Genomic DNA, 57,671 nt, shown 5'->3' on the forward strand with positions numbered 1-57,671 from the left:
GTATTCCCCCCTTGTCCCAGACTTCCATCCAGTACAACCGGGAACTGGCTCGTAAACCAACCGACTGTCCGCGTAATATCCACATCCGGTACAATAGCTTCCCGTCCATGGCCCTCCAGGTTGACCAGCACCCGTTCAGAACCAGACCAGTCATATACGGCTTTTCCGAGCGCAGCCAGCAGCAGGTCATTCATTTCCGTGTTGTATGCGCGATGAGCTTGTTTGAGCAACTGCTCGGTTTCCTGCTTCGTCCAGCGGACCGTCACAACCTCACTGTCTCCAAGCAATGCATTGTCATTCGCAAAATCCTTTGGCAAAGGCTTCGCCAGACTCGCTTCTGCTTGTTCGATATGCTGCCAGTAGGCTAGCTCACGCTCCATCGTCGCCCGATTCGCATAGGCTGACAGTTGTTTGGCCCATACCTGGAACGAATCTGTTTTATGCGGCAGTCGAATAGCTGTGCCTGTTTTACCTGCAACAGCCTGCTCATAACCGGATGCCAAGTCCTCCAGCAAAATACGCCACGATACGCCGTCCACAACCAAATGATGAATGACCATTAATAAATGGTCGCCCTCAGCGCAGTGGAACAGACCGAGCTTCACAAGCGGACCCTCGCTCAAATGAATGCCTGCTTGAACTTCACTCGCCTTGGCTTCGACAGCGGCAGATTCGTTCTCCATTCCTCTAAAATCTACGATGTCCAGTGTGTATAGCTCGCCTTCCTCTACACTGCGGTTCCAAGCGGCATAGCCCTGCTCCCTCTCACGGAATACCGTGCGCAATGCGTCATGATGCTGGACAATACGGTCCATTGTACGGCGTAGCGCGTCGACGTCAAAGCGCCCAGCTCGGTACAGCATCATCGCCTGATTGCTGTGGTGCAGATCAGCAGGCTGCTGCTCGAAGAACCATCGCTGAATGGGTGTCAGATCTACCTTGCCTACTGCTTCTTCCTGACTGGCCATCTTGCCATCTGTACGAAGCAACGGACTGAGTGCCGCTACTGTCGGATTGCTGAACAGGTCTTTCATCTCCAGTCGATAGCCTGCTTGCAGCAAGCGGGACGATACTTGCAGTGCTTTGATCGAATCGCCACCCAGTTCAAAGAAGTTATCCTGCGTGCCTACCGTTTCGACACCAAGCACTCCCGCCCACACTGAAGCTAATACCTGTTCTACCGCAGTACGTGGAGCCACATAGGCTGCGCCGGTATGGATGCTTCCTTCGGGCTCCGGCAAGGCCTTACGGTCGATTTTTCCATTGTGGGTCAGTGGCAAGGTCTCCAGACGCATCAAACGTGCAGGTACCATATGTGCTGGCAGTCCTGCTTCTAGCTCGGCCTGTACTTCCTCGATCCGCAGCTCGGTTTCTCCTGTGATGTATCCGCACAAGTACTTGTGTCCACGCTCATCCGTCCGGTCGATGACTACCGCTTGACGCACACCCGGCACCCGCTGGATTGCCGTTTCAATCTCGCCCAGCTCAATCCGGTAGCCCCGGATTTTGACCTGATAGTCCATCCGGCCGATAAAGTCCACATTGCCGTCTGGCATCCACCGCGCCAGGTCACCTGTGCGATACAATCGTTCACCGGCTACATACGGATTCGCTACGAACTTCTCGGCCGTCAGGTCTGCACGGTTCAGGTAGCCTCGTGCCACGCCAGCACCGCCAATGCACAGCTCGCCCAGTACGCCGATCGGCACCGGATTCAGCTGGCTGTCCACGATGTAGAAGCGTGCGTTCAGCCATGCCTGACCAATCGGCACACTGCCGCTACTTGGCAGCTTTGACAGTTCTTCGTCGTAGAAGCTGGAGTCAATCGCCGCTTCCGTGACGCCATAGCTGTTCATAATGCGAATATCTGCGCCAAACCGTTCTTGCAGCACCCGATAATCCGTCACGCTGCAGCTATCCGAGCTGGTGATCAGCAGTTCCAGACTGCTCATGTCAAGGCCCTGTTCATGCACATGCTGCATAAACGGTACGATTAAAGCCGGTGTGGATTCGAACACCGTAATCTGATAATCGTGAATCCAGCCATACAGACGGCTTGGATCAATGCGGTCGTCTTTCGGGCAGATGACCATCGTGCCACCGTTATAGAGCGCCCGCGCGATATCGCCGACGAACACGTCGAAGGAGAAGCTTGCCAGTTGCAGCAGCCGTACCGGGAACTGGTTCAAACGGTAATCCCGTCGGTATGCCACAGCTGTGTTTACCAAACTGTGATGCTCGATCATGACACCCTTCGGACGTCCCGTTGTACCGGACGTGTAGATCACATATGCCAGATCCTGCGGCTCGTTGATATGTTCCACATCCGTGGCATCTCCGGTGTACAACGACTCATCGTCCAGCGCCAATACAGTACGCAGACGCAGCCCTGTTGCCGGTTCGGATGCTTCTTCGTTGTCAGAACTCGAATCTAATTTAAAACTTACGCCTTCACTCAGGCTGCCTCTTTCCATCGTTTCAGCGCCAGCCGCTATTTCCAACTCGCCCTCAGACTGCCCTCCGACCAAGGCCTGTCGGCTTTCCTCCAGCCATGCCTGCGCGCGCTCCTGCAAACCTGTTTGCGTTAGCAGCACTGTCGCACCGCTGTCCTCGAGCATAAAGCGGATCCGTTCGGACGGATAATCTGCATCTAACGGTACATATGCACCTCCGGCTTTCCACACCGCCAATACGCCGACCATCATGTCCACCGAGCGCTCGCTCAAAATACCAACAATGGATTCGCGCCCAATGCCCTCAATCCGCAATCGGCGGGCAAGCTGGTTCGCACGCTCGTTCAGCTCGCGATACGTAAGCTGCCGCTCCTCGTATACCACTGCCACGTGATCCGGCACAAGCTGCGCTTGTTCTTCCACATAGGCATGGAACAACAATTCAGATTCTTTTTCGTCACTCCATGCAGATACGCCTACTGATCCAAAACCATCGATGATTTTTGCTTTTTCCGCAGCAGTCACCAGCTCCAACTCATCTACCAGCGCATCTGGTCTGTTAATCGCTTCTTCAATCATATGCAGCAAATGCTCGCGGATTTGCTCGACAGCTGCACGTTCAAACACCAGCGCGTTGAATTCCAAATGAATGTCTATTTCATCGCCTGGCACAACCGTAATGTTAAAATCATAATTCGTTTGCTCTGACATTGAAGCATTAACAATCGTAAAACCGTTCGTGTCACGGCTCCCCATGTGCTCCATACGCTGTTCCACCGGGTAGTTTTCAAACACCATAATATGGTTCACCAGGTCCTGTTTCTGCTCAGTCAGGGCCTGAATTTCATACAACGGATAGGTTTCATAGGCACGGGAAGCCAGTGCCTGCTCCTGTATCTGCTTCATTAACGCAGCAAACGTAATATCTTTCTCACTGTGAATCCGTACAGGAACCGTATTAATGAACAAACCAATCATTTTATCGATGCCCGGAATATCCGCTGATCTGCCGGATACGACACTGCCAAATACAACATCCCGACTGTTGTTATACCGTTGCAGCACAACGCCCCACGCCGCTTGTAGCAGTGTATTAACCGTTACCTGCTGCTGCTTGACCAGCTTGTTCATCTGCTTGGTCACTTCGTGGCCCAGTGTAAACGAAAGCTTATCCCCTTCATATCCCTTGGCGTGACCGTCCAGTTGCTTCGCCTGAGGCAGCACTGTTTGCTGCTCAAAGCCAGCAAAATAATCACTCCAGAACCGTTCAGCCTCCACGTTGTCCTGCCGATCCAGCCATTCAATGTATTCGCTGTATGGTGTTACCGGAGCGAGCTCCGGCTTGCGGTCTTCGAGGATGGCAAAGTACGTATTAAATGCTTCCCCTACAACAAGGAACAAGCACCAACCGTCCATCAAAATATGATGGAAGCTCCACACAAAACGATACGACTCCTCGCCTGTACGTAAAATAGACACCCGCATCAGCTCGCCTGAGCTGAAATGAAAGCCTTCGGCTTTGTCGCGCTCAGCAAAATCAGCAATATATGCGTCCTGCTCACCTTGTTCCATCGAACGTACATCTTCAAAACGGAACCCGGCGTGCTTGTGACGGTACACCACCTGTAAAGGCTGCTCATTCCATCCGCTATAAAAATTCGTTCTGAATATTTGATGGCGATCCACCAGCTGATTTAGGCTTTCGGCAAAAGCCTCCACTTGAAAGCTGCCTTGCAGATCAAATGTCGCCTGCTCAAAGTACGCCCCAGATTGCGGCTCCATTAAGCCGTGGAACAGAATGCCTTTTTGCATGGGTGTGAGCGAATAAATGTTTTCCAGTTCTCCCGCATTAGCCGTCTGCTCTACAATATGATCCAGCTCTCCAGCCGTCAGTCCTTGGAAGGACAAGTCGCTTGGCGTCAGCTCTGGCAACTCTTTATCCACACAGTGAGCCAATACCTCACGTAAGCCCTCCTGCAACAGATCAGCCAGCTTTTTGATTGATTTTTTCATAAACATTTTGTTGCTGTAGCTGATCGTCAGTTCCAGTGCACCGTCCGTGATCATGCCGTTGATATCCAGAGCATACCGCTTGGTCAACGTGTCACTCATGGAAGCTCCGATGGAATAAAGAGACATGCGAAAGGCATTATTCTTTAAATCCTGATCGAATTGTCCGAGATAGTTAAAGCTGATTTCTGGCTCGGCAACAAAAGCTGCTTCTCCTTCACCGCTAGCAAGATATCTCAAAATCCCGTATCCAATCCCTTTATGCGGCAAACGGCGCAGCCCTTCTTTGACGTTCTTGACACGCCGTCCTACATTCCGGTCCTCGCCCATATCAAGTACAACCGGGAATTGGCTGGTAAACCAACCGACCGTGCGCGTAATATCCATATCCGGCAAAATCGCTTCCCGTCCGTGACCCTCCAGATTTACAAGCACCTGACGGATGCCTGCCCACTCATAAATCGCAGTGCCCAGAGCTGTCAGCAGCAGGTCGTTTGCTTCTGTATTGTAGGCCCGATGAGCTTGTTTCAAGAATTGTTCCGTTTCTTCGACCGTCCACGCTACGGTCAGTGTTCGATCATCCTGATGCTGTCGCTTGGCCTGAGATTTATGAGTGTAATCCATAGGCAAGGATGCCAGACTCTTCCCTGCTTCCTCCACCTGCCCCCAATACGCACGTTCCTTCTCCAACGCGGCGCTGTTCGCATAAGCGGACAGCTGATCTGCCCACAGGCGGAAAGAATCCGTCTTATTCGGCAAGCGGACAGACTCGCCCCGTAAAGCCTGCTCATAGCCGGATGCCAGATCCTCCAGCAAAATACGCCATGATACGCTGTCGACCACCAAATGGTGGATCGCCACCAGCAAATGGTCTCCATCGTTGCAACGGAACAGACCCAGCTTTACCAGCGGTCCTTCGGATAGATTCATTTTGTTTTGAATTTCAGTTGCTTTCGCCTCAATCGTCGCGCTCAGAATGGCTTCATCCGTCAAAGCCCTAAAGTCTAGCACGTCCAGAAGATACAGCTCGCCTTCCTGTATTCCGCGGTTCCACGCTTGGTAGCCTTGCTCGGTCTTCCTGAATACCATCCGTAGTGCATCGTGATGCTCGGTCAACTGGATTAGCGCCTGATGCAAAGCAGCTTCGTCAAAGCCCTGCTCCCGGTGCAGCATAACCGCCTGATTAAAGTGATGCGCGTCTACATGCTCCTGTTCAAAGAACCAATGATGGATCGGAAGCAATGCCGTTTCCCCGCTCACTTCTCCCTGATCTGCCATACGACTTACCATAAACGGTGCCAATGCTGCGATGGTTGGACAGCGAAGCAGATCCTTCATATCCAGCTTGTAGCCTGCCTGGAACGCACGGGATACGATTTGAATCGCCTTGATGGAATCGCCGCCCAGATCAAAGAAATTGTCCAAAATACCTACAGTTGGTACGCCCAAGGCAGACTGCCAGATCGCCACGAGTACCCGTTCCGGCGCGGTATGGGGCGCTTCATATTCCGCTCCGCTTTGCTGACTGCCTTCCGGTGCTGGCAGGGACTTGCGGTCGATTTTACCGTTCGGTGTCAACGGCATCTGCTCTAACTGAATGAAATACGACGGCACCATATAGCTTGGTAGCTCCCGCCCCAGCTCACTTCTCAGTTCACTGGCTTCCATTTCTTGACTGGCCACATAGTACGCCACCATTTGTTTTTGACCCGTTGTTTCGTCCGCACGGGCCACGACAGCCGCTTCTCGTACCGACTCCACCTGCAATAGCTGCGATTCGATCTCGCCCAGTTCGATCCGGTAGCCACGGATTTTAACCTGGTGATCCATTCGTCCCAAATATTCAATATTGCCATCCAGTGTCCATCTCGCCAAATCGCCTGTACGGTACATCCGTTCATAGCCCTCTTTGCCTCCGGCAAACGGATTTTCCACAAATTTCTCTGCCGTCAGATCTTCGAGATTCCAATACCCACGGGCCAATCCTTCCCCCGCAATACATAACTCGCCCGGCATACCGACTGGCTGCAATTCCCCGCTCGCATTCATGATATAGATTTGGGTATTCGCGATCGGACGTCCTATATTAATTTCTTGAGCATGAGTCAGTTCCTGTACGGTCGACCAAACCGTCGTTTCTGTAGGTCCGTACATGTTATAAATACGGGGACCATTTATTTCTTGCAGTGCTGCGAGCAGCTTGGACGGAAGGGCTTCACCTCCCACCATGATTTCCTTCACGCCTCGCAGCGCGTGGGAACCAGCTTCATGATCCAGCAGCATCTGTAGCCGGGATGGTGTCATTTGCAACATGTCTATAGAATGATGAGCAATCAACTCACCCAGCGCCTGAGGGTCCACCTGATGCTGATGGTCGCCAAGCACAACCGTCATTCCGGCCAACAGTGGCAAGATGGTTTCCAAGACGAAAATATCGAATGAAATGGTCGTGAGTGACAAAATGGTTTTGCCAGCTTCAAAGTCAATGATTTCATGCATCCCGGTAATAAAGTTCAGTACCGAACGATGCTGGAGCATAACTCCTTTTGGATTTCCGGTCGATCCAGAGGTATAGATGACGTAAGCCAAATGCTCTGGGCGAGCAATCGTCTCCAGGTTGTTGCTTTCTCCCTGATACAATGCTGCATCCTCAAGAAATATTGCATTGGCATTGCAATGATGCTCTTCCAACAGATCACGACTGGTCAGAAGCACTGCAGCCTTGCTGTCTTCCAGCATGTATTGAATACGAGATGACGGAAATTCAGGATCGATCGGCACATAAGCACCGCCTGCTTTTAGAACAGCCAGCAGGCCTACGATCATTTCCACGGAGCGCTGCATCATCAGGCCGACCAGCTTGTCAGGTCCTACTCCCTGTGCTTGAAGCATTCGTGCCAATGAGTTCGACCGTTCATTCAGTTCCCGATAAGTCAGACTCTGACTTCCAAACATAACCGCTGTCTGATCTGGTGTGCATTCTGCCTGTTTCTCGAATAACTCATGAATCCCCACATCGTCTGGAAAGGGAACTGTGGTCGCATTAAATACATTCATAATTTGTGCCCGCTCTTTGTCACTCATCAGTGACAACTCCTGAATCCGCTGCTGTGGCCCTTTCACCATATGCTCAACCACACTCAAGAATTGACGAATAATTCGGGCGATTTCCTGCTCGCTGAACAGCTCGGTCCGATAATCCAGTTGCAATACAAGTTTATCGTCATCCAGCATATCAATCATGGCAATATCAAAGTCACTCACTGTATCTCCGCAGAAATCGGTATGCACCTGCTGAACAGCTTCATCAAAACGAGAGAAGCTCAGCGTACGGTACTGAATGGTAACGCCAAACAGGCGGCCAATATCCGTGCCGCTTTGTTGTTCACGCAAATCCTGTATGATTTTGTTATACGGATAACGCTGATGCCGCAAAATGGACGACTGCTCCTTGCCAACACCCTGTAGGAAAGTAAGCAGCTCGGATTCCGGCTCAACTTGCAAACGTGTAGCCACAGTGCTGACGAACATGCCCATTGTATTTTTTTCCTTCTTCAACGTACGGTTAGCATACAATGTACCAACCGTTAAATCTTGTTCACCTGTCGTTTTATGTAAATAAATATACAGAGCAGCCAGGAAAAATGTAAAAATACTGATGTTATGCGCCTCGCAAAAAGCCGTGACACCACGATATAATTCGTGCTCCAGTGTATAGGTCTCCCGGCGTGCAGCCGTGCTTACTGTGAGCGGATTGTACGATTTTAAACCTGTAACCTCCGGCAAATTGGCAAATTTCTCCGTCCAGTACATCTTATCCTTTTGATAGCGGTCCGATTGCTCATAGCTTTGCTCCGTCTGAATAAAATCGAGATATGAGTTCGCTGGGGCCGGCGCATCTGAACCTGTACCATGCACAATATTCATATAATTCCCCGTAATTTCATTAATGGCCTGCTCCATGGTAACGCCATCCGAAATAATATGATGCATCTTGAAACTAAACCAGGTGTCTTCTGCCCCCAGCTGCAAAATAGTAAACCGATACAGCTGCGAATCCAGTAAGGGGAACGGCTGTGCGTTGTGATGGCTGACCCATAGCTCAGCTTCCTCCGGGGTAACCTGAAGCGTTTCTATGCTTTGAGCAGCAAACGGTTCCACATATTGATAGGGGATGCCATCCCGAGCCGTGATTTTGATACGAAAAGAATCGTTTTGTGCAATCACCCGGTTCATTGCCTGCTGCAATGCATTTATTCGAACCGTTCCCTTGATTTTAACAGTGGTAATAATCGTGGACGTGTTGCGATTGGGATACACAAGCTCCGTGTACCAAATACGTTGCTGTGGTTGGCTTAATGCAAACAGTTGAACATTGTGCTGAGTCATACGTATCTCTCCTCGCGAAATAGATAGGGGTAAAGTAACTCCTCATAAATGACCGCCCTTGTCAAGGAACTAGTCATGCGTGTCTTTTCTCCGGCATTAAATTGCCAATGGTAGTCGGCAAAAGCGATCACTCCTGATATACCATTGAGATATGGGTGCCTTCAAAGAGCTGAATTTGAATCGAAACAAGCGCATCTTCTTTTTCATCGCTCACACTTTCGCAGTGCAAGCTTTTTTAGTTGTGCGGACATAGCAAATAACTCTGACTCTGGATGTATGAAAATGTGCATGGAATGAGAATATTTTTGAATTATGCTGAGAGTACATCTTGGTGGTGGGTTGTAGAATGGTTGCCACAATATTAACAACGTAGTGTATCATGATGTGTGCTGTCGAATCTTGGCTGGAGGGTATCGATGCTGTGAGATACATGAGCTGCTGCAGCGTGGTTAGGAGCGTGATTCACGACTGCGCTTATGACTTCCTGATTTTGTACATGGATGAAAAATGATGGTCATCGGACGGGCCAACGGGGTTCCCAGGCTGCTAAGGATACGTTTCACATACCTTAAAAATAATGAAGTTGTCTTTTGCAATACGGGAGATGTGGGACGGATTTACTGGATATGATGCTATGGACAGGGAATCTTACAGTTTGGCCTATACAACTGCCATGCTGTTTCAATTACAATCAGTGCCCCCATACATTGTCTAAAAAAGAGAACAGCTTATGTACTTATGAAGCCATTTCGGGAAGCAGTGAGGGCATGTTGTCCTGCTTGATGTCCATGGAGCTTCTGTTGAACAACTTCTATGTTCTGCAAGCCATTAAGCAAAGTCCTCATATCGGGCGAAAATAACTGGATCTTCTCAGTCAGATAGATCACGATTTTTAAAAACTAAGACATGATCGGAGTCGCCATATAAATTTCTCAAATCCTCTTATTGCCCAAAATTTCACAATAAATCCTTATATCCCTTTTTTCCTCCCAATACTTTCTAGCTATTTTAAATATACAAACTTTAAAACCGATTAGCATGGGACAAAAGTTCCAAATTGATAGATTTCATGAAATCCATAAATAACCCATATTATTCTATTATTTTTATATCTTCAAATACAAGAATTTCACTTTTTTATTAAATTGAATACCGATCATGACCCGTTAACGTGATTTAAGACAAAATTTTTGATTTTATAAATTGATAAAATCAAAATGACGTAGACTTGCAAAAAAGTCCAAAACCCTTGTATCAAAACAAATTTTACGTTACACATCATTAACACAAATGTAACAAATCAATTCTGACATCATCCGACAAATTTCAACTTTTTCAGCAATATTCTTTAATCACCTATATAATGGAATTTATTCACATCAAGCTGAAGTGATTCAAAATTAATAACTCTTCATTTTTTAAATATATAGTGACTTTTCATAGCTCTTTTGAACTAATTCACATGCAAAATTTTCTTTAATTTTCTTCTGAAATTTCATTTCAGATTAAATTTTTCTCTAATTTTAGCTAGAAACTTTGCTTTTTATTTAATAGAAACGTTTTGATCTTCCTTTAAAAGTATAAATTTTTAGAAAAATCATAACTATGGAACTATTTTTTTCGCAAAATTCAATGAACCGAAAACATAAAAATAGCAAGCCTCCATGTTGCAAGAGACTTGCTATTTTTATGTTTTGGCGACTTGACCCTTAAGAATGAAGTGAATACTGCCACAGCGAACGTACCAGAAACATTTGTTGTGTGATGTATACTGTGTACGAATCGAATCGTTTTTGTTGCCGAGCTCATCACAACCGATTGAGCTTCTGCCCTGTGATCAGACATGGAACAAATCCTTTGCAACCACTCACCAGATATCCAGACAAGCAATCGTATATCACGTCTTTTAGATGACAAGGGATTCCCGCGGCTGTCCACATTAACCGATTCAAACTGGTGCGAGAACTGAACCGGATAATCAGAGCTTGGCTTCTACGCCTACTTTGCTGCAATAAGAATCTTTCTTCACCCATCCACTACATCTGCTTGTAAATCTGTTGCAATTTCAATCATCTTAGGCACGACAGCCTCATTGGAAATAGCCACGTACACATCCCCCATGTAATGACGAAAAGGTATTTCTACGTCAGCATACTTCCACATGAAAAAATCTCCCTCGATCGACATGGTGCTCTCAGCACCTTGTATGATAAGCTCCCGTGAATACGAAAAGTCTGGCTGGGATGCAAAGTAATCTTTGCACTCCTCCAGGGAAATGGATTGCTCCACAGGATTTTCCTGCATGGAACGGGTGATTCGAAAACGCTGGTTCATTGATCTGCCTCCACAATTATGATTAAGAAATTCTGACTCTTATACCTTATAATGTCCACATGATGATGTTAATTAAGTTGGAACTATATGGATATTCATTATACTTTCAAGCAGTTACTTTTTAGGACGCATGTTCAAACTGACTGTTGTATAGATCGGCATAGAAGCCGCCTTTTGCTAGCAATTCCTCATGGTTACCCATTTCGATAATGTCACCGTCCTTCATGACCAGAATCAGATCCGCATTCTTGATCGTCGAAAGTCGGTGAGCAATCACAAAGGAGGTTTTCCCCACAGTCAGCTGGTCCATCGCTTGTTGAATCAGCAATTCCGTACGCGTATCGACCGAGCTTGTGGCCTCATCCAGAATGAGCATAGGTGAATCTTCAATCATCGCCCTTGCAATGGTAATCAATTGCTTTTGACCCGCAGAGAGATTGGCTTTGTCATCCAGAACTGTATCATATCCCTGCGGCAGTGTTTTAATGAAACTGTGCAGTCCCACCGCTCTACATGCAGCTTCTACCTGCTCATCAGTAACATGATCTTTGGAAAAGACGATATTGTCACGAATCGTTCCTTCGAACAGCCAGGTATCCTGAAGCACCATACAGAATAATTCATGAATATTCTCACGCGTTAATTGGCTGATCGGAGTTCCGTCAATGTAGATTTCTCCATCGTTCAGCTCATAAAACCGCATGAGTAAATTCACGAGCGTGGTCTTACCAGCGCCTGTCGGACCGACAATGGCGACTTTCTGACCAGCTTTAGCTTTCATAGAGAAGTCTTTGATAATCATATGGTCTTCGTTATAACCGAAACGAACATGTTTGAATTCAACATCCCCTTTGGCGTTATCCAGCTTCATAGTCTTGTCACTTTCATCCGCCAATTCTTCTTCACCCAAAAATTCGAATACACGTTCACTGGCAGCGGCCGCCGATTGCAGATTGGTTGCAGCCTGTGCCAGCTGTGACAAGGGCTGTGTAAACAGACGAATATACACCATGAAGGCGACAATAGTTCCGATGGTTATAGTCTGTTGGTTGACCAGCAAAGCTCCCACAACACAGACCGCGACATAACCAAAATTTCCAATGAACATCATGACTGGCATCATCAGACCAGACATGAACTGGGACTTCCATGCATTTGTATATAAGCGGGTGTTAATGCCATGAAACACTTCCTTGGCTGCTTGTTCCCCGTTATAGACCTTGACTACGTTATGACCAGCATAGGTTTCTTCGATATGACCGTTGATCTGGCCAAGCTCCGCTTGCTGTGCTACAAAATATTTCTGTGAATGCTTCATAATCACGCTCATCAGGCTAAAGCCGATCAGCGTAGCTACAATTCCGGTAACGGTCATGATCCAGTTCGTATAAAGCATCATAATCAAGGCTCCCACGAAAGTGGCCAGCGCACTAACAAGCGTGCCGAGACTGTTGTTTAGCGTTTGTCCGATGGTATCGACATCGTTGGTTACGCGGCTAAGCACATTACCATAACTCGTAGAGTCAAAATACTTCAAAGGCATATGATCGATTTTTCGAGACAGCTCTGTTCGCATCTTCTTTGTAAGACGCTGTGAGACGGTTGCTGTAATGAAGCCCTGAAAATAGTTAAAAATAAGACCAAATCCATATAAAAGCGCTAATACAAAAACAATCTTCTGAACAGCACTTACATCAATCCCGGTTACGATTCCTTCCTGAATCAGGTTGGCAATATCACTGAGCTTATCTGGGCCAATCACGTTGAGGGTAGAGCCGACCAGGGCCAGTACCATAGCGAGTATAATCATAGGCACATAGGCCTTGCTGTAGGATGCAAGCTGGCTGATGGTCTTTTTAAAATTATTTGCTTTTTCACCACCACCCCTGCCCCCCGCGGGACCTTTGCCCATGGGACCTGGACCTGGCTGATTCATTTTCATTTGCTGGCTGTCGACGGTGTGTTCATTCTTATCCATGTATGAGTTCCTCCTTCGAAAGCTGCGAATATGCGATCTCCTGATAGGTGCTGCAGTTCGTCATCAGCTCTTCATGCGTGCCACTCCCTACAATCTCCCCCTGGTCCAGCACGATAATTCGGTCAGCGTCTTTGATAGTGCCTATGCGCTGACCAACAATAAGTGTCGTAGCGTGGCCGGTTTCTTTTTTGAGAGCGGAGCGCAGAATCCGATCTGTTCTGTAATCTAGTGCCGAGAAGGAATCATCGAAAATATAAATTTCCGGCTGTCGGTAGATGGCACGCGCAATCGACAGCCGTTGCTTTTGACCACCGGACACGTTCGCTCCACCTTGCGAAATTCTACCCTGATACTGACCATCCATTTTTTCAACAAACTCCGTTCCTTGAGCAATACCAACGGCTTCTTTGACGAGTTTCTCTGAAGCTCCTGCTCTTCCGTTAACACCATACGAAACGTTGGATACCACCGTACCGTTGAACAGTACAGCTCTCTGGGGAACATATCCGATTTTGTTATGGAGTGCCTGCTGATTATAGTTCCTGACATTCACACCGTCCACGAGTACCTCTCCCTCGGTCACATCATAGAAGCGGGGAATTAGATTGATCACGCTGGTTTTGCCGCTGCCTGTAGCGCCAATAAAGGCAACCGTCTCGCCTCGTTTCGCCGTAAAGCTAATATTGCGAAGCACGGCCTCCTCCGCGTCCGGATATTTGAAGCTGACATTACGGAATTCCACTTGCCCCATAACGCTTTCTTCTCCAGTCGTCTCATGCCCGTTAACGATACTGGATTCGGTATTCAAAACCTCCATGATCCGTTTGGCAGAAATCGAAGCTCGAGGCATCAGGAAGAAAATCATACTTACCATCATAAAGGCCATGACCACCTGCACCGCATAAGAGGAGAATACGACCATATTAGAGAATAGCGTAATGCGGTCCGGCACGGCCGCTCCGTTAATCAGGTAAGTGCCAACCCAATAGATCGAGACACTCAGACCCGACATAATAAAGGTCATACCCGGGCCAACCATTGCCATTAACCGGTTCGCAAACAGGTTTGTATTCGTCAATTCGGCATTAGCCTGCCCGAACTTCTCCTCCTGATACTGATCTGCATTATAAGCGCGCACCACCCGAAGCCCGGTCAGATGCTCACGTGTTACTCTGTTCAGATTATCGGTGAGACGTTGGATTTTTTGGAAACTCGGAAGAGCGAAAATAACAATGACACTCAGCATCAGGATCAGGACAGCCACAGCCACTCCTGTAGAGGCGGTCCACTGCCAGTTTTTATCCGCAATTTTTGCAATGGCCCACACGGCCAGAATCGGCGCCTTGATGATCACCTGCAGCCCCAGCGCAACCACCGTTTGAATTTGGGTAACATCGTTCGTGGAGCGGGTGATAAGGCTGGCTGTTGAAAAGTTGTTCATCTCTTCCATGGAAAAAGATAAGGCCTTGTCAAAGACCATCGCACGCAGACGCATGGCCAGCCCTGCCGCGACCTTTGCCGCAAAATAGCCGACAATAATAGATGCAATCATACTGCCGACGGCACAAAACAACATGTAACTGCCGGGAATCAGCAGTTCGGACATAGGTGTTCCTTCTGTTTGCAGCTTGGTCGTAATTTCCGCCATATAATCAGGTAGCTTCAGATCAAGCCATACCTGCACAACGATGAAAGCCAGGCTGCAAAGCACGAGCATCCATTCATTTTTTTTGAGATATTTGAATATCTTTAGCATTCCGTTGCTCTCCTTTTATCTGATAGTCTTTGATGTCTGGTGAAGTATGGTGCTCCTGCGTCTGCATAGAAATTCAGCTTCTAGAGACAATAAGCTTAATGAGCCGGATCAGTTCTTTGGCATCCTGTTCGTCTAACTTTCGAAGAACATTCTCGGTCCATGTGATTCCTTCCTTATGCCTATCAATCATAAATTGCTTACCTGAATCCGTAATGAATACAATCACCTTACGTTTGTCATTGACATCAGTACGCCGTACAACTAGTCCTTTCTTCTCAAGGCTCTTCAGTGCCGTTGCTACTCGTCCCGTACTGACGGACAAGTATTCGCTCAAGTGGCCAGAGGTAACCCCGTCCTTATTGAAATTCAGACAAATGAGAATCCCCATTTCGCCACGTGAGAAGTGCCCTCGTTCCTCTAATGCTGGTTTCCGCGATTTGACGATATACTCGAATAGTTCTGTCGCTAATGCTTTATAATCCAATGGTCACAACACCTTCTCGCTAATACCTTATAGTATGAGATAATTAATCTTATAGTATAAGATAATAATAATGTTGGGTTACAAAGTCAATTAGAGAAAATATGGAATACAAAAAATCCTCCGTAACCAGCTTGTATTTTCACCAAATTTTCCACACAAAAAGTTCAATGGAAATGCCAAAAACTCGAGGAGTGGTTTGCAAGGCTTTTACCAACCTTCACTTCTAACATTGGAAGCTACATTGCATTGTAACGTCCATGGTATGAATAACCATCTTATAGTGCCACATATCACAACACCTAAGAGCTAAAACCGAATCTCATCTTATGTATCTTCCTCTGACATGCTCTCTGTGGTCGCATAGTTCATTGAATTAGACCTTCTGTAGAGTACCTTGATAGAGTACTTTACAAAAGGTCTAAAGGACGTACTTTTTTCGCTTAATCGACCATTTCCATTTCAAAGTCTTTTATCGTTGCATTCGGTCTTAAAATCTTTTCCTGGTCAAATATAGCTAGCGGTTCACCACCATTTTAACTTTGACAGGCCAATTATGATTAGCAAGAGCTCAGTCTTAGAACCCTGTAGTATACTGTGTAGGGATTGCAGTTTCTTTTTTCAATTTTGATGCGGCTTCCAGTGACCAATAAGGATTTCTCAACATCCCTCTACCCACAGCAACTAGATCGGCCTCTTCATTTCCGATAACTGCATTCGCCAATATTGGATCTTCTAGTCTTCCAACGGCCATCACCGGAATATCCAAAGCTTCTTTGATCTCTTTTGCTAAGGGGACTTGATACGCTGCGTGAGTTCCTGGTCTGCCCCATGCAGCTATAGGTCCCTCACCACCAGATGAAATATCAAACATATCTACTCCTGCCTTTTGATATTCCTTGGCAAAAGCAATGGTTTCCTTAATACCATATCCACCTTCTACGTATTCTTTGGCAGAAATACGCATCAAGAGCGGCATATCTTCTGGCATTTCACCCTTCGCTGCCTGGATGATTTCCCGACCAAAAAGGGTAAGTTCTTTACCATATTCATCTTCCCGTTTGTTCGTAAGCGGCGAATGAAATTGATGAATCAAATAGCCATGTGCACCATGAATTTCAATGCTGTCGAATCCAGCCTTGACAGCGCGAGCTACAGCAGCACGAAATTTCTCAACCAGGCCTTTAACCTCTTCTGTTGTAAGCGCGCGAGGTTGTTTTGAATTTTCATCAAATGCAATAGCAGATGGTGCTACAGGAACTTCAGCATCTTCCGCCTTGCGTCCGGCATGCGCGATCTGGATTCCCACTTTGGCACCGTAGCTATGACAAGCATCTACAATCCGTTTGAGAGCAGGAATCTGCTCATCTGACCATAAACCAAGATCAAAATCGGAGATACGACCATCCGGCTCTACATCTGTCATTTCAATTATGATAAAACCAGCTCCGCCTACTGCACGGCTAACGTAGTGCATATAATGCCAATCTGTGGCAACCCCGTCCTTTTGGTCAACCGAGTATTGGCACATTGGAGGCATAACTACGCGATTTTTCAATTCCAAACCTTTAATTGTATAGGGACTAAATAAATCTTTCATGTGAGAAAGACTCCTCTCTGAGTTATATTAGGAAATACAACAAAAAAATGCATGCACATGCATATATACTAACATGTTTGTTTCATTTGTCAACTCTAAGCATGATTTCAGACTCTTCAAAGTAAGATTACGTCATTTACTCGTTTGTTGTAGTAAGCCACTTCTTCGTCTATATCGTAAAACCGGCATTGCCTGACCACGTAGTCATGGGAGCCATACGCTATTCTTCATAGTGATCCCGCTTTTCAAATTAATTAATGCACATTTTGATTGCTTATTTTTCAAAAAAATACGTGGATGATTTGAATAAACTGTGAGCGCTTCTGGTTTCCACTAGGAAGCGCTCGTACTGTATATTAATTTTTGATGTGGAGGAAAATCTACATTCTCATGCTCTCCATAAAAAAGCTCAATGCGTTGGACACCCACTTCTTGGGATGAAGAACAAGCTGAATTTCCAGCTTGAGTTCGGCATGCTCAAAGGGTAACACCTTCAGCTCTTCCCGTTCAATCTCCTCCAGCGCAGCCATTAGAGGTAGTATGGATATACCCTCTCCAGTCTTGATGCTCCGTTTGATCGCTTCCGGATTACCCAGCTCCAGGCTTACGCGATAGGTGATTCCATTTGCTCGAAGCACTCTCTCCAGCAGTTGTCTGTAGTTGCACGTATGCTCGGGCATAATCCACTCCGCATCCACCAGATCATCCAGGCCGATTCGCTCTTTAGCGATAAGCGGATGGTTCGGATGGACAATCAGCACAAGCGGTTCTTCTCGAATCGTAATCCACTGCAAGGCCGGATTGCTTGAATCGTCCGCGAGGATCAGTCCAACATCGGCATCCCCTTCCCTGACCTGGTGCAAAATCATCTCTTCGCGATCCGTATGCAATCGTATGTTCAAATCAGGGTATTCTTTGCGAGTCGCCTGCATAAACGGCGGCAGAAAATACGAAGCGATGGAATCCATAGTACCGATCGTCATAGAGCCCCCGCCCTGCTTGGCCAATTTTTCTTTCGATTGCTCGAAAAGCTCCAGCATTTGTCCAGCAAGCTTGAACAGTTCTTCCCCGGCAGAGGTAAGACGAATCTTGTTGTTGCTGTAGCGTTCGAACAATTTGACTTGATACGTTTTCTCCAGCTTCTGAATCTGGGTCGTGACGCTGGATTGTGCGTAACCGAGCACTTCTGCTGCTCTCGTAAAGCTTTCACGAATAGCAACTTCCCGAAATGTCTGAAGATAAATGAAATCCATTCTGGCCACCCCATCAAAAATTTTGATTAGAATCATCGCTTATTATAGATAACTCCGATGCTGTCTCCTATGTTACATTAGATTTAATTCAACGGGAAGGGATAACTGATGATGATGATGAACGAACAACATATTCATGGGATTTTCATACCGCTGATTACACCTTTTACGCGTGACTATAAGTTGGACATCAATTCGTACCGGAAGTATGTTACCTATCTTGCAGGTCATGACATTCAGGGACTGGTTGTTAACGGTACGACAGGAGAGTCGCCAACCGTATCCTGGGATGAAGTGAAGCAAATGGTACAGGTGACGCAGGATGTTCTGAAGAGCATGAACAAAACCATTCCGATCGTCATTGGCACTGGAACGAACGATACCTATTCAACGGTGCATCGGACGGAAATGGCGGCTGAATTAGGAGCGGATGCAGCCATGGTGGTCACTCCGTATTACAACCGACCGACGCAGGAAGGGATCTTGGAGCATTTCCGTGTCGTATCTCGTGTAGGCCTGCCTGTGCTTGTATATGAGATTCCGGTTCGCACGGGCAGTCGCATGACAATAGATACCATACGCAAGGTGCTGGACCTGGATGGCGTAATTGGGCTCAAGGACAGCACGGGCGGTCTAGATCTGCTCTTAAAATTGACCCAGTACGAGACCAAGCCTGTCCTCTGCGGAGAGGATGCCTATTTCCATGCCATGCTATGTCAGGGAGCTGCCGGCGGTATGCTTGCATCCGCTCATCTCAATATCCAGAAGTATGTGGATACGTACCAACGTTTTGTAGCTGGCGACATGAACGGATCGCGAGACAGTTTTAAGCTACTGGAACCGCTGATCCAGCATGTATTTGCAGAGCCAGCCCCGGCCGCGATCAAGTGGTGGCTTACCCAGCAAGAGATTATTGCCGCCGAGCAATTGCGCCTGCCACTTATGCCACTGTCGGATCAGGTGAAGCAGGGTCTCCTGAATTCAATCGTATCCTGATAAATCAGCTTATCTCAGACTACCCAATCATAACGTAGAAGAAGCATCTCCTAGTCAGGAAATGCTCAGATTGTCGAGAAACCCCGTCATTTTGAGACGTGGGTTTCTTTTTCACATCATAATGCTCTGGTCTCTGGAGAAGCAGGGGGGGTTACCCCTGTTTCTCCAGGCGATCTAGGTGGATCGCCATCTTCTTCATGTTCTGCACGGCTGCCGTCATAAGGGCTTGTTCCCTGACGTTTGGAAGACCGCGCAAACGGCAATAGCGAAACCCATGGAGCTCTTTGGCATCCGCGAAGCTTCGCTCAATCGTCTCTTTTCGTTTGCGGTACAGCTTTTTACCAGATGGGCTCAGCCGGTTGCTCCGTACCCACTCTTTGCTGTCTTCCCAGACATGCCGAGTCACCACTTTGCGGTGGTTTCGAGACTGGGTACACTGACTTAGCAGTGGGCAATGCTGGCACTGAGCTGGGTCAGAGGCATACTGCCGGTATCCCTTACGGTCCGTCGTTCGGTAGGGCAGTTCCTGTTGGGCTGGGCATCTATACGCATTGCGTTTGGCATCGTATTCAAACTTCCATTTCGGAAATAGTCCTTGTCTGGGATGGAATCTTCGGTGAGCAATCACGGCAAAAATCTTTCGGTTCTGCAAACCTCGACAAATCGGCGTTGTTAAATAACCTGAATCTAGTGCAACAGCTTCTACTTGAAAACCAAAACGTTCTCTTTGGCGATCCAAACGGGACAAATAGGGGACAGAATCATGTACATTCCCTGGTGTCACATGCACGTCCGTAATCAGATTGTACTTCATATCCACCGTGCGGTGGTCCAGATAGAAGAAGCCTTCGGGCTTGCCATCACGGATCATATAGCCGCTGTCCGGGTCTGTTTTGCTCACTTTAATTTCTTTTTCTTCGTTCACTTCCTCTCGGGATTTTAAGGCTTTTTTCCGTGGTTTCTCCGGTCATCCTTCACCGCTTCGTTCAGCTCGTCCATATAGTCTTTAGTATTCTGCAACACTTGTTCTTTGGTGTACTGGTGCCTGTTAGCATTGGCTTTGACGTGTGTGGAATCGGTGACGAGAACACGCCCACCCACCATTCGGTGAGAGATCGCCTGCAGCACAATTTCATCGAAGATATCTTGAAAGATCGTGGTGTCTTTAAAGCGAGTGCGACGATTCCAGCTAATCGTCGTATGGTCCGGAACTTTATCCGTTAAGCCCAACCCCAGAAACCAACGATAAGCTAGGTTCGTCTGAATTTCTCGCTCGAGTTGCCGTTCTGAGCGAATGCCATAGAAATAACCGAGAAAGATCATTTTAAACAATACGGTAGGATCAATGGCAGGACGCCCGTTGTCTGCACAATACAGTGGTCGAACTTTATCATCGATAAACGAAAAATCGATATACTTATCTACTTTGCGGAGCAAGTGATCTTGAGGAACCAGATCTTCGATGGAAACAAATTCGTAGGATTGTTGTTTTTCGCGGTTGGAGCGTAGCATATCAACACCATCCGTTCTACAATAGTTACCTATATTATACAACATTAACGCGGTGTCGTCTTAAACAAAATTAACATAAAATAGGCTGTCGAGACTTTCTCGACAGCCTGAGCATCTCCTAGTCAGGAGATGCTTCAATTTTTAGCCGGAACTGGCACCCTTCTGAAAAACGAATTTAAGAAGATACCTTCTATACTAGAACGCTATAAGTTACTGGTCTAAAATTGGTGAAGATGAATGTAGCACATAGCAATTTGATGTTTGAAGACGTGTCTTCTATTGAGCTTAAAATGTCCGAAAGATCATTGCGTTGCTTGATCCCCACCCAACCCTAACTGTCTGTCATCAAGATACATTTTTTGCAAGTCCCTCAATCTGAAAAGCTCACAAGCAATAGCTGGATGGTTGCTAGTAAATCCAGTTGCAGCATTAAGGGAATTCTTTGTGTACGCGAAATCATTGCAAAAAGAAGCTGCCGATGAATTTCATCGACAGCTCTTCTCTTTTACGCAGTATACTCCTCAATCCTATTCGCTGGACAACTCCTTGAGCGATTTGACTTTACCATGGGGATGCTGTTCTTGCTTTCGTGACTTCCAGGCTGCTTCTTTCCTTTTCTTCTGGTGAGCCATAACAGATATCCTCCTTTGGAAATTGTGATGTATACTACTTTCTTAAGTTGTCATTTCTCAGCTCTGTTCATTCATAAAACTAAATTCGTTGGATTTTTCTAATAACTCAGGGTGCAATCTGGATAAGCCAACTAGCCTTCTTGGAGGCGAGAAATGTAGCTGCATGTGGAATCGGCCTTTACCTTGCGATAAGAGGATTTAGTACATATAACTGCGCCCGCAAGATTGGAAGGAGCGGAAGAAGGCTATTTGTCGGCTGAACCGCTATAAACTGTGCTTAATTTCGATGTCGCCCTAATACCATTGGGACCTTCAATAATAATACGACCTTGTTCCGTAAAACTTGTTCCTTCCCAGTCAGTAGCCATATCCAAATAATCGAGACCCGCGCTGTTTCCTTTCCAAGACCATGCTAGATAACCTACTCCCTTTTGCTCAGCGTAACTCATAATGGTAGCCTCATCAACATCACCGCTCGTATGCTTGATGCCGAATTCGCCAATCACGAGAGCCAGATTTTTATTCAGTACATTATCCATGTTGCTTTTTACTGTAGCAGCATTTCCACCGGCATATTCGTACAAATGAATAGAAAACATCGTATTTTTAAGCGGATCTGCATTAAAGACTTCTGTTCCGTAGTCAAAAATAGATTGCGGATACTGTCCCCATCCTGCACCGTCAACCATGATTGTGTTTTTGATGCCAGCATTTCTAAGCTTGGGTATAACAGACTTGTAGCCTTGCGCCCAGCCTCCGCCATCCCATGTTCCATACCATTCGTTCGCAATATTGAGGATAACGGTGCTTTCTTTTCCAATGAGTGCACCTTTCATTTCAATCCAGTAATTCGCAATATTATTCAATACAGTAGCGCTATCAGACCCTGTACCATCATGTACTTCAAGGACAACAACCAATTTGTTTTGCTCTGATAAAGTGATTAAATTCTGTAGCTCAGACAGATTGTCTTTTGTCCATTGCTGACCATCCGACAGTACGATTCTGATGGTGTTCGCTCCCGTTCTCGCAATGGCAGGGATCGCTGCTGACTCTTGACCCTTATACCATGTATAAGCGTGATTGATTCCTCTCATTACGAACGGATTTCCGTTGGCATCGTACAGCGTTGTTCCGTTAATATAAAAGCCTGTATTCTCAGAGGTAGCATTTGTCGTCACATTTATGATATTGCTTGCTGTTGAAACATTCCCTGTTGCATCCCTGGCTTTTACGGTGAAGCTATACGTTGTATCGGCGGTAAGTCCTGTCACCGTATAACTTGTCGTGTCGGTTGAATCGACCAAGATTGTTCCATTATACACATCGTAGCTGGTAACACCTACATCGTCTGTTGAAGCATCCCATACAAGACTTACCGAAGTGTTTGTTTTGGAAAAGCTTTTCAGGTTCGCTGGTGCCGTTGGTGCTGTAGTATCAGCGGTTGATTCGACAAGCGTAAACTTCCATTTCTGCTGATCATTTCCGTTATCCACCCATTGCTGTACATTTGCCCCATCATTAGTATAACCCCCGATTACATCCAGCGCTTTACCGCTAGATTTAACGAGCAACTTATAATATCCGCCGCCGACGCTAATAATCTTCCACTTTTGATTAGATAAGTCGTTGTCTGTCCATTGCTGCACATTAGCACCATCTTCGAGAGAACCTCCAGCTACTGTTAATGCTTTACCGCTGGATTGCACAATCAGTTTATAGTATCCATCGCCAACGTCGATCACTTTCCATTTCTGCTGGGGTCTGCCGCTGTCCGTCCACTGCTGCACCTTGGCTCCATCGGCAGTGGAGTTTCCTGCTACCTCTAGGTTTTTTCCGCTATGTTGTGCTGTTAGTTTATAAATTTCACCTGAAACAATACTTGTGTCGGACGCGCTAGTGTTCACATCAATCACATTGCTTGCAGCCGACGCGTTCCCAGCAGCATCTCTGGCTTTCACACAAAAGCTGTACGCCATGTTAGCTGTTAAGCCAGTAACGATAAAGGACGTTGACGCACTGGAGCCTATTAGCTTTGATCCGTTGTAGATGTCGTATTCGGCAACCCCTACATTGTCTGTAGATTCCGTCCACTCTAAGCTTACCGTCGTATCAGATATAGAGGAACTAGTCAGACCGGAGGGCGCTGTTGGAGGTGTGTTATCCTCCGGTTCGTCGGCAGAATGCACTTCGAATTCCCAGAGAGAATATCCGTAGCTAGTAGCCCTTTCGATGCCGTTCATTCTTACATACCTTGCGTTTGTTGCTTCGAAAGATATCTTCTCTATTCCTCCCTCTCCAGTCGTAGTGGAATAGACGGTAGTCCAATGATCATTATCCGTTGATGTTTGAACTTGGAAGGACTTCGCATAAGCGGCTTCCCAGTTAAGCGTAACCCCATTGATTTCGGTAGTATTGCCGAGATCTACACTTATCCACTGTGGATCTGAATATTGTGAAGACCACCTAGTTAGTGAATTCCCGTCAATCGCAAAATCAGCCGCCTTAGTCGAATCTTCGACGGAGCTTGCAGTTGCCGATTTGGTCAGAACAAGGTTTTCGGAAGCGCTCACATTTTTGATCGGCAACAGACTAATAAGCAGACCAAACAAAACCAAACATGTTATGGTTTTTTTCATCTCAAAACCTCCAATTCATATAAATAAACAACTGATTGATTAGTCCTGCATTATTCATCTTGAAGTTCACTAATTTACCTAAATTGTCTTTTCTGGGGCGCCTCCTCTCTTCATAGCTTTCTATTCAAATCTTCATACCAGAGGCTTAATAAAGACTCCTCCTTTAACCGCTTTCATTTAGAGTTACATCACTTATTTCGCTTCGATTGATTTTCTATATCGTCCTCCAGAGATAAAATTCATCAAAGCGACCTAAAGCATATATATTTTTGTCCTCCAGCACTATTCCTTGATTAATAAAAAGTTTTAAAATCTATTTGAAAAACTCATAACAATGCGCCTGAATCATGTAAATTATTTAATTAGCTGTTATTGTAACTCCCTAAAAGAAACGTTTTTTAAAGAGACTATGAGCTGATGATCAATTATTCAGCAATGATGCAAGTGAACCGCCTTCCCACATTTCCCACTAATTCAGTGTCAAACCATCATTATAAAGATTATAGGCACCTTTGAAGGCTTACTATAAATTTTATCCAAAACAAAAAAAGCCGCCAAAATGGCGACTTTATTGGGTAACCGATTTCAACGTACTTTTACATAATAAGACGCTTCTGTAATTAGTTTTAAGATCCATTATAGGGGATATTCGCCTAATGTGCAGCTTCCGAAAAGTACAAGCGGAGTAGAACCAGACAAACTGTAAGCAGATCATTGTTCTCTTATAATCCGTGTATGAACTTAGTTATTTAATATAGGTATCTCTCCAAGCAGATTTTTTAAATTAATAGAATCCCACGGCATATGCTCCGTTATACCTAAGCCAACTACATCTGTTTCTTCAGATAGTTCTCTAATCAGATTAAGTAGTTGGGGCATTTGCATTGTTCCCGCAGGAGAATAATTATAAGGTGCTTCAGGGTTGGCGAATAATAAAGAACGAAATGCTTTTGGGTCAAGCACATCTAAATCAAGGTGAATAGCCAGATGCTTAATGCCACTTTCTTTAATCCACTCTTTTATAGATTCAGTACTGTTTGTTAACTCTTGAGCTTCTGCAGTTCTAATCCCTAGTCTTTGAATCACTTCTGTATCTGGTTCTGTTGGTGCTATACCTAGTCTTTGAAACGCTTCTGAAATCACTTCTATTTCTTGCTCTGTAGGAGTTGCTAATCCTGCGATAAAAACATTTTCTGGTTTTAGAGGGATTTTCACATGCTTTGCGAATTCCTCATCTCCTTCTCCCAACAGATTTCCGAGCGGTAATGTATGTCCGTTATCATAGCCTACATATCTAACTAAATCACTGTGAGCATCGATCCAAATTAAACCTAATTCCCCACCATATCGTTCGTTTAAATAGGCAAATGGAGCTTGTTCCACTAAGCAGTCACCACCAAACATTACAATGCGATCTGGCTTATGAGCATCAATGATATGCTGAGCAGCCTCTAATTGTTCAAGTAGCTGTGTTCTCCCATTCATACCGTTTTCGTTTTCAAGTGGAGTTCCATCATAAGCTTGAACTGGAACATGAATAAGGGGTTGATCATTATCCGGAGCTAGCCAAGCAAGCAGTTCGGCTCCAAAAGAGTAATTAGGATTGTTTCCCCCTTGCCATTGTGGCATTAACAGGCGTATTGTTTTTTTAGTCATGTTATTCTCTCCTTTACTTCAAAAGTAAGGTTAGTATAAACTGAACACAAATAAAAACGTAGTACGCACTATTTTGATAGGTACTACCCGAAAGGATATTGTAACCATGAGTATGGCTGAATTTAAAGGTAAAGTTAAAAATATTCAAGATACACCTTTTGGTTATACAGTTTCATTGATTGGTGGTAAATGGAAAATGGTTATTATTTATCTCCTAGCCGAAAACCGGACCGTTCGCTTTAATGATCTGAAAAGACAGATAGGGGCTATTACTTATAAAACATTGAGTTCACAACTAAAAGAATTGGAAGCGGATGGTCTGGTAAATCGAAAAGAATATCCTCAAATTCCTCCTAAAGTCGAGTACAGTCTCACAGATAAAGCAGAAACGCTATTACCTGTTTTGGAAGGGTTATGTGAGTGGGGAACAAAAAATCAAAATAGTTAAATCCAGTTTTCTACTAAAAAGCCTATATGCGAAAAGTATGCTGAAGATGCCGTATTCCTTATTCTCCAACGGAAGAGACAGCATACAGCCGTTCTGCAAATTCTATTATCTTAATTATCGCTTCAAGCCAGATTTATTTCCCGAATCACTTCAAGCGGAACCTTCGGTTTACGGAAACGTTCGATAGAAGCTTCGACTGAATAAAGGAAATGCTGTTGTTCACGATGCTTTCCTTTTCCTGATATCGCCCCAAAAACTCTTCGCCCGTTTCCACATAATCATGAAGAGTTAAAAATATCCGAGACCCTATGCTCCCATCCGTCATTGGTAACCACCGGACGATACGGATCAATAGTCTTCGTCAGATGATAAATGGTTTGCGTGAACTACTGCTGCCTTACATCATGTTCAATGGTCGATATGCCACACGATTCATTGAACGGGCCCAAGTTATGATACTTGGATGATTGTACTGCTGCGGTACGATTTCCAGCCATTCCTTGTAAAGCGGCTAACCGCCTGATCATTGAACTCAAAGGTCGACGCCATTTCCGACCAGACGAGCATGCCTTTCACATCACACCAATATAAAAAGCGTCAATAATATTGTATTAAATTATTAATTTTGTATTAAATACCGATCATGTTCGATTTCTCTGGTTCAAGAACCCATAGGAAAGACAGCGATTATTGAGCCGAACCTTGTACACAAAAACAACATGTTATTCCCTTGCTTAATACAATAAAAAGCCACTGATCTTCGGATTAAGATCAGCGGCTGATGCTCTTTTTATTTTAAACTTTCTTTAATACCCATACTCCATACGGTTCCAATGGTACGGTACCAGTAAGCTTGCTACCGGAAAGGAGATCTTCCGTCTCCACACTCAGTTTAACCTGAGCCGTTTCTCCGCTGTAATTCAATAGAAATACCAGCTCTTCTTGTACATCCGCACGAATAGCAACTTCTACCGTCGAAGGAGCTTGGCACCACCCCGCAAGCGGAGATGCCACCGGCAGCTGTCTTAGAAGCTCAGCCGCTATCGGTAAGTCAAAAGCTGCGCCCCAATAGTAGACCAGTCCCTCGCCAACACGATTGACGGTCAAGGCCGGTTTTCCTTCATAGTAGCTTGATGCGTACTCTGCAAGTACTTCTACCGTATCAGCATGAACATTCAAAATGTCGTTGAAGTCTGGAGCCCAAAAATCAAGGGCTTGTTCCTTAAACCGCACCGATACAGGTGATGCCGTCCCATTTACCATCGTAAAGTCCTCTACATGAACGCCACTCATTTCGGCTGCAGGCCCTGGGAGTAGCTGCATACGGCAGTGACCAAACTCGTTCTTATAACCGGTGCGGCAACCGAAGATCAGGATGCCCCCATCCTCTACATATTTTTGTAACATAGCTGCCGTACTGTCTCGTAGGATCGCCGGATGCGTGTATACCAGCACCTTGTAATTGGCCAGTTCCCGCAACTGTTCTGATTCCTTACCCGGACGGATTGTAACCATATCCGAAGGTATATGTCCATACTGCAGTGCCTTGTACCAGCCGAGCTCACTTTGCTTTGTCAAGGGACCATACCATTTATCCAACTCGCCATCCCACTCGTTATCATAATCGCGAAGTAGAGCAACCTCTGCCACGTAGCGTTTGCTAAGAATCCGCCCTCCAACCTTTTGCAGCTCCTTACCGACGCGACCTGCTTCTGCGACCCGACGATTCGACTGATTGTGATAATCATTAATTCCATGCCAGTACATTTCCGTACCAAACGTTGCCGTTCTCCAGCGGAAATACAAAACCATGTCTGCCCCGTGAGCAATGCTTTGGTAGGTCCACAATCGCATCTGCCCCGGGCGTGGAGATGGCATCTCCATTCTGTTCACCCATCCTCCCGGACCGGATTGCTGCTCCATCACGCAGAAATTTGGTGACATCCCTCTGACGTTACTTAAAGAAAGCCCCCACTTGCGATCCAGCAATGGCTTCTCCCCTTGGTCTGGATAAATGGTACTGAATTGAGGGTAAGAATCGTACGAGAAAAAATCAAGTAGTTGATCCGTCATCCTATGGCTATCCAAATGCCCGAATACACCGTTGGTTGTCACCCACTGATTAGGCGCCACTGACCGAAGTATGTCCACTTGTAGCTTGGCAAACGAAATGGTGTTATCGGATATAAATCGTTTCTCGTCCAAAGCCTGATGAGGATTTGTTGACCCGGATATGGTTGGACGAGTTAGATGAACCTGCTTCCAGCTGTCATAAGTTTGATTCCAGAATACAGCACCCCAAGCCTTGTTGAGCTGCTCCAATGTACCGTATTTTGCCTCTAGCCAGCGCCGGAAAGCCTGATGATCTGCCTCGGCATAGAAGACGTTTATCTCGCAGTTCAGCTCATTATCAATTTGCCACCCAATGATGGCCGGATGATCTTTGTAATGTTGTGCCATCGCTCTTGTAATACGTGCGCAAAGCTCTAAATAAATGGGACTACTGTAGTTATAATGCCGACGCTGACCATGTTGGAACGTGACCCCCTCCATGGATACGTTCAGCACCTCGGGATACTTATAAGTAAGCCATGCTGGTGGCGTAGCTGTTGGTGTGCCCATGATCACTTGAATCCCGTTCGCGTCTGCCTGCTCCAAGAAACGGTCAAACAGCGTGAATTCGAACTTTCCTTCCTCCGGCTCGAAGATCGACCAAGCAAATTCTCCAATCCGAATGATGCTGAAGCCCAGTTCCTTCATTCTTATGAGATCGTCCGACCACAACGATTCGTCCCAGTGTTCAGGATAATAACAAGCTCCCAAATGAAAGCGATCTAAAGATAAGGATTTCGGCATGCTCCAATTCTCCTTCAGTAGAAGTAATAGTACAAAAATGTTATTCTCTGATAATCGTATCTATTGTAATATAGGAAAAAATGGATTAGAATAACTCGATTTTGCTAATTGAATTACTTTTTTGCTAACTTAGTCAAGGAGATGGATACATGATTAAAATAGATTGTTATCTTCCTTCGCCCATTCTAAATAAAGGTATGCTGTTTCCCGAATCGTTAGGGCGTTACAAGAACTTCCCCAATCATGGGGAGCGAAGGAATGCAGGATTACTGAAAGAATACAATTTACATATCATTTTTGCAGGCAAAGGCGCTATTGTGCATGATGGGAAGGAAATCGAGCTTACCCCTGGCATGGGCTTTCTTTTCGGCAAGCATACGACGCAGCAATATCGAACTAAATCCGAGGATCCCTGGGATGTCCGATGGATTCATTTTGACGGGCAAGATGTAGATTCGCTATTACAAGGCCGAAGCATGCACGGACCGTATCTGTTCTCGCTCCATCGGCCAGAACGTTTAAAACCGCTGATGGAAGAAATGTTGCAACTTGCCCAAGCTTACCGTCACGACTATGATGTACGGATCTCTTCCCTGCTTTATGAAATTCTTCTGGAGATCGTCCACCATTCCAACCAAATTTTCGGCACCTTCCCCGGCGGTACCGTCCACGAGAGGATTCGTCATACGGCGGAATATATTCGTATGCATTGTCAGAACTTGCTCGATTTGAAGACAATGGCTGCGACGTCAGGTTATAGCTCCTTTCATTTTAGCCGGCTCTTCCATCAGATCATGGGCAGTACCCCAGCTCAATATTTACTCCAATGCCGAATAACGTTGGCCAAGCATCTCCTTGTATCCACGGCACTCACTGTAAAGCAGATTGCACTGGAAACTGGCTTTCATCAAAGCAGCTATTTTATCAAGAGGTTTCGGGAGCAAACAGGTATCACACCGGAGCAGTTTCGTCAGCTAAGAAGGATGGGTTAGTACAATCCCAAAACTTCTTCAATAGCTGGGCGTGTGTGTATGGTAGCATACAAATTGAAATTACAAATTTGACAGTTGAATAAAAGAATAAGCGGCCGCTTAGGACGTTTGGTTAACATGTCCTACGCTACCGCTTCTGTTAATGTTTTTATTTCGCTTATATTTGGGATTAAATTGTCTGTTTGGATATCGCTCCGAAATATTCTACAACTACCTCACGGAATTCCAGAGCAGCCCGCGAAATATACCGACTCCTATGCCATAATAAAGCGATCTCCCGTACCAATTCGTGATTTTCTACTTGGAGATATCTAAGATGTTCCCGTGAATTCCTTGCCGTGCTTGGTATGAAGGCTATGCCAATTTCAGCTTCCACAAGCGTACTGAGCCTTGCAGGTTCATCCCCCTCATACACATATTTAGGTACAAATCCTTCCGATTTGCATACTGAGTCCACTAAATCGCGAGTACCGTAGCCTCTCTTCACACCAACAAACCATTCATCCCTTAGATCTGTCAATGTTACACTGCTTCGATCTGCCAGCCGATGCCCCTTTGGAACAGCTACAAGGATTGGGTCGATAAACACGATCTGGCATTCGATGTTATCCCCCTCTATTGGAGGTGAGGACAAGCAAAAATCGACCTCGCCTCTATGAAGAAGCGTTACCATTTCCTGTGTGGTCAGCATTTGCACATGAAAATGAATATAAGGTCGCTTTTTCCGAAACTCTCGCAGGATATTGGGTAATGTGCTTGCGGTGGTCACCGCCAATTCGAGAGTGCCATATTCCGGGCTGGATAAATCGCTAAGCTCCTGCTTCCCCTGCTCCAATTCAAATAGAGCCCTCTCTGCACGGTGAAGGAATCTGCTTCCGAACTCATTCAATCGCAGTTTCCTCCCTGTTCGATCGAATAGAGGAACCCCCAGATCTTCCTCCAGACGCTGAATCGTTTTGCTCAGCGACGATTGAGTAACGTGCAGACTTCGTGCAGCTTCGGTCACATGTTCCAAACGAGCTACCGTCAGAAAATATTGCAGTTGAAGAAGTTCCATTATGCCCTCCATTCATTCCCTCAAGTCAATGAGATTATAACATCAAATGCGTTGGAATAAATAATCGATTTCAAGTACGATGACATTAATTCGCTATGGGGGGACCAGAAATGAGCGTTCGCAGCTGGTGGTTAATGATTTCAGTTGGTCTAGGGATACTATTGAACCCATTAAATTCTTCGATGGTTTCAGTTGCTATTCCAAGTCTACAAAATGTGTTCCATCTTGACTTTACAGGTGTTTCCTGGATTATTTTTTCTTTCTACATTGCAAGTAGCATCGCTCAACCTGTCATGGGTAAGGCCAGCGATTTATTTGGTCGTAGGAAGATATTCCTTACCGGGCTTGTTGTAGCCTTCATTGCATCATTATTAGCTCCATTATCACTAAATTTCGGGTGGCTCATCATGTTCCGCATTGTGCAATCCATCGGAACAAGCATGATGGTTGGAGTTGGAATGGCTATTGTTCGAATTCATATTACAGAGAAACAAGCAACTGCGTTGTCTGTTTTGTCCATATTCCTATCTGGAGCAGCAGCAATTGGCCCCTTTATTGGCGGGGTGTTGATTCATTGGTGGAATTGGCCTGCTATCTTTTTCATCAATATTCCGTTTGTGGTGGCCAGCTTTGTATTGGCTTGGAGGAATATTCCTAAGGACGAACTGCCAACATCCGTAGCACGCAACATGTCTTTTCGTAAATGGTTTGATTTGATTGATGCAACAGGGATTCTGCTCTTCACATTGGGTCTGGTTGCCCTGCTCGTTGGGTTACTCTCGGCAAAATCATCTGGGCATATCTCATTAGGAAATGTCATTGTCGGGCTGATAGGCTTCGTTGCGCTGGGGGCATTCGTACGACATGAGTTAAAAGCGACATCACCCTTCATTCCTTTACGCACATTCGCCAGTTACCCTGCGATGATTTGGATTAATGTCGAATTCATGCTCGTTAACGTACTATATTACTCGCTCTTTTTCGGGCTTCCGTCCTACTTGCAAATGGTACGTCATGTCAGCGAATTCCAAACAGGCATTCTCATGCTAAGCTTAGGCTTGTGCTCGCTAATTACTTCTCCCATTGCAGGACAATGGATCGATAAATCAGGACCCAGACCGGCATTGCTGGTGTCCGCAATTCTGATGACATTGGGGTCAGTGTGGCTGGTGACATTGAATCCAAATTCACCGGTTATCAGCGTGTGTTTGGCTCTAGCTGCATTCGGTATTAGCAATGGTTTGAACAATGTAGGTATGCAAGCAGCCCTGTTCCAAAGTTCTCCAAAAGAAATAATCGGTGTAGCATCCGGATTATTTAGCACATCAAGATATCTGGGAACCATTATCTCTTCATTATTGATAGCTATCGTAATGGGAGGTACATTTAGCTTCAAGGGATTTCAAATGCTTGGGATTATCCTCACGGTAATTGCATTGTCTTTGGTATTCATAAGTCGGCGGCACCAGAAGTCAGCGCAATTGCATGAGTCATAGGTTCACCAAGTTCATATCTCAAACCAATGTGTGGCACGGATCATCATGAACCAAATGTCATTTATCTGGCGTAAAGATGGTGTCTCCCCTCAAAATGGAAGGCTTTACGCAGGATGGTGGAAAGAAAGTTTATAAATAAACACTAGATAATCTAGGTACATCACATAAATCGAAGAAGGGAAGAATCCGAAAGAAAGAATAACATTTCCCCAGCTTTTGATATACTGGGAAAACTCTAGTAGCTTCAGGATTTTAATAAAAAGGAAGCTTTTTTGTTCGATTGAAAATTGGACAATCAAACAGGAAAACTTCCTCAACACATATTTAAATGATATTTTATTCGTCGTTTACATTAGTTAATCACAGTACATCACTATAATCTTTTAACTTCTTGGATACGAATCAGTCGTTTCTTGGTATTCTATCGGACAATACAACGTTTGATTTAATGTTTTTGGCTTAAAGATGGTTACAACAAAAAACGCCAATTTGGCGACTTTTTATACATAGTTGTTGTCCTTCGACAGTAATGAACGGTCAGGCGTCGCCATAGATATGTAACTAAGTAAGTAGAAAACTCCAAAGCAGTTCATCTCCTTATTCAGTTTCTTTGATGGCTACAATGCGCAAGCGGCTAGTGCCTATCATCCACTGACCACCTTGATCAAGGTTTGACTTAACTTTTGCCTCGATGGCGCGGTAGGTCGACCCTTTATCAGCAGATGTAACGTGATTCGCCCTCCCATTTCGTACTAAAAAACCGCTGATTTGTTCAGATCAGCGGTTTGAAATCTCAATTTTCCCACATATTCATCAACATACTTTTAGATTTGTTTATTTTCTGAATTCGGCTTATCAAAACCTAACAGCACTACCCTTTGAGGTGTAAATGAAGCCATTTGTTGAATCTTTTTTTGCTTTTATCTGATAATCATTGATCTAAAAATCACTTCGTTGTGGCCTCGTACAAACGCTGTAAAATGGTAACAGCTTCAGCCCGTGTGACTAGCGCTTTTGGGTGAAGGTATCCTTCATTAGCGGTAAGGACCCCCATCTTGGTTAGGGTGTAGAATGCTTCTGCCTTTTGATCCTGGGAATCTCCATCATAGGAGTACTCTTCTCCAGTCTTGTCGATGTACAGCACCGGATAGTAGGCCGAGAAATTATCATTGTAATTGGCTTGACGAACTTTCATATCCTTGTACTGCGCAGCTGCGGAGATCACTTCCTCAATCTCAGGATGAAGCGTCTGATTGGTATAATTCGTCCGAAGAGAGGCAATCATCATCACATCCCAGCGGGTCAGTGGTTTGTCAGGCTTGACATAGAATTGATAGTTTGGATATTTCCCCCCAACACTTTCAGCATACGGCCAAACATAGTCCCCGTTGAATATTGCTGCAAAATCTTTATTCGCCCAGTGTTTACGCGCATCCACAAAATCGGAAGATTCGCCGGAAGAACGATCAATTTCTAGAAAAAGCTTGTGAAACATATGTACAAATTCCGCTTTCGTTATGGTTTTGCTTGGCTTGAAGGTCCCATCTTCATAGCCCTTGACAATGCCCTTATCGACCATGGAACGAATCGATTCGGCAGCCCATTCATATTTTGTTCCTTCCACATCAGAAAACGTGTTTGCCGCGAAGGCAGATTGACCGAAAAACAGTGTCGTCGCAACCAACGGGGCGATAAGCCATTTCTTTTTCAACATCTCTTTCCACTTCCTTTAGGTAAAATTTATGTATAAAATAGTTCTCTAGACTCAATTTTATATCGGCATTTCAAAAGAAAATGATGATATTAATGAGAAAATAGCGTTGAACTATCGTTCTCAGTTACTTTAGCGAACCCACCCTCCAGTATTCGCATTCTTTTCTGCTAAACCCCTCCTACTTTCTTCATTTGATATTTCCAATAAAGCAATTCTTCATCCTTGTGACAAATTTGAAATCCTAACTTCAATAACAAATTCTTAGAGCTGATATTGTCAGGTACGCATCTTGCCGTTATGATTTGGACTTCTTCATGATTTAATGACCACTCTATTATTTTTTGAGCGACTTCATAGCAATAGCCTTTGCGGCGATGGCTTTCATTCGTTGCAAAACCGATCTCAATCATACCGTTCTGGTCAGGTTCTCCTAAAAAACCAATCCCTCCAACAATTTCTTGGTTATCCTTATCTACAATGATCCAAGAATCAAAACCTCTAGTGCCATTATTTTTATCAGGCCCCGGCCATTCATCACTGGTTTTATAACCCAAAGCTTCAATAGCACCTATATCACGTCGGGCTGCTGCTTCGATTAAATTAAGATCAAGTGTTTTTAATAAGAGCCGATTCGTTTGAAGTTCATATATTGTCCACCTTTCTATTTACTTAGATTGAATCTTTCATTCAAGAAATCTGGTTGTATTTGATCCAATTGGAGTAATTCCCTTCTATCCCACTTTGCTAAAAATTGGAAAAGGGTAGGAATGAACATACGTCATTCCTACCCTCATATCAACTGCTATTTGGGCCACAAAAAAATCCGCGCTGAAACAACACGGATTGGACTCATTATAACAGGTATCCCTAAGGATCTGGTAATATCCGTTGTTCTTAACTAATTCCGAAGCTTTCAAATCCCACCCGTAATACAAAAATTGGGCAGAGAAATAGTAAGTACATGAAAACCCCTTTTTATGGAATTGGATTAGTAAAGAACAGCTCTAGACAATAAAATCTCTCCTTAGTGAATTACCCTTATTATACCAAGGCCAATTTTATCTGCTGACCTTTCACTTGTTACAAAAGCGTTTTCCCAGGTCCTCCGATTTTGACTATATTTTGATACCATTCATCCGGAAAGTAACCATCTGGGATTGCACATCGAATGTAGCCTCCGACCTTTAAATATCTAAAAACATAACTTAGCTGCTTGAACTCCTTCAGCGTAATATGCAACAATAATTTTCATTAATGTGATTAGAATACTCGTTATTGAGTGATAACCCTACAGGCCTTTTCCGCCTAGGGCACGCAGTTTAATAGGCTCCGCTCCGACAATCAACGGTCGGCCGCGTTGTATCGACGCCAGTACCTCTTCGTTCTTAAGACTGGCTGCATGAGCATCTGCATCTTTCCACACTTCGGTCACATACACCGCATTCGGGTCGTCGTCTGACACATTGACTATATACAAATAGCAGTCAGTATTCGACTTCAACAGATCGGCCGCTTCTAGCAAGATGCCTGCAAGAGCATCCCTTTGCCCTGGAAGTGCCATCAACTTTCCATACATAGCAAAATGGTTCATGATCCTCATCCTACCCTCGAGTGAAATTTGACTTCATCTTATCATAATGTTACGCAATGTCAGCGTAATTTCAGCAAGTTTCTCCACAAACGCTAAAAAATAGTCGGTACCATTCCTCCATCCATACGGATTGGAGAACCTTTAAATGCAGATGCATAAGGGCTACATACAAATGTAGCTAGTCTTCCTATTTCAATAGGCTTGATAAATCGCTGTATTTCAGATTGAGGCAGGTTTGTAACCATAAAATCTTTCTCTTTTTCTGAAAAAGTCATATCTTCATGAGGATACATACTCTCAATTATTTGGTGCACATTCTCAGAGAGCGTTGGTCCCGGCATGATCGTATTGACTGTAACTTCTGTTCCTATTGTTAATTTAGATAAGCTTTTTGACAATGACAACAACATAGATTTTGTCATACCATACTGAGGCATTTGTCCTGAAGGCATAATTGCTTCTTCACTCGCAATAAAAATAAGGCGACCATAATCATTTTTCAACATTTTAGGTAAATAAAATTTTGATAATCCATTTGCAGCAAGAACGTTAGTGCGGAAGTATTTTTCCCATACTTCATCGTCTACGTCCACATATTGCATAATTTCATAAATACCCATATTGTTAACTAAAATATCAATTTCGGGGCATTTTTCAAATAAGGCTTCTCTTTGTCCAATATCCACAATATCGGCTGTAGCATTTTGAGGGGAGGTAGCTGGGAAATCTGACTTAATTTCATTTACAGTTCGTTCTACCTCTTCATAATTTCGTCCATTAATTAGTACATTAACACCTTCTTTGGCTAGTTCAATGGCAATTGCTTTACCTATGCCTTTCGTTGATCCTGTAACTAAAGCTGTTTTATATTTTAATCCCATATCCATAATACACTTCTCCTTTTTTAAAACAATTGTGCTCCGGATAGTGATTATATTATCTTGTCTGGATTGTCCAGTAACTAGCATATTGCGCCAAAGTTCTTGTTTAACACGCCAAATGACAAAACTCATTAGGCAGTCCTAGCGTGCTCCTGATATCGAGTTTGTACCTAAATGTTCAGTCCGCCAATTTGAAGGCGTATCCCCCTCCCATTGGCGGAAGGCGCGGTAAAACGAGTTTTGATCTTCGTACCCAATCAGGAATGCTACCTCTTTAATATCGAGCGAGGGGTCTGCCAAGTACTCTCGTGCCTGCTCATGTCTAGCTTTTGTCAATAGAATCTTGAAGCTCGTATTTTCGTCAGTAAGACGGCGCTGCAAGGTACGATCGCTCATACTGAGCTCCTTCGCCACAGCCTGAATGTCGGGGCGCCCTCTTGTAAGGCTGCGTTTCATGATCCATTTGACCATCTCGGTAATTGAACGGCTGCGCTGCTGTTCATCCAACGATCGGTCCAGAACAGGAGTCAAGATTTCCAGCAACTCTTCGTTGTACGAGACAAAGGGGCGGTCCAGGTCTCTTCGATGTAGCGTCAATCGGTTACATTTTGCACCAATCCGGATACGACAGCCGAAATAAGCTTCAAGGGCTTGTATATCGCCCATGTAGTGCGAAAATTCAACAAGCTGCGCTTTCAAAGGTTGACCTGTGCCCCGGCGCCCAATCTCCAGAAGACAAGCCAGCGTGCTACCAACCAGCATCGGCGGACCAGACTGCTCGGGAGATAGCCACTCCAGATCAATTGTACAGTGCTCGCCCTCCTCCGTGATATGTAGGTTTTCCGGGGGACACAGTTGTTTGTACCGAGCCATTCGGTTTAGAGCGTCGCGATAGTCCCGAGCGTGGTAAGTCGCTAAGACAGTCGGTGGGTACTTTGCTGTATCAAAGACGGTCACAAGTCTGATGATTCCTTGGGCTGTGTCACCAATGAGATCAGAATATGCCTGCCAGATCGCGAAATATTGGGCGGTGGTGACTACTGGTTCAGTAATAATGGTGATCGGCAATCGTGCTTTGCGTGCTACGTCGTGGGCGCCAAACCCTAACTGACATAATCCTGCCCACAATCCTGGCGGGAATTTAATACGCTCAGAGGTAAGAGACTTCATATATATGGGCCTCCTTTATATACTTACATATTCATTGGTTTTGGTTGCGATGAGGTCCCTCTTAAGTACACATAAGAATACTCTTAAGTACGTTAAGGTGTCTACATTAATGTAATAAGCTGTGGAAAATGTTACATCATATTGTTATCTGGGCTACTTTCAATCAATGATGAGTGATTTGGCGAATTACTTAATCATGATAAAATTCTGTTAATGCATGAACGACTCATTCTCAACACCAAAAAACACACCCATATGTTTATGAGTGTGTTTTTAAAACCCCAAATCACCGACACTCCTAGGAATGTCATTCCCTTAATACTGATTATTCTAGCTCTTTCATGGATTATTTTATGTTTTCATGGAAGATTTAGAGTGAAATGTGTTGATTTAAGGAGGAAATAGCGGATTTAATTTTTATGTAAAAAGCAACTTAAAAATGATCAAGCCATAGAATTCGGTTGTGGAGCGATACCCGCTTGAGTTTTATGGTGGGCAAAACTATTTTGCTCACCATTTCAAAGGTTTACTGATTACTTAAATGCATCCCAAAATTTCATTAAATAAATCTGTTTGTTTCTCTCCAGATTCCTATATATCTCTCTTATGATGGATCGAAAAATAGAGCAGATCTAAATAGTTCTTCGAATCACGCTTTTGGTTGCTGCCGCCTCAAAAATCGTCTCAATCAGCACCAATACACGGTGTACTTCTTCATTTTTGATCGCAATCTCCGCTTTTCCTTCGATGGTGGAGACAAAATTCTCATAAAAGCTTTCTGCAGCAGCAGGTATTTTCTCAATCGGGAACTTAAGGGTGGATTCCTCAGACGGCGGCGCCATCGTTTTCGTCAATCCTTGACCTGCTTGAATCGGCTTGGGTTCCACGTGAGCAACATCTGGATTTCGGGTGACGATCTCTCCGCTCAAATCCCAATCTCGAATCACTGCGGTTCCTTCGGTTCCTTTAATATACCAGCGTGGCAGCTTTACGTAATTGGTTGTACCCACTTCAATGACTGCTGTCAGGCCGTCCTTGAACTCAATAAAGCTGGCAAAGCCGTCATCCACTTCAGTCCCCAAAATATAGCTTAGGGTAGCAGCTACGCTTTCTATTTTGCTGTCCGTAATCTGAAGCAGCTGGTCCAACAGATGTACTCCCCAATCCAGTAGCATTCCTCCTCCATACGCCTTTAGTTGCCGCCAGTCACCTGGAATGCCATTAGCTCCCTGAACTCGCGATTCCAGCTGGAAGAGCTCGCCCACGGTCTTATTGCCAATTATATCTTTGATAATTCGGAAGTCTTCATCCCATCGACGGTTCTGATGTACCGTAAACACACGATTTTCTTTCTTTGCCACCTCAACAATATCCAAGAAATCCGCGCTCGTTATCGTAACCGGTTTTTCGCAAATGACATGCTTTCCGGCTTGTAGCGCCTGGATCGCGATTTCCTTATGAACATCATTAGGTGTTGCTATCAAAACAATATCGACGGCCTCATCGGCCAGAACGGCGTCCAGGCTCGCGTAGGTTTTATAGCCGGCAGCCGCAGCCAGTTCCATCCGGTAATCGACAATATCATATACACCGCCAACGGCAAGTTGCTGATTAGATTCGATCAATTGAACATGGTAGCTTCCCATGCCTCCATAACCGATGATGACTACATTGTATATACGATTGTCCATTTTCATCTTCCTCCACTCCTGATTTAAGCCCACCGCCTATCAAGTGGGTGCTCATGTCAATAAATTTTAATGTCCTCGTAACTCACCCTTAACTTCGTCGGATAGCTCTATCATACAAATCTCATGAAAAGCTTTCCTCCTCATTTCTTGCTGTTTTATTCCCGAATATTGTCCTGCGGTATTTCAATGGTGATGTTCCTGTCGCTTCCTTAAAGAGATGATGAAACGTCTTTACACTACTGAACCCTGCCGCCTCTGCGACCTCAGTAATCGGATTGTTTTCATTCAACAAGATCCATTTTGCCTTATTTAGTCTGTAATCATTCAAAAATGCTACAAAGGTCATCCCCGTATTCTTCTTAAACAGCCTGGCGAAATAATAAGGACTGAACCCCATATAATCAGCGACATTCTTCAGCGAGATGGTTTCATGATAATGACATTCCACATACTCAAAAATACGTTCCAGTTTATAAAGAGTGTCCTTGGATTGTGTTAAGGTTCTTTCTGAGAGTTCAGGAAGCCTTGGGGTTATGCTTCTCGGCACTTCACGCATAATAAGAGTCAACATCTCAAACACCTTGGCTTTGATCATATAAGCATGGCCTTCGTGTCGGTTGACGTTCTCATCATAAATGCTTTGAATCAGAGGAAGCATTTTAGCTGCTGTTTCTTCTGGCCAGTTCCAGCTTGATTGCTCCATCTCCGTAAATATATATCTTAGAGGGCGTTTCTGATCACTTAATGTGGAAACCTCTTGAAAAAAGCTCAGATCAAATTGAATAACCACCCGTTCGCTGTCGGGAGAGGCCAAGAAATAATGAACATCACCCCCATTTATAAACTGAACTTCACCTTGTTTCATGCGTATCGAAATATCGTTAATTCCCAGATCCAAGGTTCCCTGGGTCACATAAATAATTTCAATTTCTTTATGCCAATGAGGATAGCAAAGCACGTCGCCTTTATTAATAAAACTCCGGAAAGGAAAATGTCGGTCAAGCTCCGGGATTTCTAAATAAAAATTCATTTTGGTAGACTCCTTTTGCAGTAAAGTTCAAAAAGCCGTGCACATGACTAATGATAATTATGCTGCACTGCATTCCTTTCTTCCCTTCTTCATGCTTCTCCTTCTCAACTAGCGAATAAAATTCCCTCTCCCTTTTGAATTGTAAGCGTTTAACATTCGTTTTTCTACCCTATCAATCATAGTTGCTATGAAGTAAAGCAACTGTTAGGCATCTTTACTAGGTATCCTTACTAACATTATTGCAAACTCAAAGTTATGACTTAATTATGAGCCGTTTGGCGTTCGAGAACAATTTGGACTGATCTTATTCCCTCCTGCCGCTTGCAGTTTCTTTAGATAAAGGTTTCACCTTAACTGGATTAAACATAATTGAAGTTAAATACGTGTAAAATTGTCAAATTAATTTTTTACATTTTCTATATAAAAATATATATACATTTCCAATGTGATGGTATATTCTAGTAAAAAAAATACTCATATAAAAAATATGACCTACTGGAGGGACAGGCCTTGAAGAGACTATTCGCTTTAAGTTGTGCTTTCTATCTGTTAATCGGCGTCACCAGTGTGGTGCTTGGGGCATTACTGCCGACTTTACTATCTCACTATGGACGGGGGTACAGCGATGGTGGATTACTGCTGTTCCTGCAGTTTTTCGGATTTCTTGTCGGTGTTCTGCTCACCCCCTTCATGGCTCTGCATCTGGGTCGCAAGTCCATGTTATCCATAGCCCTGGGTAGTATCGTGGCAGCGTGCATTATCTTGGGTGTACTACCCTCATGGAATTGGGTCATCGCAATGGCCATCTGGGTTGGTTTCGGCTCAGGCATCATTGAATCGTCCATCGGAGCGTTTACCATTGAGTTCACGGAGGAGCAAAAAGCCGTGGCCATGTCTAAGCTGGATGTCTATTTTGCACTTGGTGCACTGCTTATTCCGGCGATCGTTAGCCTGTATATCTGGCTTGGAATGTGGAATCTAACCTTTTACACCATCTCCCTTCTCACTTTTGTCTTAGCGCTGTTGTGGCTTACCATGCCTACATCCGCCTCCTCTCACCTTACCCAAGCAGACATCCGAACTACTGAACGTTCAGTTGAACAAGCCCGTTACTCTGGACAGCATCGTGTATTGCTAGGAATCTTCATTATATTCTTCTTTGTTTATATGGGTCTTGAACTGGGGCTCATGAACTTCCTACCTTCTATTCTGACAGAGACGCTACATCTTCAAGGATCCGTAGCCTCGCTGGGTGTCAGCGTGCTTTGGATTGCAATGATCATTGGTCGTATGTTCTCAGGAAGGATTGCAGAGTCAGCAGGATATATTCCTTACCTGCTGTGGAGTGCAATCGGTACTTTCTGTTTCCTAGTTGCCATGGTGTTTATATCCAGCCAATGGGCTACATACCTTATAATTTTCGGTGCAGGTCTATTCATGTCTGGACTCTTCTGTATCGCGCTTGTCTATGCCAACGTGCTGATTCCAGGAATGACCGAGCGGACGACCAGCATTCTGATTGCGTCGGGCGGAATTGGCGGCTCGGTGCTTCAATATGTAATTGGCTGGAGCATGAGCGAATGGCCAGTGGCGGCTAGCCTCTGGATTTTAGGAGGGTTTACTCTGATTTTGCTGCTGGCACTTATTCTCACGCATCTGTGGAATGATCGGGGCAGCCGAGTCGTTGACTCTCTTGTCCATCAGGGCAAGGAAGGATGATATTGTTTTAGTTCTTAGGGGAGGTGAGGCCTATCGCAGAAGCACCGGATTATGCTCCCTTGTCCATGAGGGCAAGGAAGGTGGATTTCTTATTTTGGGGAGGTGAGTTCAGCCTCGTTATGCTCTGATAGGGTGGTAGACTTTATAAAGATGACTTAATAAGAATGTATATTCTGATATGGAGGGGAAATATCGTGCATACGTTGACCAAAGAACGTTTCAGATATGGTAAAGGCATTACTCTAATTGACGATTCGGGTAAGGAGTATTTGGATGGCGTATCCGGCACCTTCAACTTGTCGCTCGGTTATAACCACCCTCATGTCGTAAGCAAAGTACAGGAGCAAGTCGGCAATCTTGCACACATGTCTTCTACTTTTACAGAGCCTTATGTCGAAGAAGTCCTAGATCATCTAATCCAGTATGCCCCGAACGGCATAGACGCCGGATGGATGAGAGATATTACCGGCTCCACAGCGAACGAATGTGCTGTGAAGCTGGCCCAAAAATACACCGGAGCAACCGATATCATCAGTCTGCATCTATCACATCATGGACAAACCCAGTTTGCAACAGGCATTTCCGGTAATGCCTTTCGTCGCAAGAATTTCCCTAACTCAGTTGCAGCAAATTCTCTGCATGTGCCTGCCCCCTACTGTTATCGCTGTCCTTTTAATTCTTCACCAGACAAGTGTGGTCATCATTGTATTGACGCTATATCGGACGCCATTGAGTATGGAAGCTCAGGGTCTGTGGCCTGCATGATTATTGAACCCATTCTGGGCAACGGAGGTAATATCATCCCGCCTGCAGGATATTTCAAGCGCCTCCGTCAGCTATGCGACGAGCATAGGATGATTCTGATTGCAGACGAAGTGCAGACCGGAATCGGGCGGACAGGTTACATGTTCGCAAGTGAACTGTTTGACATCCAACCGGATATTATTACTCTCGCTAAGGGTCTGGGTGGTATTGGAGTCCCGGTTGCGGCGGTATTGATGCAGTCTCGTCTCGATGTCCTGGAGAAGCACGAACATTCCTTTACTTCGGGCAGCAATCTGATCTCGGTCACGGCAGCCAAATCCACATTGGAGGTTGTAACCGAGCCCGGTTTTCTGGAAGCCGTCCGGTCCAAAGGAAGCCTGCTCGGATCCCTACTGACGGAGATGGCCGACAAGTATGATTGCATTGGTGAGGCTCGTGGCGTCGGACTGATGTGGGGACTGGAAATTGTAGACGAGGACGATGCCCCGGATGCAGTGAAAAGCAACGGGATTATCGATCGCGCATTTGAGGAACAACAATTAATTCTGAGAGGTTCCCGTTACGGTTATGGGAATGTGGTCAAAGTCAGACCTTCCCTCACGGCTACCGAAGATGAGATTGCCGAAATTGTTAAACGGCTTGACGCCGTTCTTGCTACCCTTCACTAACGATCTGCCCAATAAGCAAAAGGAGGAATTATACATGCTCGCACTTGTATATAAATCAGCTTGGGATGTCGCACTTGAGGAAAGACCTATCCCGGAGATAAAAAAAGATAACGATGTACTCGTCCGGATTCGGGCGACTGGCGTATGCGGTACGGATCTAGGTATCATCAGTGGCAAATATCATGCCGTGCCTTCTACGATTTTGGGGCACGAATCAGCGGGGGATGTGATCGCTGTAGGACCAGCCGTCAGTTCACTGCAGCCTGGAGACCGAGTGGTGATTGATCCAACTTACTACTGCGGCCAATGCGAAATGTGCCGGACAGGAAGACAAAATCATTGCACACACAAATCCGTAACAGAGACCGGAGTCAGCGCAGACGGTACGTTCACCGATTATTATGTGACTGAGGACCGTTTTTTGTACAAGTTGAAGGACCATATCAGCTACGAAGAAGCGACGCTGACCGAGCCGCTGAGCTGTATGCTGACCGGAATCAACCAGATTAACCTGCTGCCGAACTTCACAACCGTTATTATAGGCGCAGGTCCGATCGGGATTCTGTACAGCTATGCTCTTGCTTCGAAAGGCGTAACTGGTTGCCTTGTTGACATCTCGGAGGAACGGCTCGCCATAGCGGATTCTATTGCCCCCGAACGGTGGTCCGCGCACGCCACACTGGAATCGGCCATTCATAAGCTGGCTCCGTTAAAAAATCAGGTGGACATGATTGTGGACACCACAGGAGTGGTCGGCACTGAGGTACTAAGCCAGCTTGCGAGCGGCGGGTATTTGATGCTGGTGGGGCTGAGAGATGGGATAAGCTCGTTTAATCCGAAAGAGGTAGTTGACCGTAGCCTTAAAATCATCGGTTCGATTGATTCTCTGGGCACGTTCTCCACGGCGCATTACCTGATTGAGCAGCAAATCATTCCCGCCAAAAAAATCATTACCCACTCGTATCCGCTGGATGACTACCATGAAGCCTTTAAGACGCTTGGATGCAATATCAGCGAGCGGACACTTCAGCCCTCGTCTCAGGCGATCAAGATTGTGCTGCAATCTAGTGGCTCCGACAACTAAATTTAGCTACTAACAAGGGGGAGAATGGACATGACGAGCATCCATCATGTTACACCGACGAATAATGAATGCACAGGAGACCTATCCGCGTCCGTTCCAGTCAAAGCGGTCATTTTCGACATGGACGGGGTGTTAGTAGACAGCGAACCGATCTACTTTGAGGTCGAACGCAGCTCCTTTGCCCATTTCGGTGCGCCCATGACGGAAGAAGAGCATCACACCTATGTCGGAGTGACACTCGAATCCATGTGGCGTCAAGTGCTGGACAGGCATCAGCTCACCAATACGGTGGAAGAGGCCTTGTCCTATCACCGAAAAAATGTGATGCAGACAATGATTGCACACGAGGGCCTTGCGGCGATCGATGGACTGGAGCGGTGGCTGGACTGGCTGCAAGAGAAAGGGATTCCGGTCGCGGTGGCCTCTTCCTCTCCGCGGGCGCTGATTGATCTCATTATGGAAAAGACAGGACTTGGCCGTTACTTTGACATTCGAATCACCGGTGAAGAGGTACTGCAGGGTAAGCCGGCACCGGACATCTTCTTATACGCCGCCGAGCAGCTAGGCATTGCACCAGCCCATTGCATCGTTATTGAGGATTCACATAACGGGGTCCAGGCAGCCAAAAGTGCAGGAATGTACTGTATCGGCTTCCATAACCCCGGCTCCGGCCGGCAGGATCTGTCCAGAGCTGATCGCTGTATTCTCAGCTATGACGATCTGTGGGCGATCAAAGAGAATTTGCCGTTTGATGAGCAGTTGCTTGCCAAGAGCAAGAGTCGAAACATACCGGAAGGCATACCCCCTTTATAATCATATGGAATCGTCCGATCTTTACTATGATTGAGGGTATTAAATAATGCCCCTTGGAATATACACTGGAGAATGTCATTTTTCCTTCCCTGTGTGTACTCTAAGGGGCGTGCTTTACGTCAAATCGGTATAGTTAGAACACGTACGTTTCCGGTTCAATAGAAAAAAGGGGTGCTGTTAACACCCCAAACTGGATTCAACGATATATGTCCTGCTTCATCTGAACGGTAATTTTGCGTATATTCAGCTCTTTCTGTCTTCTTCGGTAATCAGAGAACTGTAAGCCGGAATTTTAACTGTTCCTTTCTTCACCTTCACATCCTTTGAGGTGGAGAAGACCACTTTCCATTTACCCTTATCGGGATCTTTCATCTGCAAGGTAACCGGCTCTCCAGACAGGTTATGATATACATACAGTGCTTCTTTGCCTGAAGTACGTTTAAATGCGGTCACGCTGGCAGAGCCTGCTTGTATAGGTTGCAGACTGTCGCTGCGTAAAGCTTCATGTTTTTCCCTCAGACGGATGAGTGTGCGATAGCTTTCCAGCAGGGAATCATCGTCTCTCAGCTGCGCTTCCACTGATACCTCGCCTTTGTTGTATTTGGGTTTCTCCCATGTCGTTTGACCAGGGCCCTCTCCCTTGTACCAGCGCATAGGCTCACGAAGAAACTCATCAGGCTTCTCTCCCTTCATACCAATTTCTTCGCCATAATAGAGGAACGGCTGACCCGGAAGCGTTAAAAGAATGGAAGCGGCCAGCTTGGCTTTTCGCACATCCCCGCCTAGCTCGCTCATGACACGAGTCTGGTCATGGTTGCTCAGGAACGGAGCATCGAGTGCCGCCTTATTATATGATTTGTACAGTTGCAGCGTTTTCTCGGCGAATGCCGCGATACCCTGATCTCGGCCGTTTTTCACGGACTTCAAAATCGTTCCGCCCAGGTCAAAATTAAACAAGGAGTGGAGCTGTCCGTAATAAGGAGCTATGGTCTCCGGTTTGTCCCATACCTCTCCTGCCAGATATACATTTGGATTTACCTTCTCCATCTCGGAACGAAATTCACTCCACCAGGCAATGTTCTTATCCGCACCATCTTTCGTCTGTCCTCTAAAAATATGCATCGCCGCGTCAAGTCGGAACCCGTCTGCACCTTGCTGCAGCCAATACTTGCCGACTTTGATCATTTCTTTGCGGACTTCGGGATTGTCAAAGTTCAGATCCGGCATGCCCGACCAGAACGTACTGTAGAAATACCCTTCGCCATTCGGATTCTTATGCCATACCTGCTGACCCCACGAGCCCTTTTCTTCCAAATCTGTGTTCTCATCCGCCCATACGTAATAGTCGTGGAATTTGCTTTGCGGGTTGGCACTGGCCTCCTTGAACCATGGATGCTCGCTGCTTGAATGATTGATAACAAGGTCCATGATCACCTTAACGCCCTTTCGGTCCGCTGCTTTCATCAAGGTGCGGAAATCATTTAGACTCCCATACTGTGGGTCCACCTGATAGTAATCAGTTGCATCATATTTATGGTAGCTTGGAGATGGATTTAGGGGCATAAGCCAGAGGCCGCTGACCTGCAAATCCCTACCCGAATGGGGTTTTCCATCGTTTAAGTAATCAAGCTTTTGTGTGATTCCTTTCAAATCACCATGTCCGTCTCCATTCGAATCATAAAAAGAATTGATATAAATTTCATAAAATACGCCGCTTCCAGTAGAAACCGGAGGCTTATGTCCGTTCGATTCCTGCTCTGCCATTGCACTTGAAGCGAACATCGTGAGCATAGGCACCGTTAACATGGCGGTGGACAATCTTCTTAAGCGTTTGTTACGTGTCAAAACAAATCAGCTCCTTTGATTGTTATGGGTGCGCTTTCATTATAAATAGAAACAATCCAAAAAAAGGGGATATTTATTATCTATTATGGTGGAAAATATCGATCTTATTGTTTTATCTCTGTATTGAGCCAAAAGAGGAGCAGACTCTATGTCTACTCCTCTTTTCATCCAATCAGTTCAAGAAATATATCTCAATTTAATACGTTGGGAAGCTCTGTGAAGCGAAGACTTCACTGCATTCTCACTCTTGTTTAAAATTCTAGCCGTTTCCTTTATGGAGTATCCTTGGACTAATCGCAATTCAAGTACCGTTCTTTGCTCGGTATTACTTGCCATCAAGAGAATTTGATTGACCTCCTCCTGAATTTCAAAATCAAGGATATCCCAGTGATAGTGGAGCAGCCCCTTACGTAAAATGTATTCCTCCATCTTTTTTCGTTTTCTCATTAAATCTATAGCTAAATTTTTGGCAATTCTCAAAAGGTAAAACCGAATACGATCTTGGGGCAAGTCAGGCGAAGCTCTTATAAACCGAATAAAACACTCATGCAACAAATCTTCAGCATCCTGTTTGTTATGCAATATCCTCAATAGATAGCCAAAGAGGTCTGATTTGCAAGATAAATATAGATCCTCCAGATCTTTAACATCCATATTATTGCGTATCCCTTCTGCTTTGATTGAAATCGGTACGTTACTTGATAGTCTTAAATTCATATCCCTGCTTTTTTAAATATCTTATGATTTCAGGCAAGGCTTTGGCTGTTTCTTCCTTCCCATAAGTGTCATGCATGAGTACCACTGCTTTTTCTCTAGTCCCAATATTTCTCATGAATTCACTAATTAATTGCTCAGCATTCTTACGTGCACCCTCTGCATCTTTAGGTAACACATTCCAGTCAATCTGATGGTAATCCTTATCCTGTAGTGCTTTGTCCAGTACTTCCATACCATCGGGATCATTTCTCTGCCATGTCATGTGGCCGCCTGGAAATCGAATCGCTCTTGTGGAAAAATTCTGCCCCAATATTTGCTTTAAAACTTGATTTGTTTTTTCAATATCATTCATAAAACTGCTCGAATTCACAGTCTGATTCGGATACAAATAACTGTAGTCATGTGAGTAGGTATGATTTCCGATCGCATGTCCTTCCTTAACCAATCTTTTTGTTATTTTTTTAGTCACTTCATTTTCCTCTACTGCTTTTCCTACCACAAAAAACGTTGCTTTCACACTTTCTTTTTTAAGAATATCTAATATTTTAGGCGTTACGGTAACCGATGGACCATCATCAAAAGATAAATAGACTACTTTTTTACCGTCAATCCCCTCAGGTCGCTGCCCTTGCATTTGCTGATTTAAGTACTTTTCAACAAATGCTGCATCTTCAACACCCGAAACATTTTGTAGAGAAGATTCGCTCCCTTTGGATTTGTTATTTAGTTTGTCGGTTGATACTGATTCTATTTTTTCTGCATATTCAATCGTTTTTACTGGCTGTGGTTTACTACTAAAGATGTCAAAGAGTTTTATAATCATTAGAACCATACAAATGAGAATAATAAACAGTAGTCTTCTTCTCTTCCTCTTCATTCGATGAGCTCTGGTTCTATTTTGCACATAGCTTTTTTCCATAGTATATATTCCTCCAAAAATCTAGAAGCAGTTCACGTTTTATGTTGCGACCATGTGCCCATTCAATTATTCGTATCTCAATGCATCTATTGGTTTTAATCTTGCTGCTTTATAAGCCGGATATACCCCAAATAGAATGCCTGTACCTGCAGAGCTAAGAAACGAATATAGGATCGGCGAGATTGTAAATTCAATGGTCATGCGTGCTGTTGCTTCGATTATTTTGGAGGCGCCTACGCCTGTAACAACCCCGAGCATCCCCCCTAGCAGACCAAAAATGACCGCTTCGGACAGGAATTGAATCATAATATCTCTTGGCTTGGCACCAATAGCTTTTCGAATACCAATTTCTTTCGTGCGCTCTATAACCGACACCATCATAATATTCATAATTCCGATTCCCCCTACCACAAGTGAGATCGCAGCTACACCTCCCAGCAAGCTGGTCATGATATTATCTACACCGGATGCTGCACCTGCTGCTTCGGACAGACTCATTACTTGAAATTGATCCGGTTCCGAAGGTTTTAGCTGATGCGTCACACGCAAGCTTTCCAATATGTCTGATTGAGCCTGACCCATCAAGCCTGGTGACTTGGCGGATACCTCCAGACCAGTAATGTTTTTCTCACCCAGACGGTTCATCATGGTTGTAGCCGGGATGTAGATTTGATCATTTGTACTGTAGCTTAAATTCGTAACAGGCTGAGAATTCAATACTCCGATTACTTTGAAAGGGATCTGTTTGATTTGAAACGTTCGTCCCAATACGCCTTTGGTATCTCCACCAAAAAGACGCACAACCGCTTGGCTTTCCAGAATGGCAACATTCCTACGTTTATCCATCTCATCGTTGGTAAATGTTCTGCCCTCGGCAAAGGAAAACTTTTTGGCCTTGTAAAATGAAGCAGATGTCCCTACAATGGTTGCATTATAGTTATATCGCCCCCATGCAGCTTTTGAACTGCTTGAAATACGGGGCATCATTGCTGCAATCGAACTCTTTTGTTCCAATGCCTCGACATCTGTCCACGTAAATGAGGGCAAGGTATCCTGATTTATTTCTTCCTCAGTCATTGGCATGACGGGAGCAACCAAAAGTACGTTATTTCCTAACTTATTGATTTCCTCCTTAATACTGGCCTTTGAGCCATTCCCGATGGCCATAATGGCAATCACCGCTGCCACCCCGATAATAATACCGAGTATCGTTAAAAATGAGCGCATCTTGTTGGTAGTTAAGCTGTTCATCGATACACGGATCGTTTCCATCAGATTCATAGACTTACCACCCTTGATGAAATTCGTCTATTTGCAATAGGCTCATCTCGCTCAATGTTACCATCCCGAAAGCTGATCAATCGTTTGGCATATTCCGCTACTTCCAGTTCATGAGTAACCAGGACAATGGTTTTTCCTTGCTCATTCAAGCCTTGGAACAGCTCCATAATCTCGATGCTCGTCTTCGTGTCCAGTGCACCCGTAGGCTCATCTGCCAGCAGAATGACCGGATGATTCACCAAAGCTCGGGCGATGGAAACCCGCTGCTGCTGACCGCCAGAAAGCTCGTTAGGCTTGTTATACATCCGTTCTGCAAGGCCCACCATCCGAAGCGCCTCTATAGCTCTTTCCCGACGCTCCTTGGCAGGAACACCTGCATACATCATAGGCAGCTCCACATTTGCTAAAGCTGTAGTACGAGGCAGGAGATAGAATTTCTGAAACACAAATCCTAGCTTCTGATTTCTAATCTCTGAAAGTTCGTTCTCACGAGCATCCAATATGGAGTAACCATCCAGATAGTATTTACCGGTATCCGGATGATCCAGGCAACCAATAACATTCATCATGGTGGACTTGCCTGAACCAGAGGGCCCCATGATAGCAACAAACTCCCCTTCGCTAATAGATAAGTTCACACTGCGTAGAGCCTGAATCTCCTGACCGCCTACTTCATACCTTTTTTTCAGCTCTTTAATTTCAATAACGGTGTTATTGGATTGAGTTTCACTCATTGTGTCTGCCCCCCTCCACTGCCATTCGGGTCAGCACTGCTGTTCTGAGGAGGAATAACAATGGTTTCACCTTCCTTGACACCGGACTTGATTTCGGCCTGATCCGCTGTATAGACACCCAGTTTCACGGGTCTAAACTCATAATCGGCCGGATTCGCTGTGTTCTTCGCCACATATACTCCATCCACACCGCCTTCAGACCTCAAGGCAAACAATGGCACAGACAGCGCATTTTTGTGTTCAGCTAACAGTAGAGATACATCCATATTCATCCCCGGTTGCAGCCTTATGTTTTGGCTATCCAAAGACAATTCAATTTTGTATGTAGTCACATTGGCTTCCGTCACCGGCTCTGGAGAAACAAAGCGTACTTCGCCTTTAAATTGTTTGTCCGGGAATGAATTCGAGTGCATTGTCGCCTGAAGTCCGGTCTTTAATTTAGCAATATCACTTTCGTTCACCTTGGCAAGAACCTTCATAACCCCTGTGTTGGAGTTATTCATGACAATAAAAGGTGCAGTAGGACTAGTGCCCACATCGCCGTTGACCTTCAAAATAATCCCGTCCCACGGCGCCGTAACCTGTAATTTACTTAGAACACTTTTCTTCTGCTCTAATGCCGTTTCAGCCTGCAATAAAGAAGCTTGTGCAGATTGGATGTTGGAAGCTTCAGGTGGGGACTGTGCAGCCTTTAATTGTATTAATGCTGTTTTATAGCCCATTTCCGCCTCTTCGATCGCCTCAGTTTGCTTAGTCTGTGCCTTCTTGTACTGCAGCTCTGCATTGCTCATATCCAGTTTTGCCTTATCCAGATTTTGCTTGGCTGTCGCCAGGTCACTTTCTGCTGCCGCATCATTCTGAACCAGATAAGCCTGGTCATCATAATCCTTCTGGGCTTTATCCAAAGTCACCTTGGCTGCCTCCTTTTGCGCAGCAGCTTCCTCTAATTCCATCGCGTTCTTGGCTGTTTTAATCGCCATCTGTGCCTTTAAGACATTTGCTTTCTGTAGCTCGATATCATTTGTTTTGGGTCCGCGCTTGGCTTCGTCCAGTTTGGCCCTTGCAATTGCGACATTAGATTCGGCATCCTTAATTTGCAGCCTGGCATCTGAATCATCTAGTCGTGCTAGCACCTGACCTGCCTTGACGCTATCTCCTGCTTTGACATTGACAGCGACGAGCTTGGCACCCTCGATATTTGTAAAATTAATATTTACTTCCTTGGAAGCCTGAACGGTTCCAGTCACGCTAAGCGACTCGGTTATGTTAGCTTTTTGTACCTGTACGACCTGATTCGCCGGAGCCTCCACAGGTTTTTCCTGGCCCCTTTTCATGTAGAGCGTACCGCCAATTCCCGCTATAATGAGCAAGATCAGAATACCTATGCTCCTTTTCACTCTTCTTTTCTTTCTTAATACTTGTAATGAATTTTTATCTTTCTTTTCTGTTTCCGACAATGTTATATCCCCTTAAATTGTATTTTTGCTAAATCCTATACACTCCACGGCTTGTTTAAAGCATGTTGCAGCAGCGTCATTTGAACAATGAGTTCATCCATATTCCGTTCGATTTGCTTTACTTTCAACTGATTCGTGGCGACCTCCGTACCTGTTGCAAATCCACGTGCCTTTCTTTTGCGAGAAATGTCCAACACTTTACTAAGGTTCTGTAGATTACTTCGCATTTGTTCGTATTGTTCTTCATTTTGCTGTAAATTAAAGTACATACTTTTCAGTGTTTCTGCCAGTTGATCCTTGGTATTTTCCAGTCCACCTTGTGCTGAATCTACATCTATCTGTTTAATTTCATAGTCATCCGTTCCCGAGTTCCACGTGTAATATTTAATTTCCATTTTTGCTAGCTTGACTGCCTCCTCCTGTCTCCATACCGAAGGACTCGCTGAGATGGCACGCGACACTAGCGTATCCAGATTCGTGTTATCCATTTTCCGGTAAACGGGTCTGTCCACCAGTTCATATAAATTTCCTTGTGACTGTCCCATTTGTGTATTAAGCGAATCCTGCGCTTTTTGCAGTGCAGCTTTAGCAATGTCTACATTCTTTTGAGCCTCTATACGAGTCTGAATAATCGTACTTCGATCACCTGGAGAAATTTTTCCACGGTTGGCCTTCGCTTCAGCAGCTTTTTCCTCCAATAGCGCAAGCGAAAGTGCATCCTCACTACTCTTTACTTTGTTATCAGCCAGAAGTACGTCATAATAATTCTTCATTGCAGTGTAATCTGTCTGATCTTGGGCAAGTTCGATTTGCTTTTTGGATTCCAAATAAGAAACTGTCGATGAAGCATACCCCTTCCATGCTGAACTACTAGCCGCATCTTCTTCACCGTTGCCTTGACCTGCCGGAATGAAGTCCAGATTCTTGCCTGCATTTTTTAGCATAATCCGGTTGCGATCTATCGTCTGCTGGGCTTCCTTCAAGCTAAAACTATTGGATTGTGCCCACTGCTGGGCTTGACTCAGTGTTAATTTCACACTTGCTTTGGTAACCTGCTGCTGCGCCTCCTCTGCTTGAACAAAGGACTCTGATAAAGAACTGGCCGACAAGGCGAGCAGCAATAAAATGAACATACGTTTTTTCATAGATATCCCCACTTTAAAAATATGGTAACGACTAAGGTCGGTTCTTAAATAGGTTGTTATATGAATTATGTGTTTTCTTCTGTATCCCACTTGAGACCTTACCTTCTATTCGGTGCACATTCCAGAAAGGAGGAACACCGTCCTGCCCTTCTGCAACTTTTTACACACAACGTACCGTTCCTTATAGTATCTTTAAATCTAATTGACGAAGATACAGAGAACGTACAATAAGAAAGGAAAGAAATTGGATGGCCCAGAAGCACAGCATAATCTGAATCAGCGTAAGATGAACGGGTACTCCATATATTACAGATGGTTCTGACATCACTAAACAAAGCACCATTCCCATAGACGATACGACTAATGGCAAAAGAAACAGGAATGCAATTTGTCTGGAAGCCGATTGTCTCATTTCCCTTGAGTTTAGTCCAATTTTCGATAAAGCTCGGTATATTTCTTCATCTCGCTGAAGATCTACATATAGTCTGAAATACAGCAGGCTTACTGTACTTGCCAACATAATAATGGCGATAAATCCGCCAATAAATTCACTAATAACCAGATCCATCTCCGATGTCAAATAGTCTACGGCCCTAGAGTTAAGCACCCCTTTATTCACCCTATTGGCCAACACAGAATACAACCATACCTCTTGTTGAGTTTCAGAAGTTTCTAAGGAAAGCTGGCCATTCTTCCATTTTGGCACAAAATAATAAGTAGATTTAAATGCCAACGGATCATTGAAATACCGATGTTCAATTAAATAGTCGTAAGTTCGATCAGTAACAACAAGTAGCCTTCCTAGTTCAGAGACGATATTTCCATCAAACTTCAGGTTATGATCTATCGTCTTAGTATCCATAATCTCAAGATTCATCATATGAGATTTCCCTTGCTTGTAAGTTAGCTTTTTTTCAAAAAGGGTTTTCTTTTCTTCGAGAGGCATCTCGTTTGGATCGATAATGAAAAAACCTTGATTCTCCCGAAGCGTAGGTACCTGTTTTAGCTTCTTAAACTTGGAAGCAAGTGCTTCATAGTTGGATTGTTTCATCACTGGCGCAATCTGTTCCCGAAAAGGGAAGACTAATACTTCACCTTTTCCATAATCCACCCCAGCCGTATACAGATTTTGGTCAATCTCTTTTTCAAGCTCGTTAGAACTTACAACATCAGAAGTAAATGCAAATGAATAAGATTGCTCCCTAAGAAATCTTTTTTGCTGTTGCATGGAGTCAAAAGTTGATGCGGCTCCTACACAGGAAATGATAGAAATGAGGGTAATCAATGAAAAAAGCCCGGCATTATTCCTCATTTTATATGTGATCTCAGATAACCATAACAAACGCGATCCGCTCCAAGACCATTTCCTGTTAGCTCTAAGCAATTGAATGAATAGTACACATGATTGAGTATAAAATAAGTAAATACCCAGAGATCCCATTATAATTGTATATTTAAAGGTGTCTCCAACCGAATAGTGCAATATATAAAAGGAAAGGGTCCCTAAACGATAAGGTGCCAGATAAATGTAGGGTGAAAAATCAAGCTTCATTAAATATACAGCCGCTCCGATTAATACTACGGCAAGAATGGACAGACTCCATGAAGCTTTAGGCTCTTTGTTGAGCTGAGGAGCCTTGCTAAAAAGCTGCTGTAGTTTAAAACGTCGGATAAAGAAAACAGACACAAGTGAGATCAATATAAACAAAAACATAAATCCAATTCCTGTAAAGGCAAGTGCTTTCCAGGGAAAATAAAATCTTAAATACATTCCTATGACATTGGAACCCATAAGCAGGAAAAACTTCGCTGAAACAAATCCTCCGATCATCCCGGTCACCAATGATAAAAAGCCTATAATTAGATTTTCAAAAGCTACCAAAAAATAAATTTGCCTATGACTTGCTCCTAAAATGGTGAGTATACCAAATTCTTTCTTACGTGCAGCAACAAAGATATTATTTGTGTATAATACGAAAAAAAAGGAAAATACAAAAATCAATAGATCCGCAACCTGTAATCCCTTTTTTACATTAGCTGCTGTGATTACATTCGAGACATCCGGGTGAAAAATAAATACCGCATATACGAAAAAAATCGTAATCATCAAGGAGCTGCTTAAATAATAAGGAACGTAAGCACGCGCATTGCGTTTGAGATTATTCCATGCTAACAGACGAAAGCTCATGTGCATGTCTACTTCCCCCCAAAAAGGAGAGCATATCTATGATTTCCTGAAAAAATATTTGCTGACTATGACTACGACGGATTTCATTATATAACTCACCATCTTTAATAAAAATTACCCGGTCGCAATAGCTGGCTTCCAAGGCGCCGTGTGTTACCAGCACAATTGTAGAATAGTCTACACGGTGGACAAGGCTCAGCATTTCCATTACAACACGCGAAGACTTGGAATCGAGATTTCCGGTTGGTTCATCTGCAAGCAGGAGCGAAGGAGAATGAATCATAGCCCTGCCTATGGCTGCACGTTGTTTTTGTCCCCCCGATACCTCATAAGGCCGTTTGTCCAAAACATCTGTAATATCCAGTTTTTTCGCTACCTCTTCCAGTTTGTGCTCCATTTCCTTTAACCCTTTTTTATTGAGCATCAGAGGAAACAGTATGTTTTCTCCCAAAGTGAGGGTTTCCAGCAAATTATAATCTTGAAATACAAGGCCCAGTTCTTTGCGGCGAAATAAAGCCAGCTTATCCTTCTTGAGCAGATGTGGATTTTCTCCTTTAATGCTAACCTCGCCAGAAGTCGGCATATCAATGGTCGAAATCATATTTAATAATGTAGTCTTCCCACTACCAGACGGCCCCATAATACCAACAAACTCGCCTTGTTTGATCGTTAAATGGATATTGTTAAGAGCTCGGTAGGGAACCTTGCCATAGTATATTTTGGTAACTTGATCCATTCGTACAATCTCCATCGTTCATTCCTTTCTTTTCCTATGCTATGATCATAATCCATCCAGATAAGTGAAGCGACCGATTAACATTACAAAAACCTTAAATGTGTTGTAAGGTTTCTCATTTGCCAATGGAAAACAGGATTTGAACCGTCGTCCCTTTACCAACCGTCGATTTCAATTGAATATCATGATTCAGTCTTTTGCAGATTTCAGACACCAAATAGAGTCCCATCCCGGTTGATTCACGATACTTCCGCCCATTTTCACCTGTGTAATAAGCCTCAAATACCCGTTCTATGTCTTTTTTAGGGATACCAATCCCCTCATCCTTTACTTCCAACACAATGACATGCTCTCTTACGTCAGACATCAGCTTCAGACTGTGAGCATGACCTGAAGAGTACTTTATCGCATTAGTCACCAATTGATTAATGATAAATCTTAGCCATTTGGCATCGGTAATCACACTCAACTGCTCGTCCACTTCATTGGAAGGATAAATTTCGTTGCGGATCAATAATCTTTTGTTATCATAAATCACATCACTAACCAGCTTTCGTAATACAACAGGCTCCACATGAAAGTCAGGTTCAAAGGATTCCAATCGTGACATATACAAAATCATGTCCAGTCCTTTTCCCATTCGATCAATCTCATCGTGAATCTGATCCGATTCGGGGTCTATTCTTCCTTTGAGGATTAAATGAATAACAGAAAGAGGAGTTTTCATCTGATGAACCCACTGATTGATAAACGTAATATGATCGCGCTGCTGATGCTCTAACTGATGAATTCGGGACTGATACAATCGATAATATTGCAAAAGCAAATGTTGTAAAGAAGCGGCTAACGGATTAAGTACCTTCATCTGAATAAGCTCATCTAAATCTTTAATGTTTGTAGTGGATAATATGCGATATAAACCAGAATACATAACGAACCGGAACAGCAAATAGACCCCCAATAGGATGGACCCAAAAAAGACGGA

General features: G+C 44.6%; 38 protein-coding genes and 1 pseudogene (2 of these 39 running past the window's edge). 8 read left to right on the forward strand and 31 right to left on the reverse strand.

Features of this window, described 5'->3' with window-relative positions:
- The 7 genes from ACEN8J_RS10215 to ACEN8J_RS10245 form a co-directional block, all read right to left on the reverse strand.
- Window positions 1-8,852, reverse strand: the 5' end (the start) of a protein-coding gene (locus ACEN8J_RS10215) for a non-ribosomal peptide synthase/polyketide synthase (protein ID WP_495594463.1). It extends 33,334 nt beyond the left edge of the window; 8,852 of the gene's 42,186 nt are visible here — the first part of the coding sequence; its start codon is at window positions 8,850-8,852; its stop codon lies beyond the left edge, outside the window.
- Window positions 8,853-10,877: 2,025 nt separating this feature from the next.
- Window positions 10,878-11,186, reverse strand: a complete 309-nt coding sequence (locus tag ACEN8J_RS10220) for a hypothetical protein (protein WP_039275163.1) — start codon at window positions 11,184-11,186, stop codon at window positions 10,878-10,880.
- A 121-nt stretch (window positions 11,187-11,307) separates the two neighbouring features.
- Entirely contained in the window at window positions 11,308-13,164 is a 1,857-nt protein-coding gene (locus tag ACEN8J_RS10225; RefSeq protein WP_495594464.1) for an ABC transporter ATP-binding protein, read from the reverse strand.
- Window positions 13,157-14,920, reverse strand: coding sequence for an ABC transporter ATP-binding protein (locus ACEN8J_RS10230; RefSeq protein ID WP_039275165.1), 1,764 nt, complete (start codon window positions 14,918-14,920; stop codon window positions 13,157-13,159). The genes ACEN8J_RS10225 and ACEN8J_RS10230 overlap by 8 nt, the downstream gene beginning before the upstream one ends.
- A gap of 73 nt (window positions 14,921-14,993) precedes the next feature.
- Window positions 14,994-15,404: a MarR family winged helix-turn-helix transcriptional regulator gene (locus tag ACEN8J_RS10235; protein WP_069011340.1), complete on the reverse strand. Its 411-nt coding sequence runs from the start codon at window positions 15,402-15,404 to the stop codon at window positions 14,994-14,996.
- A gap of 574 nt (window positions 15,405-15,978) precedes the next feature.
- Window positions 15,979-17,001: an NADH:flavin oxidoreductase/NADH oxidase gene (locus tag ACEN8J_RS10240; RefSeq protein ID WP_029518461.1), complete on the reverse strand. Its 1,023-nt coding sequence runs from the start codon at window positions 16,999-17,001 to the stop codon at window positions 15,979-15,981.
- A gap of 380 nt (window positions 17,002-17,381) precedes the next feature.
- Complete coding sequence (locus ACEN8J_RS10245) at window positions 17,382-18,254, reverse strand: LysR family transcriptional regulator (protein ID WP_495594465.1); 873 nt, start codon at window positions 18,252-18,254, stop codon at window positions 17,382-17,384.
- 114 nt (window positions 18,255-18,368) lie between these two features.
- Here ACEN8J_RS10245 and dapA point away from each other — a divergent pair, with 114 nt between their 5' ends.
- Entirely contained in the window at window positions 18,369-19,250 is an 882-nt protein-coding gene (gene dapA / locus ACEN8J_RS10250; protein WP_495594545.1) for a 4-hydroxy-tetrahydrodipicolinate synthase, read from the forward strand.
- 151 nt (window positions 19,251-19,401) lie between these two features.
- Here the strand turns inward: dapA and ACEN8J_RS10255 are convergent.
- The 4 genes from ACEN8J_RS10255 to ACEN8J_RS10270 all read right to left on the reverse strand — a co-directional run bounded on the left by ACEN8J_RS10255 (window position 19,402) and on the right by ACEN8J_RS10270 (window position 25,689).
- Window positions 19,402-20,762, reverse strand: a protein-coding gene (locus tag ACEN8J_RS10255) for an IS1182 family transposase (protein WP_241113430.1) whose coding sequence is annotated in 2 segments (ribosomal slippage) — window positions 19,402-20,195 and window positions 20,195-20,762 — 1,362 coding nt in all. Because the reading frame shifts where the segments join, the coding sequence is not laid out codon by codon here.
- A gap of 527 nt (window positions 20,763-21,289) precedes the next feature.
- Window positions 21,290-21,394 (reverse strand): DUF6254 family protein, encoded by a 105-nt coding sequence (locus tag ACEN8J_RS10260; RefSeq protein ID WP_023988604.1) that lies wholly within the window; start codon window positions 21,392-21,394, stop codon window positions 21,290-21,292.
- A gap of 245 nt (window positions 21,395-21,639) precedes the next feature.
- Window positions 21,640-24,033, reverse strand: coding sequence for a cellulase family glycosylhydrolase (locus ACEN8J_RS10265; RefSeq protein WP_165150622.1), 2,394 nt, complete (start codon window positions 24,031-24,033; stop codon window positions 21,640-21,642).
- Window positions 24,034-24,774: 741 nt separating this feature from the next.
- Window positions 24,775-25,689 (reverse strand): arginase family protein, encoded by a 915-nt coding sequence (locus tag ACEN8J_RS10270; RefSeq protein ID WP_341040493.1) that lies wholly within the window; start codon window positions 25,687-25,689, stop codon window positions 24,775-24,777.
- 106 nt (window positions 25,690-25,795) lie between these two features.
- On the opposite strand from ACEN8J_RS10270, the gene ACEN8J_RS10275 reads away from it, so the two are divergent.
- Window positions 25,796-26,137, forward strand: a complete 342-nt coding sequence (locus ACEN8J_RS10275; protein WP_029518466.1) for a winged helix-turn-helix transcriptional regulator — start codon at window positions 25,796-25,798, stop codon at window positions 26,135-26,137.
- 202 nt (window positions 26,138-26,339) lie between these two features.
- On the opposite strand, the pseudogene ACEN8J_RS10280 reads toward ACEN8J_RS10275, so the two are convergent.
- Window positions 26,340-26,734 (reverse strand): annotated as a pseudogene (locus ACEN8J_RS10280) (glycoside hydrolase family 2 TIM barrel-domain containing protein); the annotation flags it as partial.
- A gap of 198 nt (window positions 26,735-26,932) precedes the next feature.
- A complete protein-coding gene (locus ACEN8J_RS10285; RefSeq protein ID WP_495594466.1) occupies window positions 26,933-28,993 on the reverse strand; it encodes a beta-galactosidase in 2,061 nt (686 codons plus the stop codon).
- Window positions 28,994-29,142: 149 nt separating this feature from the next.
- Between ACEN8J_RS10285 and ACEN8J_RS10290 the strand changes: the two genes are divergently transcribed.
- Window positions 29,143-29,985: an AraC family transcriptional regulator gene (locus ACEN8J_RS10290; RefSeq protein ID WP_495594467.1), complete on the forward strand. Its 843-nt coding sequence runs from the start codon at window positions 29,143-29,145 to the stop codon at window positions 29,983-29,985.
- Between the two features lie 169 nt (window positions 29,986-30,154).
- On the opposite strand, the gene ACEN8J_RS10295 is transcribed toward ACEN8J_RS10290, so the two are convergent.
- Window positions 30,155-31,042, reverse strand: coding sequence for a LysR family transcriptional regulator (locus tag ACEN8J_RS10295; protein ID WP_039275192.1), 888 nt, complete (start codon window positions 31,040-31,042; stop codon window positions 30,155-30,157).
- Between the two features lie 110 nt (window positions 31,043-31,152).
- Here ACEN8J_RS10295 and ACEN8J_RS10300 point away from each other — a divergent pair, with 110 nt between their 5' ends.
- Window positions 31,153-32,538 (forward strand): MFS transporter, encoded by a 1,386-nt coding sequence (locus ACEN8J_RS10300; protein ID WP_459760456.1) that lies wholly within the window; start codon window positions 31,153-31,155, stop codon window positions 32,536-32,538.
- Between the two features lie 946 nt (window positions 32,539-33,484).
- Here ACEN8J_RS10300 and ACEN8J_RS10305 read toward each other — a convergent pair.
- The 7 genes from ACEN8J_RS10305 to ACEN8J_RS10335 all read right to left on the reverse strand — a co-directional run bounded on the left by ACEN8J_RS10305 (window position 33,485) and on the right by ACEN8J_RS10335 (window position 40,615).
- Window positions 33,485-34,252, reverse strand: a complete 768-nt coding sequence (locus tag ACEN8J_RS10305; protein ID WP_069011333.1) for an S-layer homology domain-containing protein — start codon at window positions 34,250-34,252, stop codon at window positions 33,485-33,487.
- Window positions 34,253-34,419: 167 nt separating this feature from the next.
- Window positions 34,420-34,902, reverse strand: a complete 483-nt coding sequence (locus ACEN8J_RS10310) for a GNAT family N-acetyltransferase (RefSeq protein ID WP_495594546.1) — start codon at window positions 34,900-34,902, stop codon at window positions 34,420-34,422.
- Between the two features lie 638 nt (window positions 34,903-35,540).
- Window positions 35,541-35,843 (reverse strand): putative quinol monooxygenase, encoded by a 303-nt coding sequence (locus ACEN8J_RS10315; protein ID WP_029518474.1) that lies wholly within the window; start codon window positions 35,841-35,843, stop codon window positions 35,541-35,543.
- A 92-nt stretch (window positions 35,844-35,935) separates the two neighbouring features.
- Window positions 35,936-36,730 (reverse strand): SDR family NAD(P)-dependent oxidoreductase, encoded by a 795-nt coding sequence (locus ACEN8J_RS10320; RefSeq protein WP_069011331.1) that lies wholly within the window; start codon window positions 36,728-36,730, stop codon window positions 35,936-35,938.
- A gap of 135 nt (window positions 36,731-36,865) precedes the next feature.
- The gene (locus ACEN8J_RS10325) at window positions 36,866-37,894 is read right to left on the reverse strand and encodes a helix-turn-helix transcriptional regulator (protein ID WP_495594468.1); all 1,029 of its coding nucleotides are present in this window, start codon (window positions 37,892-37,894) and stop codon (window positions 36,866-36,868) included.
- A 632-nt stretch (window positions 37,895-38,526) separates the two neighbouring features.
- Window positions 38,527-39,591, reverse strand: coding sequence for a Gfo/Idh/MocA family protein (locus ACEN8J_RS10330; protein ID WP_039275006.1), 1,065 nt, complete (start codon window positions 39,589-39,591; stop codon window positions 38,527-38,529).
- 115 nt (window positions 39,592-39,706) lie between these two features.
- On the reverse strand, window positions 39,707-40,615 hold the full coding sequence (locus ACEN8J_RS10335) for an AraC family transcriptional regulator (protein ID WP_029518478.1): 909 nt from the start codon (window positions 40,613-40,615) through the stop codon (window positions 39,707-39,709).
- A 510-nt stretch (window positions 40,616-41,125) separates the two neighbouring features.
- Here ACEN8J_RS10335 and ACEN8J_RS10340 point away from each other — a divergent pair.
- The 4 genes from ACEN8J_RS10340 (at window position 41,126) to ACEN8J_RS10355 (ending at window position 45,664) form a co-directional block, all read left to right on the forward strand.
- Window positions 41,126-42,334, forward strand: a complete 1,209-nt coding sequence (locus ACEN8J_RS10340) for an MFS transporter (RefSeq protein WP_069011329.1) — start codon at window positions 41,126-41,128, stop codon at window positions 42,332-42,334.
- Between the two features lie 164 nt (window positions 42,335-42,498).
- Window positions 42,499-43,767: an aspartate aminotransferase family protein gene (locus tag ACEN8J_RS10345; protein WP_209018357.1), complete on the forward strand. Its 1,269-nt coding sequence runs from the start codon at window positions 42,499-42,501 to the stop codon at window positions 43,765-43,767.
- A gap of 34 nt (window positions 43,768-43,801) precedes the next feature.
- Window positions 43,802-44,851, forward strand: a complete 1,050-nt coding sequence (gene gutB1, locus ACEN8J_RS10350) for a 2-amino-2-deoxy-D-mannitol dehydrogenase GutB1 (RefSeq protein WP_029518481.1) — start codon at window positions 43,802-43,804, stop codon at window positions 44,849-44,851.
- A 30-nt stretch (window positions 44,852-44,881) separates the two neighbouring features.
- The gene (locus tag ACEN8J_RS10355; RefSeq protein ID WP_029518482.1) at window positions 44,882-45,664 is read left to right on the forward strand and encodes an HAD family hydrolase; all 783 of its coding nucleotides are present in this window, start codon (window positions 44,882-44,884) and stop codon (window positions 45,662-45,664) included.
- A 243-nt stretch (window positions 45,665-45,907) separates the two neighbouring features.
- On the opposite strand, the gene ACEN8J_RS10360 is transcribed toward ACEN8J_RS10355, so the two are convergent.
- The 10 genes from ACEN8J_RS10360 to ACEN8J_RS10405 all read right to left on the reverse strand — a co-directional run.
- Window positions 45,908-47,509, reverse strand: a complete 1,602-nt coding sequence (locus ACEN8J_RS10360) for an alpha-amylase family glycosyl hydrolase (protein WP_069011325.1) — start codon at window positions 47,507-47,509, stop codon at window positions 45,908-45,910.
- Between the two features lie 177 nt (window positions 47,510-47,686).
- Window positions 47,687-48,163 carry an RNA polymerase sigma factor gene (locus ACEN8J_RS10365; RefSeq protein ID WP_449292773.1) on the reverse strand — a complete coding sequence of 159 codons (477 nt, stop codon included), beginning with the start codon at window positions 48,161-48,163 and terminating at the stop codon, window positions 47,687-47,689.
- 40 nt (window positions 48,164-48,203) lie between these two features.
- Complete coding sequence (locus ACEN8J_RS10370) at window positions 48,204-49,145, reverse strand: polysaccharide deacetylase family protein (RefSeq protein ID WP_342435116.1); 942 nt, start codon at window positions 49,143-49,145, stop codon at window positions 48,204-48,206.
- 66 nt (window positions 49,146-49,211) lie between these two features.
- The gene (locus tag ACEN8J_RS10375) at window positions 49,212-50,426 is read right to left on the reverse strand and encodes an ABC transporter permease (protein ID WP_029518486.1); all 1,215 of its coding nucleotides are present in this window, start codon (window positions 50,424-50,426) and stop codon (window positions 49,212-49,214) included.
- A complete protein-coding gene (locus ACEN8J_RS10380; protein ID WP_029518487.1) occupies window positions 50,423-51,160 on the reverse strand; it encodes an ABC transporter ATP-binding protein in 738 nt (245 codons plus the stop codon). Before ACEN8J_RS10380 ends, ACEN8J_RS10375 begins: the two co-directional genes overlap by 4 nt.
- Window positions 51,157-52,617: an efflux RND transporter periplasmic adaptor subunit gene (locus tag ACEN8J_RS10385; protein WP_165150588.1), complete on the reverse strand. Its 1,461-nt coding sequence runs from the start codon at window positions 52,615-52,617 to the stop codon at window positions 51,157-51,159. The genes ACEN8J_RS10380 and ACEN8J_RS10385 overlap by 4 nt, the downstream gene beginning before the upstream one ends.
- Window positions 52,618-52,652: 35 nt before the next feature.
- A complete protein-coding gene (locus tag ACEN8J_RS10390; protein WP_029518489.1) occupies window positions 52,653-53,762 on the reverse strand; it encodes a TolC family protein in 1,110 nt (369 codons plus the stop codon).
- 181 nt (window positions 53,763-53,943) lie between these two features.
- Complete coding sequence (locus tag ACEN8J_RS10395) at window positions 53,944-55,956, reverse strand: ABC transporter permease (protein ID WP_029518490.1); 2,013 nt, start codon at window positions 55,954-55,956, stop codon at window positions 53,944-53,946.
- Window positions 55,922-56,701, reverse strand: a complete 780-nt coding sequence (locus ACEN8J_RS10400; protein WP_029518491.1) for an ABC transporter ATP-binding protein — start codon at window positions 56,699-56,701, stop codon at window positions 55,922-55,924. The genes ACEN8J_RS10395 and ACEN8J_RS10400 overlap by 35 nt, the downstream gene beginning before the upstream one ends.
- A 100-nt stretch (window positions 56,702-56,801) precedes the next feature.
- Window positions 56,802-57,671, reverse strand: partial view of a sensor histidine kinase gene (locus ACEN8J_RS10405; protein ID WP_342426082.1) — the 3' portion only. Its footprint extends 117 nt past the window's final position; 870 of the gene's 987 nt are visible here — the last part of the coding sequence; its start codon lies off the right edge, out of view — the gene reads right to left on this strand; its stop codon occupies window positions 56,802-56,804.

It is taken from the genome of Paenibacillus sp. Paensp38 (assembly GCF_059491915.1).

Coding starts and splice junctions, on each gene's coding strand:
- ACEN8J_RS10345 (WP_209018357.1), top strand. CDS start 42,499: ATGTATATTCTGATATGGAGGGGAAATATCGTGCATACGTTGACCAAA.
- ACEN8J_RS10375 (WP_029518486.1), bottom strand. CDS start 50,426: ATGAATCTGATGGAAACGATCCGTGTATCGATGAACAGCTTAACTACC.
- ACEN8J_RS10355 (WP_029518482.1), top strand. CDS start 44,882: ATGACGAGCATCCATCATGTTACACCGACGAATAATGAATGCACAGGA.
- ACEN8J_RS10330 (WP_039275006.1), bottom strand. CDS start 39,591: ATGAAAATGGACAATCGTATATACAATGTAGTCATCATCGGTTATGGA.
- gutB1 (WP_029518481.1), top strand. CDS start 43,802: ATGCTCGCACTTGTATATAAATCAGCTTGGGATGTCGCACTTGAGGAA.
- ACEN8J_RS10245 (WP_495594465.1), bottom strand. CDS start 18,254: ATGGATTTCATTTATCTTCAGACATTTCGGGAAGTTGCTATTCGTGAA.
- ACEN8J_RS10370 (WP_342435116.1), bottom strand. CDS start 49,145: ATGGAAAAAAGCTATGTGCAAAATAGAACCAGAGCTCATCGAATGAAG.
- ACEN8J_RS10395 (WP_029518490.1), bottom strand. CDS start 55,956: ATGCACATGAGCTTTCGTCTGTTAGCATGGAATAATCTCAAACGCAAT.
- ACEN8J_RS10325 (WP_495594468.1), bottom strand. CDS start 37,894: ATGAAGTCTCTTACCTCTGAGCGTATTAAATTCCCGCCAGGATTGTGG.
- ACEN8J_RS10270 (WP_341040493.1), bottom strand. CDS start 25,689: ATGACTAAAAAAACAATACGCCTGTTAATGCCACAATGGCAAGGGGGA.
- ACEN8J_RS10275 (WP_029518466.1), top strand. CDS start 25,796: ATGAGTATGGCTGAATTTAAAGGTAAAGTTAAAAATATTCAAGATACA.
- ACEN8J_RS10225 (WP_495594464.1), bottom strand. CDS start 13,164: ATGGATAAGAATGAACACACCGTCGACAGCCAGCAAATGAAAATGAAT.
- ACEN8J_RS10300 (WP_459760456.1), top strand. CDS start 31,153: ATGAGCGTTCGCAGCTGGTGGTTAATGATTTCAGTTGGTCTAGGGATA.
- ACEN8J_RS10220 (WP_039275163.1), bottom strand. CDS start 11,186: ATGAACCAGCGTTTTCGAATCACCCGTTCCATGCAGGAAAATCCTGTG.
- ACEN8J_RS10390 (WP_029518489.1), bottom strand. CDS start 53,762: ATGAAAAAACGTATGTTCATTTTATTGCTGCTCGCCTTGTCGGCCAGT.
- ACEN8J_RS10290 (WP_495594467.1), top strand. CDS start 29,143: ATGATTAAAATAGATTGTTATCTTCCTTCGCCCATTCTAAATAAAGGT.
- ACEN8J_RS10315 (WP_029518474.1), bottom strand. CDS start 35,843: ATGAACCATTTTGCTATGTATGGAAAGTTGATGGCACTTCCAGGGCAA.
- ACEN8J_RS10265 (WP_165150622.1), bottom strand. CDS start 24,033: ATGAAAAAAACCATAACATGTTTGGTTTTGTTTGGTCTGCTTATTAGT.
- ACEN8J_RS10335 (WP_029518478.1), bottom strand. CDS start 40,615: ATGAATTTTTATTTAGAAATCCCGGAGCTTGACCGACATTTTCCTTTC.
- dapA (WP_495594545.1), top strand. CDS start 18,369: ATGATGAACGAACAACATATTCATGGGATTTTCATACCGCTGATTACA.
- ACEN8J_RS10240 (WP_029518461.1), bottom strand. CDS start 17,001: ATGAAAGATTTATTTAGTCCCTATACAATTAAAGGTTTGGAATTGAAA.
- ACEN8J_RS10230 (WP_039275165.1), bottom strand. CDS start 14,920: ATGCTAAAGATATTCAAATATCTCAAAAAAAATGAATGGATGCTCGTG.
- ACEN8J_RS10295 (WP_039275192.1), bottom strand. CDS start 31,042: ATGGAACTTCTTCAACTGCAATATTTTCTGACGGTAGCTCGTTTGGAA.
- ACEN8J_RS10380 (WP_029518487.1), bottom strand. CDS start 51,160: ATGAGTGAAACTCAATCCAATAACACCGTTATTGAAATTAAAGAGCTG.
- ACEN8J_RS10285 (WP_495594466.1), bottom strand. CDS start 28,993: ATGCCGAAATCCTTATCTTTAGATCGCTTTCATTTGGGAGCTTGTTAT.
- ACEN8J_RS10400 (WP_029518491.1), bottom strand. CDS start 56,701: ATGGAGATTGTACGAATGGATCAAGTTACCAAAATATACTATGGCAAG.
- ACEN8J_RS10305 (WP_069011333.1), bottom strand. CDS start 34,252: ATGTTGAAAAAGAAATGGCTTATCGCCCCGTTGGTTGCGACGACACTG.
- ACEN8J_RS10365 (WP_449292773.1), bottom strand. CDS start 48,163: ATGGATGTTAAAGATCTGGAGGATCTATATTTATCTTGCAAATCAGAC.
- ACEN8J_RS10260 (WP_023988604.1), bottom strand. CDS start 21,394: ATGGCTCACCAGAAGAAAAGGAAAGAAGCAGCCTGGAAGTCACGAAAG.
- ACEN8J_RS10320 (WP_069011331.1), bottom strand. CDS start 36,730: ATGGATATGGGATTAAAATATAAAACAGCTTTAGTTACAGGATCAACG.